The sequence below is a fragment of the Pseudoroseomonas ludipueritiae genome (genome assembly GCF_014490445.1).
Lineage (GTDB): Bacteria > Pseudomonadota > Alphaproteobacteria > Acetobacterales > Acetobacteraceae > Pseudoroseomonas > Pseudoroseomonas ludipueritiae.
This window is the reverse complement of sequence record NZ_JACTUZ010000010.1, coordinates 1-56624: the sequence shown is the minus strand read 5'-3', so window position 1 is coordinate 56624 and position 56624 is coordinate 1. Positions and strand designations below refer to the sequence as shown.

General features: G+C 68.7%; 49 protein-coding genes, 2 tRNA genes and 1 pseudogene (1 of these 52 running past the window's edge). 25 read left to right on the top strand and 27 right to left on the bottom strand.

Translation table 11 applies throughout. The features are described 5' to 3' along the window. The 6 genes from IBL25_RS04960 to IBL25_RS04935 form a co-directional block, all read right to left on the bottom strand. Positions 1-1165, bottom strand: the 5' portion of a protein-coding gene (locus tag IBL25_RS04960) for a GGDEF domain-containing protein (protein ID WP_187777448.1). It extends 215 nt beyond the left edge of the window; only the first 1165 of its 1380 coding nucleotides appear in the window; the start codon lies at positions 1163-1165; its stop codon lies beyond the left edge, outside the window. Positions 1166-1261: 96 nt separating this feature from the next. After that, on the bottom strand, positions 1262-1813 hold the full coding sequence (locus IBL25_RS04955) for a GNAT family N-acetyltransferase (protein ID WP_187777447.1): 552 nt from the start codon (positions 1811-1813) through the stop codon (positions 1262-1264). Further along, a complete protein-coding gene (gene ettA / locus IBL25_RS04950) occupies positions 1813-3489 on the bottom strand; it encodes an energy-dependent translational throttle protein EttA (RefSeq protein WP_187777446.1) in 1677 nt (558 codons plus the stop codon). The genes IBL25_RS04955 and ettA overlap by 1 nt, the downstream gene beginning before the upstream one ends. 78 nt (positions 3490-3567) lie before the next feature. Next, positions 3568-5178, bottom strand: a complete 1611-nt coding sequence (locus IBL25_RS04945; RefSeq protein WP_187777445.1) for a GGDEF domain-containing protein — start codon at positions 5176-5178, stop codon at positions 3568-3570. A gap of 104 nt (positions 5179-5282) precedes the next feature. Next, positions 5283-5356 (bottom strand) — tRNA-Ile (locus IBL25_RS04940). A 59-nt stretch (positions 5357-5415) separates the two neighbouring features. Further along, positions 5416-6651, bottom strand: a complete 1236-nt coding sequence (locus IBL25_RS04935; protein ID WP_187777444.1) for an E22 family MetX-like putative esterase — start codon at positions 6649-6651, stop codon at positions 5416-5418. Between the two features lie 180 nt (positions 6652-6831). On the opposite strand from IBL25_RS04935, the gene ppa reads away from it, so the two are divergent. Next, complete coding sequence (ppa, locus tag IBL25_RS04930; RefSeq protein WP_187777467.1) at positions 6832-7356, top strand: inorganic diphosphatase; 525 nt, start codon at positions 6832-6834, stop codon at positions 7354-7356. Between the two features lie 85 nt (positions 7357-7441). On the opposite strand, the gene IBL25_RS04925 is transcribed toward ppa, so the two are convergent. The 4 genes from IBL25_RS04925 to IBL25_RS04910 form a co-directional block, all read right to left on the bottom strand. Next, the gene (locus IBL25_RS04925) at positions 7442-7957 is read right to left on the bottom strand and encodes a GNAT family N-acetyltransferase (RefSeq protein ID WP_187777466.1); all 516 of its coding nucleotides are present in this window, start codon (positions 7955-7957) and stop codon (positions 7442-7444) included. A gap of 61 nt (positions 7958-8018) precedes the next feature. Beyond that, the gene (gene rpoD / locus IBL25_RS04920) at positions 8019-9944 is read right to left on the bottom strand and encodes an RNA polymerase sigma factor RpoD (RefSeq protein WP_187777443.1); all 1926 of its coding nucleotides are present in this window, start codon (positions 9942-9944) and stop codon (positions 8019-8021) included. A 207-nt stretch (positions 9945-10151) separates the two neighbouring features. Further along, entirely contained in the window at positions 10152-12002 is a 1851-nt protein-coding gene (gene dnaG / locus IBL25_RS04915) for a DNA primase (protein WP_187777442.1), read from the bottom strand. 32 nt (positions 12003-12034) lie between these two features. Continuing rightward, positions 12035-12493: a GatB/YqeY domain-containing protein gene (locus IBL25_RS04910; RefSeq protein ID WP_187777441.1), complete on the bottom strand. Its 459-nt coding sequence runs from the start codon at positions 12491-12493 to the stop codon at positions 12035-12037. A 167-nt stretch (positions 12494-12660) separates the two neighbouring features. Between IBL25_RS04910 and carA the strand changes: the two genes are divergently transcribed. The 5 genes from carA (at position 12661) to IBL25_RS04885 (ending at position 19975) form a co-directional block, all read left to right on the top strand. Continuing rightward, positions 12661-14070 carry a glutamine-hydrolyzing carbamoyl-phosphate synthase small subunit gene (carA, locus tag IBL25_RS04905; protein WP_187777440.1) on the top strand — a complete coding sequence of 470 codons (1410 nt, stop codon included), beginning with the start codon at positions 12661-12663 and terminating at the stop codon, positions 14068-14070. A 25-nt stretch (positions 14071-14095) separates the two neighbouring features. After that, entirely contained in the window at positions 14096-14845 is a 750-nt protein-coding gene (locus tag IBL25_RS04900; protein WP_187777439.1) for an SDR family NAD(P)-dependent oxidoreductase, read from the top strand. A gap of 33 nt (positions 14846-14878) precedes the next feature. Next, positions 14879-18124 carry a carbamoyl-phosphate synthase large subunit gene (gene carB, locus IBL25_RS04895; protein WP_187777438.1) on the top strand — a complete coding sequence of 1082 codons (3246 nt, stop codon included), beginning with the start codon at positions 14879-14881 and terminating at the stop codon, positions 18122-18124. Between the two features lie 142 nt (positions 18125-18266). Then, positions 18267-18740, top strand: a complete 474-nt coding sequence (gene greA / locus IBL25_RS04890) for a transcription elongation factor GreA (RefSeq protein WP_187777437.1) — start codon at positions 18267-18269, stop codon at positions 18738-18740. Beyond that, complete coding sequence (locus IBL25_RS04885) at positions 18740-19975, top strand: threonine ammonia-lyase (protein ID WP_187777436.1); 1236 nt, start codon at positions 18740-18742, stop codon at positions 19973-19975. The genes greA and IBL25_RS04885 overlap by 1 nt, the downstream gene beginning before the upstream one ends. Positions 19976-19996: 21 nt before the next feature. On the opposite strand, the gene IBL25_RS04880 is transcribed toward IBL25_RS04885, so the two are convergent. After that, positions 19997-20467 (bottom strand): Lrp/AsnC family transcriptional regulator, encoded by a 471-nt coding sequence (locus tag IBL25_RS04880; RefSeq protein ID WP_120638255.1) that lies wholly within the window; start codon positions 20465-20467, stop codon positions 19997-19999. A gap of 140 nt (positions 20468-20607) precedes the next feature. Here IBL25_RS04880 and trxB point away from each other — a divergent pair, with 140 nt between their 5' ends. The 3 genes from trxB (at position 20608) to IBL25_RS04865 (ending at position 22984) form a co-directional block, all read left to right on the top strand. Continuing rightward, positions 20608-21582 carry a thioredoxin-disulfide reductase gene (trxB, locus tag IBL25_RS04875; protein WP_456315853.1) on the top strand — a complete coding sequence of 325 codons (975 nt, stop codon included), beginning with the start codon at positions 20608-20610 and terminating at the stop codon, positions 21580-21582. Between the two features lie 6 nt (positions 21583-21588). After that, positions 21589-22485, top strand: coding sequence for a LysR family transcriptional regulator (locus tag IBL25_RS04870; protein ID WP_187777435.1), 897 nt, complete (start codon positions 21589-21591; stop codon positions 22483-22485). A 346-nt stretch (positions 22486-22831) separates the two neighbouring features. Beyond that, on the top strand, positions 22832-22984 hold the full coding sequence (locus IBL25_RS04865) for a NepR family anti-sigma factor (protein ID WP_187777434.1): 153 nt from the start codon (positions 22832-22834) through the stop codon (positions 22982-22984). 42 nt (positions 22985-23026) lie between these two features. Here the strand turns inward: IBL25_RS04865 and IBL25_RS04860 are convergent, their stop codons facing one another. Further along, positions 23027-23266 carry a hypothetical protein gene (locus tag IBL25_RS04860; protein ID WP_187777433.1) on the bottom strand — a complete coding sequence of 80 codons (240 nt, stop codon included), beginning with the start codon at positions 23264-23266 and terminating at the stop codon, positions 23027-23029. Between the two features lie 112 nt (positions 23267-23378). Between IBL25_RS04860 and IBL25_RS04855 the strand changes: the two genes are divergently transcribed. Continuing rightward, entirely contained in the window at positions 23379-23705 is a 327-nt protein-coding gene (locus tag IBL25_RS04855) for a multidrug DMT transporter permease (RefSeq protein ID WP_187777432.1), read from the top strand. Positions 23706-23720: 15 nt separating this feature from the next. After that, complete coding sequence (locus tag IBL25_RS04850) at positions 23721-24617, top strand: alpha/beta fold hydrolase (RefSeq protein WP_187777431.1); 897 nt, start codon at positions 23721-23723, stop codon at positions 24615-24617. 19 nt (positions 24618-24636) lie between these two features. On the opposite strand, the gene IBL25_RS04845 is transcribed toward IBL25_RS04850, so the two are convergent. The 7 genes and pseudogenes from IBL25_RS04845 to IBL25_RS04820 all read right to left on the bottom strand — a co-directional run bounded on the left by IBL25_RS04845 (position 24637) and on the right by IBL25_RS04820 (position 30519). Further along, positions 24637-25224 (bottom strand): type 1 glutamine amidotransferase domain-containing protein, encoded by a 588-nt coding sequence (locus tag IBL25_RS04845; protein WP_187777430.1) that lies wholly within the window; start codon positions 25222-25224, stop codon positions 24637-24639. A 63-nt stretch (positions 25225-25287) separates the two neighbouring features. Beyond that, positions 25288-25788 carry a DinB family protein gene (locus tag IBL25_RS04840; RefSeq protein ID WP_187777429.1) on the bottom strand — a complete coding sequence of 167 codons (501 nt, stop codon included), beginning with the start codon at positions 25786-25788 and terminating at the stop codon, positions 25288-25290. Continuing rightward, entirely contained in the window at positions 25785-26786 is a 1002-nt protein-coding gene (locus IBL25_RS04835) for a GNAT family N-acetyltransferase (RefSeq protein WP_187777428.1), read from the bottom strand. The genes IBL25_RS04840 and IBL25_RS04835 overlap by 4 nt, the downstream gene beginning before the upstream one ends. After that, entirely contained in the window at positions 26783-27985 is a 1203-nt protein-coding gene (locus IBL25_RS04830; RefSeq protein ID WP_238940225.1) for a pyridoxal phosphate-dependent aminotransferase, read from the bottom strand. The genes IBL25_RS04835 and IBL25_RS04830 overlap by 4 nt, the downstream gene beginning before the upstream one ends. A gap of 63 nt (positions 27986-28048) precedes the next feature. Beyond that, a pseudogene (locus IBL25_RS26830) lies at positions 28049-28363 on the bottom strand (GNAT family N-acetyltransferase); the annotation flags it as partial. A gap of 76 nt (positions 28364-28439) precedes the next feature. Next, the gene (locus IBL25_RS04825; protein WP_187777426.1) at positions 28440-29642 is read right to left on the bottom strand and encodes a pyridoxal phosphate-dependent aminotransferase; all 1203 of its coding nucleotides are present in this window, start codon (positions 29640-29642) and stop codon (positions 28440-28442) included. 127 nt (positions 29643-29769) lie between these two features. Then, positions 29770-30519, bottom strand: a complete 750-nt coding sequence (locus tag IBL25_RS04820) for a TerC family protein (protein ID WP_187777425.1) — start codon at positions 30517-30519, stop codon at positions 29770-29772. Positions 30520-30828: 309 nt separating this feature from the next. Between IBL25_RS04820 and IBL25_RS04815 the strand changes: the two genes are divergently transcribed. The 6 genes from IBL25_RS04815 to IBL25_RS04790 are packed head-to-tail and all read left to right on the top strand — an operon-like array spanning position 30829 to position 40672. Then, positions 30829-31596: an IclR family transcriptional regulator gene (locus tag IBL25_RS04815; protein WP_187777424.1), complete on the top strand. Its 768-nt coding sequence runs from the start codon at positions 30829-30831 to the stop codon at positions 31594-31596. A gap of 15 nt (positions 31597-31611) precedes the next feature. Then, a complete protein-coding gene (locus IBL25_RS04810; RefSeq protein ID WP_187777423.1) occupies positions 31612-35439 on the top strand; it encodes a hydantoinase B/oxoprolinase family protein in 3828 nt (1275 codons plus the stop codon). A gap of 24 nt (positions 35440-35463) precedes the next feature. Beyond that, complete coding sequence (locus IBL25_RS04805) at positions 35464-37023, top strand: ABC transporter substrate-binding protein (RefSeq protein WP_187777422.1); 1560 nt, start codon at positions 35464-35466, stop codon at positions 37021-37023. A 9-nt stretch (positions 37024-37032) separates the two neighbouring features. Further along, positions 37033-38040, top strand: coding sequence for an ABC transporter permease (locus IBL25_RS04800; RefSeq protein ID WP_187777421.1), 1008 nt, complete (start codon positions 37033-37035; stop codon positions 38038-38040). After that, positions 38037-38909, top strand: a complete 873-nt coding sequence (locus IBL25_RS04795) for an ABC transporter permease (protein ID WP_187777420.1) — start codon at positions 38037-38039, stop codon at positions 38907-38909. Before IBL25_RS04800 ends, IBL25_RS04795 begins: the two co-directional genes overlap by 4 nt. Next, on the top strand, positions 38909-40672 hold the full coding sequence (locus tag IBL25_RS04790) for an ABC transporter ATP-binding protein (protein WP_187777419.1): 1764 nt from the start codon (positions 38909-38911) through the stop codon (positions 40670-40672). Before IBL25_RS04795 ends, IBL25_RS04790 begins: the two co-directional genes overlap by 1 nt. Here IBL25_RS04790 and IBL25_RS04785 read toward each other — a convergent pair. Genes IBL25_RS04785 through IBL25_RS04760 form a run of 6 tightly spaced genes read right to left on the bottom strand, consistent with a single transcriptional unit; the run spans position 40664 to position 45518 of the window. Further along, positions 40664-41164, bottom strand: coding sequence for a hypothetical protein (locus IBL25_RS04785; RefSeq protein ID WP_187777418.1), 501 nt, complete (start codon positions 41162-41164; stop codon positions 40664-40666). The genes IBL25_RS04790 and IBL25_RS04785 overlap by 9 nt on opposite strands. Further along, on the bottom strand, positions 41161-41685 hold the full coding sequence (locus tag IBL25_RS04780) for a hypothetical protein (protein WP_202986686.1): 525 nt from the start codon (positions 41683-41685) through the stop codon (positions 41161-41163). The genes IBL25_RS04785 and IBL25_RS04780 overlap by 4 nt, the downstream gene beginning before the upstream one ends. A 45-nt stretch (positions 41686-41730) precedes the next feature. Then, complete coding sequence (locus IBL25_RS04775; RefSeq protein ID WP_187777416.1) at positions 41731-42510, bottom strand: ABC transporter permease; 780 nt, start codon at positions 42508-42510, stop codon at positions 41731-41733. Continuing rightward, positions 42507-43355: an ABC transporter permease gene (locus IBL25_RS04770; protein WP_187777415.1), complete on the bottom strand. Its 849-nt coding sequence runs from the start codon at positions 43353-43355 to the stop codon at positions 42507-42509. Before IBL25_RS04770 ends, IBL25_RS04775 begins: the two co-directional genes overlap by 4 nt. Next, positions 43355-44404 (bottom strand): ABC transporter ATP-binding protein, encoded by a 1050-nt coding sequence (locus IBL25_RS04765; RefSeq protein WP_187777414.1) that lies wholly within the window; start codon positions 44402-44404, stop codon positions 43355-43357. The genes IBL25_RS04770 and IBL25_RS04765 overlap by 1 nt, the downstream gene beginning before the upstream one ends. Before the next feature lies 1 nt (position 44405). Further along, entirely contained in the window at positions 44406-45518 is a 1113-nt protein-coding gene (locus tag IBL25_RS04760; RefSeq protein ID WP_187777413.1) for a polyamine ABC transporter substrate-binding protein, read from the bottom strand. Between the two features lie 272 nt (positions 45519-45790). Here IBL25_RS04760 and IBL25_RS04755 point away from each other — a divergent pair, with 272 nt between their 5' ends. From IBL25_RS04755 to IBL25_RS04725, 7 genes are all read left to right on the top strand, one after another. Next, positions 45791-46444, top strand: coding sequence for a hypothetical protein (locus tag IBL25_RS04755; protein WP_187777412.1), 654 nt, complete (start codon positions 45791-45793; stop codon positions 46442-46444). Positions 46445-46500: 56 nt separating this feature from the next. After that, complete coding sequence (locus IBL25_RS26660; RefSeq protein WP_202986685.1) at positions 46501-48948, top strand: glycosyl hydrolase family 28-related protein; 2448 nt, start codon at positions 46501-46503, stop codon at positions 48946-48948. Between the two features lies 1 nt (position 48949). Continuing rightward, positions 48950-50236 carry a hypothetical protein gene (locus IBL25_RS04745; RefSeq protein WP_187777411.1) on the top strand — a complete coding sequence of 429 codons (1287 nt, stop codon included), beginning with the start codon at positions 48950-48952 and terminating at the stop codon, positions 50234-50236. A 35-nt stretch (positions 50237-50271) separates the two neighbouring features. Further along, positions 50272-50646 carry a phage tail fiber protein gene (locus IBL25_RS04740; RefSeq protein ID WP_187777410.1) on the top strand — a complete coding sequence of 125 codons (375 nt, stop codon included), beginning with the start codon at positions 50272-50274 and terminating at the stop codon, positions 50644-50646. A gap of 67 nt (positions 50647-50713) precedes the next feature. Further along, a complete protein-coding gene (locus IBL25_RS04735) occupies positions 50714-50899 on the top strand; it encodes a hypothetical protein (RefSeq protein ID WP_187777409.1) in 186 nt (61 codons plus the stop codon). Then, the gene (locus IBL25_RS04730; protein ID WP_187777408.1) at positions 50896-51345 is read left to right on the top strand and encodes a glycoside hydrolase family protein; all 450 of its coding nucleotides are present in this window, start codon (positions 50896-50898) and stop codon (positions 51343-51345) included. Before IBL25_RS04735 ends, IBL25_RS04730 begins: the two co-directional genes overlap by 4 nt. Before the next feature lie 142 nt (positions 51346-51487). Beyond that, positions 51488-52918, top strand: a complete 1431-nt coding sequence (locus IBL25_RS04725) for a sensor histidine kinase (protein WP_187777407.1) — start codon at positions 51488-51490, stop codon at positions 52916-52918. Between the two features lie 286 nt (positions 52919-53204). Here the strand turns inward: IBL25_RS04725 and IBL25_RS04720 are convergent, their stop codons facing one another. Together IBL25_RS04720 and IBL25_RS04715 are read right to left on the bottom strand one after the other, a co-directional pair. Beyond that, entirely contained in the window at positions 53205-53966 is a 762-nt protein-coding gene (locus IBL25_RS04720; protein WP_187777406.1) for an SDR family NAD(P)-dependent oxidoreductase, read from the bottom strand. 101 nt (positions 53967-54067) lie between these two features. Continuing rightward, positions 54068-54967, bottom strand: a complete 900-nt coding sequence (locus tag IBL25_RS04715) for a LysR family transcriptional regulator (RefSeq protein ID WP_187777405.1) — start codon at positions 54965-54967, stop codon at positions 54068-54070. Between the two features lie 1388 nt (positions 54968-56355). On the opposite strand from IBL25_RS04715, the gene IBL25_RS04710 reads away from it, so the two are divergent. Continuing rightward, positions 56356-56430, top strand: a tRNA-Thr gene (locus IBL25_RS04710). Positions 56431-56624: the final 194 nt, after the last annotated feature.

Below are 56624 nucleotides of genomic sequence, written 5' to 3'. Positions count from 1 at the left end.
CGGCCTCCACCAGCAGCACCAGGAATTCCTCGCCGCCATAGCGGAAGACGAAATCGCTGAGCCGCACGGCGTCCATGATCAGCTCCGCCCCGCGGCTGAGCACCACATCACCGCCCGAATGGCCGAAGGTGTCGTTGATCGCCTTGAAGTGGTCGAAGTCGATCATCAGCGCCGCGAAGCCGCGCCCGCTCTGCGTCGCCATCGCGATCTCGCGCGCGAAGATGGAGGGCATGAAGCGGCGGTTGAGCGTGCGCGTCAGCGCATCCCGGCCATTCTCCAGCCCGACCACCGCCTGGAAGGCATCGCCGATCAGGAACTTGATGTCATTGGCATGCGCCTGCAGCCGTTGCAGCGCGGGGCCGATCTCGCAGCCCTGCTCGATCCCCGGCAGGATCTCCTCGTCGATCTCCCGCATCAGCTGAGTGATGCGTTGCAGCGCCGGAATGCCGCCGAACATCACGCTGGCGCGGTGCTGCATCCAGAGGCCGAATTCGGAGCGGCCGATGCTGTGCAGCCGCGTCGCCTCGTTCCGGCCGGCCACGGCGAAGAGCAGCGATTGCAGCCATTCCAGCAGCGCCGCCCGCTGCGCCTCCCGCTCCAGCGAGGCATCCTGGCCGAGCGAGAAGAGGCGGTAGGCTTCCTCGTTCCGCGTCGCGCGCTCGGTGCCCTCGATAAAGGCGGTCGCCATCATCTCCATGGCGAGATCGAGGATATGGCTGGCATAGCTCAGCGTCTCGACCAACTCGTCGCGCGGCAGGGATGTCTGGCTAAGGCAGCGGGCGATGCCGCCCTTCAGCACCCGCGCCCCGCGCGTGACGAGATGCAGCGGCACGCGGATGCGCGCATGCACTTCCCCCACCTGCCGCTGCAGGCGGGCGGCGGCGGCGAAATCGGGCGCCGCCTCCAGCGGGAAGAGATCCTTCAGCCAGCGCCGCAGGGAATGGTTCAGCCGGTGGCTGACCAGTTCATGAGACAGCATGGCCGCCGCCTCGGGGTCCTCCAGCAGCGTGTCGTAGAAGAGCGTGGTCAGCCTGCCGGCCTCGCGCGCCACGATCTCCGCGACATGGCGGCGCAGTTCTTCGGATATCGAACCGTTCAGGCTTTCCCATTCCCAGCGCGACGCTGCCGCTTCGTCAGGCAGATCAGGCGCGAGGGGAGCATTCATGAGCAATTGGTCACCGGCGATGTGAAAGCGCCTTCTAACATTGCGCGGCTTTAAATCTATCCCATTCCTGGTTGATGCGGGGGTGGGATTATCGCCTCATCGGCTTTGCTGTGCCGGCGGCGGCAGTGGGCGCAGGCTTTCGAAGACCATCATCGGGTGGCCCTGGTGGATGAAGCGGTCGCATTCCCGCAGCCCCAGATCAGCCAGCACGCCGCGGGAGGCCAGGTTGCTCTCGCGCGCCACGGCGATGATGCGCGCCAGCCCGGCGGCATGGCCAAAGCCCAGCGCGGCCCGCGCCGCCTCCCGCGCATAGCCCTTGCCACGCGACCAGGGCCAGAGCGCGAAGCGCAGCGCGATGCCGCGCCCGTCTGGCCGCTCCATCAGGCCCACGATGCCCAGGAAGGCATCATCCTCCGCCCGGTGCACCGCCCAGGTGCCGTAGCCGCGCACCGCCCAGAAGGCGATGTCGTCCTGCAATTCCTCGGTGGTGCGCTCGGCCGTGCGGGTGCCGTGCAGCATGAGGCCGAAGGCGGCCTCATCCCCCTTCAGGCGGATGAGGTCCTCCAGATGCGCGGGGCAGACGGGGCGCAGGACCAGCCGGTCCGTGCGCACCGCATGGGAGGCATCGCCCCCCCAGCCGCCGTCCATCACCGGGTCAGGGGGCGGTACTTGATCCGGTGCGGCTGATCGGCAGCCGCGCCCAGGCGGCGGCGTCGGTCGGCCTCATAGGCCTGGTAGTTGCCCTCGAACCACTCGACATGGCTCTCGCCCTCGAAGGCCATGATGTGCGTCGCCAGGCGGTCCAGGAACCAGCGATCATGCGAGATGATCACGGCGCAGCCGGCGAAGTCCTGCAGCGCCTCTTCCAGCGCGCGCAGGGTATCGACGTCCAGGTCGTTGGTCGGCTCATCGAGCAGGATGACGTTGTGCGGGTCGCGCAGCATCTTGGCCAGGTGCAGGCGGTTGCGCTCACCGCCCGAGAGCACGCCGACCGGCTTCTGCTGGTCGCCGCCCTTGAAGTTGAAGGCGGCGGCATAGGCGCGCGACGGCACCGCGCGCTTGCCCATCATGATCATGTCCTGGCCGTCGGAGATTTCCTGCCAGACGGTGCGCTTGTCATCCAGCGTGTCGCGCGACTGGTCCACGTAGCCCAGGCTGACGGTCTCGCCGATCTTCAGCGTGCCGCCGTCCGGCTGCTCCTTGCCGGTGATCATCTTGAACAGCGTGGACTTGCCGGCGCCGTTGGGGCCGATGACGCCGACGATGCCGCCGGGCGGCAGCTTGAAGGACAGGCCGTCGATCAGCAGGTTGTTGCCGAAGCCCTTGCGCAGGTCGGTGGCCTCGATGACCGTGTTGCCCAGGCGCGGCGCGGGCGGAATCTGGATCTCGGTCGGGTCAGGCGCACGCTCCTGGCTCTTGGCCAGCAGCTCCTCATAGGCCTGGATACGCGCCTTGCTCTTGGCCTGGCGCGCGGCCGGGCTGCGGCCGATCCATTCCTGCTCCTCGGCCAGCTGCCGCTGGCGGGTGCTCTCCTCCTTCTCCTCCTGCTGCAGGCGCTTGCGCTTGGCGTTCAGGTAGGCGGAGTAGTTGCCCTCGTAGGGAATGCCGCGGCCGCGGTCGACTTCCAGGATCCAGTTGGTGACATTGTCCAGGAAGTAGCGGTCGTGGGTGACGACCAGCACCGCGCCCTCATACTCGCGCAGCGTCTTTTCCAGCCAGGAGACGCTCTCGGCATCCAGGTGGTTGGTCGGCTCGTCGAGCAGCAGCAGGTCGGGCTTCTCCAGCAGCAGCTTGACCAGCGCCACGCGGCGGCGCTCGCCGCCGGAGAGGTTGGTCACCGGGCTGTCGGCCAGCGGGGCGCGCAGGGCGTCCAGCGCGATATCGATCTTGCGCTCCAGGTCCCAGCCGTCGGCGGCGTCGATCTTCTCCTGCAGCTCGGCCTGCTCGGCGAGGAGGGTGTTCATCTCCTCCTCGGTCATCTCCTCGGCGAACTTCATCGAGATCTCGTTGAAGCGCTCCAGGTCCGCCTTCAGCGTGCCGAAAGCGTCCATGACATTCTCGCCGACCGTCTTGTCGGGGTCGAGATGCGGCTCCTGCGACAGGTAGCCGACCCGCACGCCCTCGGCCGCCCAGGCCTCGCCGCCGAATTCCTTGTCCTGCCCCGCCATGATGCGCATCAGCGTGGACTTGCCGGCGCCGTTGGGGCCGAGCACGCCGATCTTCGCGGTGTTCAGGAAGGAAAGGGTGATGCCTTTGAAGATCTCACGCCCGCCCGGATAGGACTTGGTGAGGTCTTTCATCACGTAAACGTATTGAGGGGCCATGGCGCGACACTATTCCGGCGAGAGGTTCGGCCCCGGTTCTAGCCACCGGGGCGCCGAACGCCAAGGCGGAAGCGGGGTTCAGGCCGCCGCGGGCCCTTCCTCCGCCGCTTCCCGCACCTGATCGCGGCCGGCGCGCTTGGCGACATAGAGGGCGCTGTCGGCCCGCAACAGCAGGCTGCCCAGCCTCTCCCCCGGCCGCCGCAAGGCGACGCCGAAGCTGGCGGCCAGATGGCCACGGCCGGGCAGCGGGAAGCCGGGCTGGATGTCCCGCAGCGCCTGCCGCAGCCGCTCGGCCAGGGCCAACGTCTCGGGGAGGCCCCGCCCCGGCAGGGCAATGGCGAATTCCTCGCCGCCCAGGCGGCCAAAGAGGTCATGAGCCCGCAGCAGCGACTGGCAGCGCTGGGCCATCAGGCGCAGCACCACGTCGCCGCCCGCATGGCCGGCGCAATCGTTGATCGACTTGAAATGGTCGAGGTCGAAGGTGACCAGCGCGAAGGGCTGCCCGCTGCCGCGCTCCGCCGCCAGGGCCTGTTCCGCCCTTTCCAGGAAGCCGCGCCGGTTGGCGATGCCGGTCAGGGAATCCGTCTCCGCCTGCAGCCGAAGCTGCTCAGTCCGCTCGGCGACGCGGTATTCCAGCATGCGGTTGGCCTCGGCCAGGGCCCAGCCGGCTTCCCGCCTTTCGCTGACCAGGGCCATCAGCGTCAGGATGTTCATGGCGCAGAGCACCACCAGCATGCCTGCCGACTGCATCGGGTTGACCACCCCAGGCGACTGGAAGGGCCCCAGCCCCGCCACGGTGCCGGCGGAGGCGATGACGCAGATGATGGTCAGCAGCGTATAGGCAGCCCGCAGCGAGATGCGCAGCGCGATCCAGGACAGCGGCACCGCCAGCAGGAAGACGAGCTGCGCCGAGGGCAGGCGTTGCGGCATCTCCACGGAAAAGACCAGTACGGCCAGGCCGGCGGTGGCCAGCCAGACGGCACTGTCCAGCAGCAGCACCCGGCTGCCGGAGCCCCGCCCCGGCACCGGCGGCGTGCGCTCCAACCCCAACCAGAGCGCCAGGGAGGGCGCGAAATAGAAGGTGCCGCCGGCATCGCAGAGCAGCCAGGCGCCCCAGGCCGCGCTGGCGCCCTGCCACGGCAGGCCGCCCAGCATCAGCAGCGTCAGGGTGCCGAAGGTGGCGGTGACCAGGGCATGCAGCAGCACCGCGCCCAGGATGAAGGCCACCACGCCGCTGAAGCGGGTGAAGAGCCCCGTCGCCGGCCGCAGCCTGCGGGTCAGCATCACCCCGGCCAGCGGGCCGAGGGCATTGCTGACGGAAATCGCCGCCGCCACGGCCGGCGTGGCGCCAAAGGTCACGGCATTGACCACAAAGGAGCCGAGGAAGATGCCCGGGACCAGCCGCCAGCCCCCCAGCATGCAGGCCGTGGCGGCGATGCCGGACGGGAGCCAGATGGGCGCGGGAAACAGGCCGAAGGCCGCGAAGAAATACCCCACCGCGCAGCCCAGCCCCAGATAGGCCAGGGCGACGGAGAGGTTCATCATCACCCAGAAGGAGACGCTGCGCCCCTTGCACCAGCCCGGCAGCCAGGGCTCCGGCCGGGTACCGCGCCATGACGTCCGCGGCAGGCCAAGGGCCGGGCTGCCGGCCGCCGTGGGAACAAGGCTTTCCTGAATCGTTGAAGACATGAACCGCCCCGCCCGCGACGCGGAAATCTCCGCGAATCACGCTTTCGTTGCAAGTGCGATCACGAAAAGCGGAGCCCGAAGCATCCAACGGGGGAAAGGCTCCATGCGCCCGGCAGGACTTGAACCCGCAACCAAGCCGTTATGAGCGGCCCGCTCTAACCAGTTGAGCTACAGGCGCCTGGAGATACCCGCTTGCTATACCGGCCAGGAGCAAACCGCCAGAGGGAGCCGGGGCATTCAGTGCGCCAGCAAGGCGCGAATGGCATCGGCGGCCTGAGCGATGCCCACCACCCCTTCCAGGTGGCCCAGGGGCCCCTTCAGCTCCACCACCTCCACCGGCCGGTTCAGGCGGCGCAGGGTTTCCGCCAGCTCCCGCCCATATTCCACGGGAAAGACCCGGTCATGGACCGAGGGCAGCAGCAGCCATCTGGCGCGGCTGCGCGAAAGCGCGGCCTCGGTGCTGTCGTATTCGTTCAGGAAGAGCTGGTTGGCGCGCGTCAGATAGAGAAAGGAATTGGCATCCGATACCCTGGCGCGGGCGGCGGCGGCATCCTCCAGCCATTGCTCCACGGCGAAGCGGTCGCCGATGCGGCGGGCGGGGTCCTGGCCCTCCACCGGGCGGCGGCCGAATTCCCGGGCCCATGCGCGGTCCCGCGAGTGAAGGGTGACGATGCGCAGCGCCTCCGTCAGCCCTTGCAGCGGCGGCTGGCGGCCCTGGGCGTAATATTCGCCGTTGCGCCAGTTGGGGTCCATGCGGATCGGCGCTTCCCAGATATCCAGCCAGCCCAGCATCCAGGCATCGATCTCACCCGTGCCGATGGCGGGCATGGCGCGCTCCACCCATTCCGGATAGGCGGCGGCCCATTCCACCACCTGCAGCGAGCCCATGCTGCCGCCGGCCACCAGGGCCAGCTTCTTCACGCCCAGGCTTTCCAGCAGCAGCTTCTGCACCTCCACGAAGTCGCGGATGGAAACCACAGGGAAATCCATCCCATAGGGCCGGCCGGTGGCGGGATTGACCGAGGCCGGGCCGGTGGTGATGGTGCGCGCATCCCGCACATTCAGATTGGCCAGGCAGTCGGCCGCCACCACGAAGAAGCGGTTCGTGTCGATCGGCTTGCCGGGGCCGATAATGGCATCCCAGTAGCCGGGCGCCTCCCCGGCGGCATAGCGGCCGAAGGCATGGCTGTTGCCGGTGAAGAAATGCTCGATCAGCACGGCATTGTCGCCTGCCGCGTTCAGCGTGCCCGCGGTCTGGTAACCGATGCGCCCGGCGGCCAGGTTGGCGCCGCCACGGGTGCGGTAATTGGCGAATTCGAAGACCTTCTTCTCCACGAGCAGCTCAGGCGCGGGGGCGGCGGGCGTCGGCGCGGCATTCTGTGCCTGCCCCTGGGCCTGCCCCTGGGCCCGCCCCTGGCGCGGCAGCAGGCTGGACAGGGCTGTCGCGGCCAGAAGGCCTCGGCGCGTGGTCATGCGGCTTTTTCTCCCCCAAGGCGGTGCCGGCGGCCCGCGCCCCATGCCCCGCATGGTGCCCCTGGCGCCGCGCCAGCCGCAAGGGGCACTTCCCCCTCCCGAATGGACGCCCGGCGCGCCCCCTGCTACAGCGCGCACAGCCCGCGACCCGACCACAGCATGGATTGGATGGCCACCACGATGGACGTGACGAAGCTCCCCACCGGCAAGAACCCGCCCTACGACATCAATGTCGTCATCGAGATCCCGCAGGGGTCGCAGGTGAAGTACGAGCTGGACAAGGACAGCGGCGCCATCATGGTCGACCGCTTCCTGTTCACGCCGATGGCCTATCCGGCGGCCTACGGCTTCGTTCCCGGCACCCTGGCCGATGACGGCGACCCGTCCGACGCGCTGGTGCTGGCCCCCGCCCCCATCGTGCCCGGCGCCGTGATCCGCGCCCGCCCCATCGGCGTCCTCTTCATGGAAGACGAGAGCGGCCAGGACGAGAAGCTGATCTGCGTGCCGCATGACAAGCTGCACACCGCCTACACGGACATCAAGGACGTGTCGGACCTGCCCAAGATCACGCGCGACGCCATCGAGCACTTCTTCACGCGCTACAAGGACTTGGAGCCCGGTAAGTGGGTGAAGGTGCGCAACTGGGGTGGCGCCGCGGAAGCCGCCGCGATCCTGGAAAAGCAGATCGCCGCCGGCCAGAAGTGACGCCGGCGCCGGGCGGGGGCAGCCCCCCTGCCCGGCCGGCCCTGAAGGGAGAGGCCCGCTTCGGCGCTTCTCCCGGTCAGGGGCATCAGCCCGCCAGCAGCCGCTCCGGCACCTTGAGGCCGAGCCGCGCCGGCACGGGCCAGACCTCGCGCACCCGTCGTGTCTCGACGAAGCCGGCCGCACGGTAATTCGGCAGGGCGCGCGGATGGTCGGCGGTGCAGGTATTCACCGTCAGCAGCCGGGTATGGCCGGACCAGCCCTGGTCGATGGCATGGCGCAGGAAGGCGGCGCCCATGCCGCAGCCCACAGCATGCGGCAGCAGGCCAAAATAGGCGATGTTGGTCTGGCCGCCGGCCCGCCGCTCCAGCTCATAGAAACCGGCCGGGGCGCCGTCGCGGTAGAGCACGTGGATGCTGACGGAAGGATCGGCCAGCACATTGGCGATCTCGGCATCGCTGGCGGTGCGGCGCAGCCACCAGACGTAATCCTGCCCCACCGTGTTGTAGAGGTAGCGGTAGAAGGGCACCGTGCATTTCGTCGCCACCGCCACCTGCGCATCCGCCGGCAGGGCGGGCGCCGGCGTCACCGGCGGCTGCTCCATCCGCAGGAAGGTGACGTCCACCGCCACCCGGATCGCGGGTTCCACCAGCGAGAGGCGCACTTTAGTTGTCCAGGAAGGAGCGCAGCTTGCGGCTGCGGCTGGGGTGCTTCAGCTTGCGCAGCGCCTTGGCCTCGATCTGCCGGATACGCTCGCGCGTCACGTTGAACTGCTGGCCGACCTCTTCCAGCGTGTGGTCGGTGTTCATGCCGATGCCGAAGCGCATCCGCAGCACGCGCTCCTCGCGCGGCGTCAGAGAGGACAGCACCCGCGTGGTGGCTTCGCGCAGATTGGTCTGGATGGCGGCATCGAGCGGGATGATCGCCGCCTTGTCCTCGATGAAGTCGCCCAGGTGGCTGTCTTCCTCGTCGCCGATCGGCGTCTCGAGGGAGATCGGCTCCTTGGCGATCTTGAGGACCTTGCGCACCTTCTCCAGCGGCATGCCGAGCTTCTCGGCCAGTTCCTCCGGCTGCGGCTCGCGCCCGATCTCGTGCAGCATCTGCCGGCTGGTGCGCACCAGCTTGTTGATCGTCTCGATCATGTGGACCGGGATGCGGATGGTCCGCGCCTGGTCCGCGATGGAGCGGGTGATGGCCTGCCGGATCCACCAGGTCGCATAGGTGGAGAACTTGTAGCCGCGGCGGTATTCGAACTTATCGACCGCCTTCATCAACCCGATATTGCCTTCTTGGATCAGATCCAGGAACTGCAGCCCGCGATTGGTGTATTTCTTGGCGATGGAGATCACGAGGCGCAGGTTGGCCTCGATCATCTCCTTCTTCGCCTGGGTCATGTCGCGCTCGCCGCGCGAGACGGTGGCATAGACCCGCTTGAACTCGCCCACTGGTAGGCCGGTCAGCGCGGCCGTCTCCCCGATCTTGGCGCGGATCGCCTCCACCTCGTCGCGCGAGCGTTCGACGAAGGTCTTCCAGGCCTTGCCCGGCAGGGTGGCCACGCGGTCCATCCAGTTCGGATCGATCTCGGCGCCGCGCCAGTGCTGCAGGAAGTCGTCGCGCTTGACCTTGCTGGCCTCGGCCAGCCGCAGCACCTGCCCCTCGAAGCCGGTGATGCGGCGGTTCAGGCCCTTGAGCTGGTCCACCAGCTCTTCGATGCGGTTGTTGTGCAGGTGGACCTTCTCCACCAGCGCCACCAGCTCGCCGCGCTGCGCCACATAGGCCTGCTCGGCCTTGGCGGCCAACTCGCCACCGGCGGTATAGGCATCCATCCGCTGCGCCTGCAGCTTCTGCAGCTTGCCGTAGAGGTCCTCGATCTCCTCGAAGGTCGCCAGGGCCTCGGGCTTCAGCTTCTCTTCCAGCGCGGACAGCGAGAGGCCCATGCCCTCCCCTTCCTCGCCTTCCTCGAATTCCTCGGCCTCGGCGGGCGGGGGCGCGTCGCCGCCCTCGGCGGCGGCCGTGGCTTCCAGGTCGATCACGTCGCGCAGCAGCATGCGGCCGTCCTTGACGGCGTCGTGCCAGCCCAGGATGGCCTGGAGCGTCAGCGGGCTCTCGCAGAGCCCGCCGATCATGGCGTCCCGGCCGGCCTCGATGCGCTTGGCGATGGCGATCTCGCCCTCGCGGGAGAGCAGCTCCACACTGCCCATCTCCCGCAGGTACATGCGGACGGGGTCGTCGGTGCGGCCGAGGTTCTCCTCGCTGACGTTGCCGCCCTCTTCCTCGTCCTCGCTTTCCTCGTCGGCGCCTTCGGCCTTGGCGGCGGGCTTGGCGGCGCCCTCGCCGTCCTCGCTTTCCTCGGCCTCGACCAGGTTGATGCCCAGGTCGCTGAGCATCGCCATGGTGTCCTCGATCAACTCGGAGGAGACCTGCTCGTTCGGCAGGGTGGCGTTCAGCTCGTCGTAGGTGACGTAGCCACGCTCCTTGCCACGGGCGACCAGCTTCTTGACGGCGGCCGAGAGGGTATCAAGCAAGGCTCCTTCAACCGCCTCGTCGCGGTTCTCGACCGTCTCGGTGCCGCCCGCTGCCTTGCTCGCCATGCCGTCCGCTCCGTCAGATGCCCGCCGCACATGCCACCCGAAGCCGCCGCCGCGCCGCGACGAGGGTGGCGCACCATCCTGGTAATCACCCGTCCCACCCGCTGTTGGGCCGGGGCATCGCACACCACTGCTTCGCGCCATAACCGCCCGCGCACCCGCAACACAAGAGCCGCCAGGGCCAAAGAACCCGTAGCTGGAGCGGGACCATCAGTGGGCGGCGCCGGATTCGCCTTCCTCATCCTCCATTTCGCCCCGCTGCTGGGCCATCAGGGCCTCCGTCAGCCGGATCAATCGCCGCTGGGCGGCGGCATCGCCACTGGTGGCAAAGGCCATCTCGGCGGCGCGGCGGTCTTCCAGCAGGGCGGCCTGGCCGCGCAGGAACCCGAAGAAGTGCCACCATGCCTTGGCCACGGCCTGCGGCTGCGCCTCTGGCGAGAGCAGCCGTCGCAGACCAGGGCATTGCAGGGCCCAGGCCAGCGCCTCGGGCGTGGTCGATTGGAGTTGGGCTTGCAGCGCGCCTGGATCAAGCTGCTCCGCCACGCCGTGCCAGGCCAGGATGCCCTGGCGGAGCTGCGCTGCCTCGCCATCCTCGGGAAGGTCGAGTTGCAGCAGGGCTTCCTCCACCTCCGGCAGCAGCCAGGGGTGCGCCAGTGTCAGGGCCAGAAGGCAGCGGGCGCGCTCGCTCTGCGTATGCAGGGCGTCGATTTCCGGGCGCGGCAGGTTCAGCGGCGGCGGCGCCGGGCGGCCGCCCTTGCGCCATTCGCCGCGCGCGGCCGGCTGGAAACGCTGCGGCGCCGGGCGGCGGCCGGATTCGAAGAAGCGGTCCAGCAGCAGGCGGCGGTATTCGGCACCCAGGATCTTGTCCGGGATCGCCTCCGCCGCCGCCACCAGCTTGTGCCGCAGCGTGGCGCGGGCTTCCGGCGCCGTGCCGGGGGATTGCGCCGCCAGCATGTCGTAGAGCACATCCGAGAGAGGCTTCCGCCCCTCCAGCAGTGCGCGGAAGGCGTTGGTGCCACCCTTGCGGGTGATGGAATCCGGGTCCTCCCCCGCCGGCAGGGTGACGAAGGCGAGGCTGCGTTCGGTGGAAAGCAGCGGCAGGGCCAGCTCGGCGGCCCGGGCGGCGGCGCGGGTGCCGGCGGCATCGCCATCGAAGCAGAGCACCGGGCTTGGCGTCATGCGCCAGAGTTCCTCGAGCTGCTCCTCCGTCAGCGCGGTGCCGAGCGGCGCCACGGCGCCGGGGAAGCCGGCCTGATGCAGAGCGATGACATCCATGTAGCCCTCGGCCACCACCACGGGCTGGTTCCGGAAGGCGGCATCGCGCGCGATGTCGATGCCATAGAGGTTGCGACGCTTGGAGAAGAGCGAGGTCTCCGGCCCATTGACGTATTTCGGCTGCCCATCACCCAGGATGCGCCCACCGAAGGAGACCATGCGCCCGCGCCGATCCCGGATGGGAAACATGACGCGGTTGAAGAAGAGGTCGGTGAGCGGCTCGCCCTCCTCGCCGCCGCGCATCAGCCCGGCCTCGACCAATTGGCGCGGCTCGATGCCGAGCGGCTTCAGGTCGGCCGCCAGGGCGCCGCGCCCGCCACCGGACCAGCCGAGGCCGAAGGCGCGAATGGTTTCCTCCGACAATCCGCGGCGCAGCAGGTAGTCCAGCCCGGCGCGGCCTTCAGGCAGGCGCAGGCGGCGCTGGAAGGCCTCGGCGGCGGCTTCCAGCACGGCATGCAGGTCGCGCGCCCGCGCTTCCCGCCGCGCCTGCTCGGGCGTGGCCTTGGGAACTTCCATCCCGGCTTCGCCCGCCAGGCGCTCCACAGCCTCGGGGAAGGAAGCGCCTTCCGCCTGCATCACGAAGGCGATGGCATCGCCATGCGCGCCGCAGCCAAAGCAGTGGTAGTGGTCGTCGTAGATATAGAAGGAAGGCGTCTTTTCCCCATGGAAGGGGCAGCAGGCCTTCCACTGGCGGCCGGACTTGGTGACGCGAGTCTTGCGGCCGATCAGCGCCGGCAGCGGTGTCCGGGCGCGAAGCTCTTCGAGGAAGTTGGGGGGCAGCGCCATGGATGGGTCATAGCGCGCCGCCCCTGTCGAAGTTAAGCGCCCAGCTTCGCCTTCACCAGCGGGCCGGCCTTGGCCATGTCCATGGTGGCGGCGTGCTTGGCGCGCAGCTCCGCCATCACCTTGCCCATATCCTTGATGGTGCTGGCGCCGGTGGCCGCCACCGCCGCCTCGACGGCGGCCTGCATGGCGACGTCATCCATCTGCTGCGGCAGGAAATCCTCGATCACGGCGATCTCGGCCTCTTCCTTGGCGGCCAGCTCGGGGCGGTTGCCCTGGCGGTACATCTCCACGCTCTCCCGCCGGGACTTCACCATGCCGCGCAGCATCGAGACGATCTGCTCCTCCGGCACCTGCTCCACGCCGCTGGGGCGGGCTGCGATATCGGTGTCCTTCAGCTTGGCCATGACCATGCGGATGGTGGAGGTGCGCGCGGCGTCGCCGGCCTTCATTGAGGCCTTCATTTCCTCCAGGAAGCGGGCGCGCAGGGACATGGGTCGAACTCCTCGGAAACAGGGTGGCCACGACGGATAATTGCTGCGTGGCTTTGGAGGTGGGGTATAAGGCGCGCCGTGGCCACAGAGCCAGCGGGAAGAAAATTCCCAACCAGGATCACAGACCGGTGTTGCACTGGGAAGAAAATTCCCAGATAAGCCGTGCCATGCGGTCTGTTGAAGAAATCATTGCCCTGATCGGCGGCGCCGACGCCGCTGCCCAGCGTTGCGGCATCGGCACCGAGGCGGTGCGCAAGTGGCGCCAGTCCCGCGCCATTCCCGCCAAGCACTGGCCGGCGATCATCGCCGCCACGGGCCTGACCCTGGCGGATATGCCTCAGGCCGCCCAGACCAGCCCCGACCCCGCCAGCACCCAGCCGGAGAGCCCGATGAGCCCTGAGTCCCAAGCCGCCGAGCTATCCGCTGACACGCGTCCTGCCGGCGCGACCGCCGCGCTGGTGCTGGCCGATGGCTCGGTCTTCTGGGGCATGGGCTTCGGCGCCCATACCACCTCGGTGGGCGAGATCTGCTTCAACACCGGCATGACGGGCTATCAGGAAACCCTGACCGACCCCTCCTATGCCGGGCAGATCATCACCTTCACCTTCCCGCATATCGGCAATGTCGGCGCCAACCCGGAGGATGCCGAGAGCATCACCCCCGCCGCGCGCGGCCTGGTGGTGAAGCTGGACCTGACGGAGCCGGCCAATTATCGCGCCACCCGCCACCTGGACGACTGGCTGAAGAGCTACGGCATCCCCGGCATTGCCGGTGTGGATACCCGCGCCCTGACGCTGCGCATCCGCGACGGCGGTGCGCCCAATGGCGTGCTGGCCTTCCCGGCAGATGGCAAGTTCGACCTGCCGGCGCTGCGCGCCCAGGCCGCCGGCTGGCCGGGGCTGGAAGGCATGGACCTCGCCAAGGAAGTCTCCTGCCGCCAGTCCTATGCCTGGACGGAGGGGCTCTGGGCCTGGGGCCAGGGCTACGATGTCTCGCCGGCCAAGAAGCACAAGGTCGTGGCCGTCGATTACGGCGCCAAGCGCAATATCCTGCGCTGCCTGGCCAATGCCGGCTGCGACGTGACCGTGGTGCCCGCCACCGCCACGGCCGAGGATATCCTTTCCCACAACCCGGATGGCGTCTTCCTCTCGAACGGCCCTGGCGATCCGGCGGCGACCGGCGAATACGCGGTGCCCGCCATCCGTGGCGTGCTGGAGACGGGCAAGCCGGTCTTCGGCATCTGCCTCGGCCACCAGCTTCTGGCCCTGGCGCTGGGCGCCAAGACCTATAAGCTGGACCGCGGCCACCGCGGCGCCAACCAGCCGGTGCAGGACCTGGCCACCGGCCGGGTCGAGATCACCTCGCAGAACCACGGCTTCGCGGTGGATGAGGCGAGCCTGCCCGCCGGCGTGACGGTGACGCACAAGTCGCTGTTCGACGGCTCCAACGAAGGCATCGCGGCCACCGACAAGCCCGCCTTCTCCGTGCAGTACCACCCGGAGGCCAGCCCCGGCCCGTCCGACAGCCACTATCTCTTCCATCGCTTCGTGGACATGATCGAGAAGCACAAGGGCTGAGGCCCGGAGAGGGAGAGGACCGCAAATGTTTGATCTGAGCGGGCGCGTGGCCGTGGTCACGGGCGGCAATGGCGGCATCGGCCTGGGCATGGCGCGCGGGCTGGCGGCCGCCGGTGCCTGGGTGGCCGTGGTCGGCCGCAACCCTGAGAAGAACAAGGCCGCCGTGGCTGAACTGGGTGAGGATGCCTTCGCCATCCAAGCTGACCTGACCGAGGCCGGCACCGCCGACCGCGTGGTGGCGCAGGTGGTGGAACAGGCTGGCGGCATCGACATCCTGGTCAACAATGCCGGCACCAATATCCGCCGTCTGCCGCAGGAGGTGACGGACGAGGACTGGCATGCCGTGATGGATGCCAACCTCACCAGCGCCATGCGGATGAGCCGCGCGGCCTATCCGCACCTCAAGGCCAATGGGCGCGGGCGCGTCATCTCCATTGGCTCGATGATGTCGATCTTCGGCCTGCCGCTCTCCCCCGCCTATGGCGCCAGCAAGGGCGGCATCGTGCAGTACACGCGCTCCCTCGCCGTGGCCTGGGGTCCGGACGGCATCACCGCCAATGCGATCCTGCCCGGCTGGATCGAGACGGAACTGACGGCTGGCGCCAAGCGCGACATGCCGGAGCTGAACGACCGCGTGCTCTCCCGCACACCGCAGAAGCGGTGGGGCCTGCCCGCCGACTTCGCCGGCATCGCCGCCTTCCTGGCCAGCGACGCCGCCGCCTTCATCACCGGCACCGCCATCCCTGTGGATGGCGGCATGTCGGTGCACGGCTGACATTAGACCGATCAAGACAGGGTCCCCTCCCCGATGCCCAAGCGTACAGACATCAAGTCCATCCTGATCATCGGGGCCGGCCCCATCGTCATCGGTCAGGCCTGCGAGTTCGACTATTCCGGCGCGCAGGCCTGCAAGGCGCTGCGGGCGGAGGGCTACCGGGTGATCCTGGTGAACTCCAACCCCGCCACCATCATGACCGACCCCGGCCTGGCGGATGCGACCTATATCGAGCCGATCACGGTGGAGATGGTCGAGAAGATCATCGCCAAGGAGCGGCCGGACGCGCTGCTGCCCACCATGGGCGGCCAGACCGCGCTGAACACTGCCCTGAAGCTGGCCGAGGCCGGCGTGCTGGCGAAGTACGGCTGCGAGCTGATCGGCGCCAAGGCCGAGGTGATCGACAAGGCCGAGGACCGGCTGAAGTTCCGCGATGCCATGACCAAGATCGGCATCGAGAGCCCGCGCTCCCACATCGCGCATACGATGGAGGAAGCGCGCGCCGGCCTGGAGCTGGTGAAGCTGCCCTGCGTCATCCGCCCCTCCTTCACGCTGGGCGGCACGGGCGGCGGCATCGCCTACAACAAGCAGGAATTCGAGGAGATCGTGGCCGCCGGCCTCAGCGCCTCCATGACCAGCGAAGTGCTGATCGAGGAGAGCGTGCTGGGCTGGAAGGAATTCGAGATGGAAGTGGTCCGCGACAGCGCGGACAACTGCATCATCGTCTGCTCCATCGAGAACCTGGACCCGATGGGTGTGCACACGGGTGACTCCGTGACGGTGGCCCCGGCGCTGACGCTGACCGACAAGGAATACCAGCGCATGCGCGATGCGAGCATCGCCTGCCTGCGCGAGATCGGCGTCGATACCGGCGGCTCCAACGTCCAGTTCGGCATCAACCCCGCCGATGGCCGCATGGTGGTCATCGAGATGAACCCGCGCGTGTCGCGTTCCTCCGCGCTGGCGTCGAAGGCCACGGGCTTCCCGATCGCCAAGATCGCCGCGAAGCTGGCCGTGGGCTACACGCTGGACGAGCTGAAGAACGACATCACCATGGTGACGCCGGCCGCCTTCGAGCCGACGATCGACTACGTGGTCGTGAAGATCCCGCGCTTCACCTTCGAGAAGTTCCCGGGCACACCTGCGACCCTGACGACTTCGATGAAGTCGGTGGGCGAGGCGATGGCCATCGGCCGTTCCTTCAACGAGGCGCTGCAGAAGGGCCTGCGCTCGCTGGAGACCGGCCTTTCCGGCCTGGATGATATCGAGCAGCCGGGCGACGGGTCGAAGGAAGCGCATATCGCCTCCCTCGCCACGCCGAAGCCGGACCGCGTGCTGAACGTGGCCCAGGCCTTCCGCGCCGGGCTGACGGTCGATGAGATCCACGCCGCCTGCAAGTTCGAGCCCTGGTTCCTGCGCGAGATCGAGAAGATCGTCCGTGCCGAGGAAGGCGTGCGCGCCGGCGGCCTGCCGGCCGATGCCAATGGCCTGCGCCGCCTGAAGGCCATGGGCTTCTCGGACAAGCGCCTCGGCGCCCTTTCCGGCAAGTCCGAGGCCGAGGTGGCGGCGCTGCGCCACAGCCTGTCCGTGCTGCCGGTCTTCAAGCGCATCGACACCTGCGCGGGCGAGTTCGCCTCCGACACGCCCTATATGTACTCGACCTACGAGGGCGGCTTCGGCGCGCCGCAGTGCGAGAGCCGGCCGACGGACAAGAAGAAGGTCATCATCCTCGGCGGTGGCCCGAACCGCATCGGCCAGGGCATCGAGTTCGACTATTGCTGCGTCCATGCCTGCTACGCGCTGCGCGACGCGGGCTTCGAGACCATCATGGTCAACTGCAACCCCGAGACGGTCTCCACCGACTACGACACCTCCGACCGCCTGTATTTCGAGCCGCTGACGGCTGAGGACGTGATCTCCCTGATCCGCAAGGAACAGGAGAAGGGCGAGGTGCTGGGCTGCATCGTGCAGTATGGCGGCCAGACGCCGCTGAAGCTCTCCCAGGCGCTGCACAAGGCGGGCATCCCCATCCTCGGCACCTCCGCCGAGGCCATCGACATCGCCGAGGACCGCGAGCGCTTCCAGCAGTTGCTGAAGGGCCTCGGCCTGAAGCAGCCGCAGAACGGCACGGTGCGCACGCTGGAGGAAGCCGCCGTGGAGGCCGAGCGCATCGGCTACCCCGTGGTGGTGCGCCCCTCCTACGTGCTGGGCGGCCGGGCGATGGAAATCGCCTACAACAAGGAACAGCTCCTGCGCTTCGGCCAGGAAGCCGTGAAGGTCTCGGGCGAGAACCCGATCCTGATCGACCAGTACCTGCAGGACGCCATCGAGGTGGATGTGGACTGCATCGCCGACGAGGCGGGCGAGGTCTATGTCGCCGGCGTCATGGAGCATATCGAGGAAGCCGGCATCCATTCCGGCGACTCTGCCTGCTCCCTGCCGCCCTACTCCCTGCCGCCCTCCATCATCACGGAGCTGCGGGCGGAGACCGAGGCCATGGCCAGGGCCCTGAAGGTCAAGGGCCTGATGAACGTGCAGTACGCGGTCAAGGACGGCGAGATCTTCGTGCTGGAGGTCAACCCGCGCGCCTCCCGCACCGTGCCCTTCGTCGCCAAGGCCACGGGCATCCCGGTCGCCAAGATCGGCGCCCGCGTGATGGCTGGCGCCAAGCTCTCCGAGTTCAAGCTGGATGACGAGGCCATCAGCCGCCACGTCGCTGTCAAGGAAGCGGTCTTCCCCTTCAACCGCTTCCCGAACGTGGACGTGATCCTGGGCCCGGAAATGAAGTCCACGGGCGAGGTGATGGGCCTCGACACCTCCTTCGAGCGCGCCTTCGCCAAGTCCCAGCTCGGCGCCGGCGTGAAGCTGCCGGAAGTGGGTGGCGCCTTCATCTCGGTGAAGGACAGCGACAAGAACACGGTCGTGCAGCTCGGCCGCCGGCTGGCCGATATGGGCTTCAACCTGCTGGCCACCCGGGGCACCGCGGCCAAGCTGCGGGAAGCCGGCCTGGATGTCTCCGTGGTCAACAAGGTGATGGAAGGCCGGCCGCATTGCGTGGACGCCATCCGCAACGGCGAGGTGCAGTTGGTGATCAACACCACCGGCTCCGGCGCCGCCGTGACGGACAGCTTCGACATCCGCCGCGGGGCGCTCACCACGGGGGTGCCGCACTACACCACCATGGCCGGCGCCCGGGCCGCCGTGCATGCCATCGCGGCCCTGAAGGCCGGAACACTTGATGTGGCGCCGGTCCAGGCTTACTTTCCCCCTTCGTTCTGAACGGGTGGGGCCGCTTTCCTACAAGGGAAAGCGGCCCTAACCTCCTTAATGATCCCCTACCCCACCGAGGGCCCGGCTTGGCGAGACGCGCCATGGCCGGAGCAAACGGTGGGGCATCGCGTATGTGCAGGAAGGGCTAGCCGTGCAGAAGTTCCCGATGACCGCCGAAGGTCACGCCCGTCTCGAGGAAGAGCTGCGCCAGTTGAAGGCCGAGGAGCGTCCCGCGGTGATCCGCGCGATCGCCGAGGCGCGCGCCCATGGCGACCTGTCCGAGAACGCCGAGTATCACGCGGCGCGCGAACGCCAGTCCTTCATCGAGGGCCGCATCGCCGAGCTGGAAACCATTGTCCCGGCCAGCGAGATCATCGATGTCTCCAAGTTCTCCGGAGACCTGGTGAAGTTCGGCGCCTATGTCACCATCGTCGACGAGGAGACGGAGGAGGAGAAGTCCTACCGCATCGTCGGCGCCTATGAGGCCGACATGAAGAACGGCTCGGTCTCCATGTCCTCCCCGCTGGCCAAGGCGCTGCTGGGCAAGTCGGTGGGCGACACGGTGGAGGTGCCCGCCCCCGGCGGCGCCCGCGCCTACGAGATCACCAAGGTCCGGTACAACTGATGAGCACGCCTGTGGTGGAACAGTTCAACCTGCCCACCATCGGGCTGGCTGAGATCCGGGCCGCTTCCGCCCGCATCCAGGGCGCGGTGATCCGCACGCCCACCCTGCCCTCCCATGCCGTGGGGCGGGCGGTGGGCGCCCAGGTCTGGCTGAAGCTGGACAATCTGCAGGCCACCGGCGCCTTCAAGGAACGTGGCGCCGCCAACCGGCTGGCGCTGCTGACGGCGCGGGAGCGCGCGGCGGGCGTCATCGCCATGTCGGCCGGCAACCATGCCCAGGCGGTGGCGCGCCATGCCTCGCTTCTGGGCATCGCCGCCACCATCGTGATGCCGAAATTCACCCCCTCCACCAAGGTGGTGCGCACCGAGAGCTGGGGCGCGCGCGTGGTGCTGCACGGGGAGACGCTGGCCGAGGCCGCGGCCCATGCGCATGACCTGGCGCTGCGGGACGGCCTGACCTTTATCCACCCCTATGACGACCCCGGCGTCATCGCCGGCCAGGGCACCATGGCCCTGGAGATGGTCGAGGACGCGCCGGAACTCGACACCCTGGTCTTCCCCGTGGGCGGCGGCGGGCTGCTGGCCGGCTGCGCCGCCGCCATGGCGGAGCTGAACCCGCGCCTGAAGGTCTATGGCGTCGAGGTCGAGGGCTATCCCGCCATGGCCCAGCGCCTGGCTGGGCAGCCGGTGGCCGTGGGCGGCCCCACCATCGCCGAGGGCATCGCCGTGCGGGACGTGGGCGAGGCGCCCTATGCCCTGCTGAAGCGCCTGGGCATCGAGGTTCTGGTGGTGCCGGAGCGCGCGGTGGAACAGGCCGTGGCCCTGCTGGCCGAGGGCGCCAAGGTGATCGCGGAAGGCGCCGGCGCCGCCGGTGTCGCGGCACTGCTGACGCATCCGGGCCGCTTCGCCGGCCGCCGCGTCGGCACCACGGTCTGCGGCGGCAACATCGATGCCCGCGCGCTGTCCAATGTGCTGCTGCGGCAATTGCTGCGGGACGGCCGCATCCTGCGGCTGCATTTCGATATCCCGGACCGGCCGGGCATGCTCTCCGACATCTCGAAGCGCATCGCCGAGGCCGGCGGCAATGTCATCGAGGTCAAGCACCAGCAGCTCTTCGGCGCGCCCACCGTGCAGTCCACGGAGCTGGAGCTGATGATCGAGGTGCGCGACTCGGCCCAGGGCAATGCCATCATCGCGGCGCTGGAAGCCGGCCAGTATGTGGTGCGGCGGGGCTGAGGCCCCGCCAGCCGGGCTGCCTTAGAGCGGCACCCCCGGCATCTGCTTGGCGGTATGAATGGTCTGCAGCGTCTGCACGCGGTTGACGGTGCTGTGCCCGGTCAGCCGCTGCGTCAGCGCATTCTCATGCGCCGTGTCACGCGCCACGAGGCGCAGCAGGAAATCGCCGCCACCGCGGATCATGTGGCACTCCCGCACCTCCGGCCAGGTCTTCACCTCGTCCTGAAAGGCATCCAGCAGCGCCTGCTTCTGGCTCTCCAGCCCCACCAGCGCGAAGAAGGTGATCTGCCAGCCCAGTGCAACCGGATCGACCTCGGCATGGTAGCCGCGGATGATGCCCGCCTCCTCCAGCCGGCGGACCCGCCGCAGGCAGGGGGGTGCCGATAATTCCACCCGCCGCGCCAGCTCCACATTGGTCATGCGGCCGTCCGATTGCAGCTCAGCCAGAATCTGGCGGTCGACCGCGTCAAGGTTATCTATGGATTCGGGCATCAATTATACCGTTGGTTGCTCGCGCGGCTCATGGAGCGCAATATCCTTGCATAGCTCCCCGTATTCAAGGCATCCGGGTTGCGGTGGGAGCCGATCTTGCCGATATCTTCCGTCTCGCGTGAGTTATCAGGACCAAGACCTTGCCCGAACTGCATCGTACCCGCCTTCTGATCATGGGCGCCGGCCCGGCCGGGTATACGGCGGCCATCTATGCCGCGCGTGCCGGGTTGCAACCCATGATTGTGGCTGGCATGCAGCCGGGCGGACAGTTGACCATCACCACGGAGGTCGAGAACTTCCCCGGCTTCGCCGCGCCCGTCCAGGGCCCCTGGCTGATGGAGCAGATGCGCGAGCAGGCCGAGCATGTCGGCGCCCGCATCCAGTACGACCTCATCACCTCGGTCGATCTCTCCCGCCGCCCCTTCCGCGCGGTGGGCGACTCGGGCGACATCTATGAGGCCGAGGCGCTGGTGATCGCCACCGGTGCCCAGGCGCGCTGGCTGGGCATTCCGGGCGAGAAGGAACTTTCGGGCTTCGGTGTCTCCGCCTGCGCCACCTGCGACGGCTTCTTCTACCGCGGCAAGGATGTGGCGGTGATCGGCGGCGGCAATTCGGCGGTGGAGGAAGCGCTCTACCTCGCCAACCTGGCGAAGAGCGTGACGTTGATCCACCGGCGGGACTCCCTGCGCGCCGAGCGCATCCTGCAGAAGCGCCTGCTGGCCAAGGAGAACGTGACCGTGCGCTGGAACACCGTGACCGAGGAGGTGCTGGCGGAGACCACCGGCCGCGCCCCGGTGGCACGCGGGCTGGCGCTGCGGGACCTGAACACCGGCGAGCGGTCGGAGCTGGCGGTGGAAGGCGTCTTCGTCGCCATCGGCCATTCCCCGGCCACCAGCCTGTTCAAGGGGCAGTTGGATATGGATGCGGAGGGCTATCTGGTGACCGAGCCTGATTCGACGCGCACGAGCATGGAAGGCGTCTTCGCCGCGGGCGATGTGCAGGACCGGGTGTTCCGGCAGGCCGTGACGGCCGCCGGCACCGGCTGCATGGCCGCGCTGGAAGCCGAGAAGTTCCTCGCGCTCAGCGAGGACCAATCGCAAGCCGAAGCCGCCTGAGCCGCCATGCCGCTGGATTGGGACAAGCTCCGCGTCTTCCACGCCGTCGCCGAGGCCGGCTCCTTCACCCATGCGGGTGAATCGCTGAACCTCAGCCAGTCCGCCGTCTCGCGCCAGATCCAGGCGCTGGAGGAGGCGCTGCAGGTACCCCTCTTCCACCGCCATGCGCGCGGCCTCATCCTGACCGAGCAGGGCGAGAGCCTGAACCGCACGGTGCGGGAAGTCTTCGCCAAGCTGGCGATGACCGAGGCGCTACTGACCGAGAGCCGCGAGCGCGCGGCCGGCCGGCTGAAGGTGACCACCACCACCGGCTTCGGCGCCACCTGGCTGGCGCCGCGGCTGCGCAAGTTCATGACGCAGCACCCGGATGTGACGGTGACGCTGCTACTGGATGATTCCGACCTCGATCTCGCGATGCGCGAGGCCGATGTGGCCATCCGCATGCATCCGCCGAAGCAGCCGGACCTGATCCAGCGGCATATCGCCACCTTCGGCTACAAGATCGTGGGCTCCGCCGATTACCTGAAGGGCGCGGGCATGCCGCAGCGGCCGGAGGACCTCGATAACCACCGCCTGATCGTCTACGGCGACTATCGCCCGCCGGTGGAGAGCATCAACTGGCTGATCGAGGCTGGGCGCCGAGCCGGCAGCCCCCGCCGCGCGGCGGTGGAGGTGAACAGCCTGCCCGCCATCCTTTACGCAGTGCGGGCCGGGCTCGGGCTGGCGGCGATGCCGGACTACATGAACGAGGACCTCGCCGAGCTGACGGCGGTGCTGCCGGAACTGAAGTCACCACGCATCGATGCCTATTTCGTTTACCCCGAGGAGATGCGCCATTCGAAGCGCGTGGGCGTCTTCCGCGACTTCCTGGTCTCGGAACTGGCGGCTTTGAACGCTTCCTGAAGCTTAAGCATGCGGCGGATGCATGGCCGGTAGAGCCAAACGCTATGAGAGCATAGCCGCGTTCTGGCTTACCTTGGGCACATCTGGCCGATATGGCTGGAAAGGGTTGTGAGACCCTTCGTCTCCCAGACGTGAAGCCTCCCTGTTTGACTGGCCTGGAAAACATTGTTTTCCAGGCCTTCTTTTTTGCCCCGCCCCATTCTGTTGCACTGCGGACACAGCGTGAGGGAAGACACGCCATAACGGAACTCTCACGACCCTTCCGTGTTGAGTGGGAGGCAACCATGAAGGAGCGCCACGGCGCGGTGGCGGCATGCAGGCTCAGGGCAGGAAAGATTCTAAGGGCATGAAGCGGTACGGTCAGATGGTCTCAGTGGAAGAGCGGGCCTTGGAACAGTGGACCCAGCGTGCGCTGAAGAGCCAATACGACCAGACCCTGGAAGAGCCCCTTCCAGAGGATCTGTTGGCCTTGGTGCGGCAGTTTCCCGAACAGCACTGATCTTCCGGGGCACGGCCTGTTCCGGCCGTGCCCCGAAGCCGCTCATTCAATGACGGAGGTTTCCGGGCGGTCATCGCCCCGCGCCGTCTCGGTATGCCACCTGCCCTTGCGGTCCTGGTACTCGATCACCTCGGTCTCGTCCGCCTGCTGCTGCTTCGCGGCGGCGGCGTGGGCGGCGGCGGCGGCGGCGTCATGGCTTGGGTAGGATTCCGAGAAGACGTCTCCCACCTTGTAGGCCCAGCCACCATCATGCTGCACGACGCGGTAAACCACTTTGGCCATGGCCTTCTCCTTCAGTTTGCATGGGGGTGAACGAGCCGCGGCCATCGGCGGTTGCCCGCCACGCCAGCGCCCGGGCTTGGCAAGGAGCGGAGCGCGAGGTACCGCGGATGGCATGGATACCTATGTCCCCGCGCTGATGCTGCTCTCCGGCGCATCCTTCCTCCATTCCCGCTCCAATGTGCCGGAACTGCGCCCGGCTTCGGAAGCGGCCGACACCGCCTGGAAGCTGCTGGCGCAGTTCAGCTTCCTGTTCTGGCTGGGCTTGCTGGTCTGGGGCGTGGTCATGCGCCCCTGGTTGGAACCGGCGCTGGGCTTCGCAACTTCGCTCTTCTTCAACTTCGTCCTGGCCATCCGTGGGCCGCGCCCCGCTTGGCCGGGCCTTTCGATGGTTATGGCCGTGGCCGGCATCGCGCTGGGGGCTTATCGTCTCCTCGGCTAAGGGGGAGACGCCACCATGCTATTCGCGGATTTCGTGCTGGAGGAGCGGGTTGTCGAAGGCCAGTCGCTGCGCCTGCGCCGAGGCGGCGAAGGCCCGCCACTGCTGCTGCTGCACGGCAACCCGCAGACGCATATGATGTGGCACCGCCTGGCCCCGGTGCTGGCGCGGCGCTTCACCGTGATCTGCCCGGACCTGCGCGGCTATGGCTTTTCCGGCAAGCCAGGGGTGACGCCGGACCACGCGCCTTATGCCAAGCGCGCCATGGCGGCGGATATGCTGGGGCTGATGCGGCAGTTGGGCTTCCCACGCTTCGGCGTGGTCAGCCACGACCGTGGCGCGCGCGTGGCGCACCGGCTGGCGCTGGATGCGCCGGAAGCGGTGGAGCGGCTGGCGGTGATGGACATCGTGCCCACGCTGGAACATTTCGAGCGCACCGACATGGCTTTCGCCATGGGCTACTACCACTGGTTCTTCCTGGCCCAGAAGCATGACCTGCCGGAGCGCATGATCCTGCGCGACGTGGAGGACTGGTTCGACCTGCAGACCAGCCGGGAACCGAAGGACCGCGGCTTCTTCCACCCGGATGCGCGGGCGGATTACCTGGCCGCGCTGCGGCAGCCCGGCACCGTCCAGGCCATCTGCGAGGACTACCGCGCCGCCGCCACCATCGACCTGGAGCATGACCGCGCCAGCCGCGCGGCGGGCGAAAAGATCCGCTGCCCGCTGCTGGCGCTCTGGGGCGCCAAGGGCAAGATCGGCACCTGGTACGAGCCGCTGGAGATCTGGCGGAACTACGCCGCCGGCCCGGTCGGTGGGCAGGCGGTCCCCAGCGGGCATTATCTGGCGGAAGAGGCACCGGAGGAGGTGCTGGCCTTGCTGGAGCCTTTCCTAGACTCGCCGGCGGGGGGCTGAAAACCCCCCGCCTTCGCCATCAGGCGGCGCGGCGGTCGCCGTGGTTGCCCTCGCCCACTTCCTCGACGATCTTCGCCACGAAGGCGTCGAGGTCCTTGGGCGAGCGGCTGGTGACGATACCCTTGTCGGTCACCACTTCCTTGTCCACCCAGGTCGCGCCGGCATTCTTCATGTCGGTCTTGATGGAGGCGAAGGAGGTCAGCGTCCGCCCCTTGGCGAGGCCGGATTCGGCCAGCAGCCAGGGACCATGGCAGATGGCGGCCACCACCTTGCCCTTGGCGGCGAAGTCCTGCACCAGCTGCACGGCCTGCGGCTCGGTGCGCAGCTTGTCCGGGTTGATCTGGCCGCCGGGCAGCACGATGGCGTCGTAATTCTCTGCGCTCACCTCAGCCAGCTTGCGGTCCACCTTGACCTTCTGGCCCCAGCCGGGCTTGGCGGCCTCACCATCCCAGGCCGTGATCTGGCCGGGCTCCATGGTCTTCTCAGGCGCCGCGACCTCGACGGTCGCGCCCTTGGCGCGGAGCTGTTCCACCGGCACCAGCAGTTCGGATTGCTCGAAGCCGTCGGTGGCGAGCACCAGGATACGGGCCTGTCGGATATCCGTCATGTTGCTCTCCTCTGTTGTGGGAACAGGGAGAGAAACAGCCGGGCCGCGACAAGGTTTTGCAGGTCAGGGCAGCACGAAAGGCAGGTCTGTGACGCCAGGGTCCTCGCCGGCCCGGGTCAGCAGCGCATGGGCCTGGCCGCGATGGTGGTTCTGGTGCAGGAAGAGATGCGTCACCGCCACCGCCATGGGCCGCTCCATCTCCCGCCCGGCCGATTGGCTGTACCAGCGCAGGTCGCCCGCCAGGGTGGACTCCTCCACCGTTTCGACCCAGGCGACGATGCGCGCATCGGTGGCGGCGCGGGCCTCCCGCAGCGCCTCGAATTCCGCGATCATCTCCGGGCTTTCGGCCAGCCCCACCGGGGGCGGCGGGCCGCCGTCGAAGCGCGCCATCCAGGCCATGTCGGCCCAGAGCAAATGGCAGAGCGTGCGGTGCAGGGAGCCGAAGAAAGCCCCCTCCTCCCGCCGCCGCGCCGCATCCGGCAGCCGGGCGGCGGCGGCATAGAAGCGGCGGTTCATCTCGGCGTTATAGGCCGCCATCATCCGGCACCAGGCGGGGGTGATCATGACTGCAGCGCCCGGTAGAAGAAGACCGTGTCGTGCAGCTTTCCGGTCGCGTCGGAGGCGAAATTCGGGACGCGCCCGGCTTCCTGCCAGCCGAGGCTGCGGTAAAGCGCCTCCCCGTCATCTCCGGCGCGGGTATCCAGCGTCAGCAGGGTGCGGCCGATGCCCCGCGCCGCCTGCTCCGCCCGCTGCATCAGCGCCCGGCCAAGGCCACGGCGGCGGAATTCAGGATGCACCAGCAGCTTGGTCAGTTCCGCCCTGTGGCGCTGGTTGGGCGGCGTGGCGAGGTCGAGCTGCACCGTGCCCGCCAGCCGGCCATCGACCCAGGCCACCAGCAGCAGCCGGTTGCCCATGGCCACATCGCCCGAGACCTTGCGCCAGAAGCCGCGCGCCGTCTCCAACGAGAGCGGCGGCAGGTAGGAGACGCTGGCGCCGGCATCGACGCAGGCCACCAGGATATCCGCCAGCCGCCGCTCGGCGCTGGCGGCGGCGGCGGCGTCCAGCGCCTCCACCACCACGCCGCGTACCGGCTTGGCGTAGCGAAATTCCAGCGACTTCGAGATGTCGTCGAGGATGCGGATGGAGCCGGAACGCACGAAGCTGCGCTTCTCGTAGAAGCGATGCGCGGCATCGAAGCGCGTATCGGTCCAGAGCACGATACGCTCGGCGCCCTGCTGGATCGCGTGGTTCTCGGCACCGCCGAGCAGGCGATGCGCGAGGCCGGTGCCGCGCTGCCCCTTCTCCACATACATCTTGCAGATTTCCCAGGCGCGGTCGGAACCCAGCGGCCGCGTGGCCACCATGCCGACCACTTGGCCCTCCTGCTCCGCCACCCAGAGCGCGCCGCCGGCCTTGGTGAAATAGGTGGACAAGGCGCGCAGTTCCGGCACCTCGCCATCCACGTCGAGGATGCAGTTGGGATATTCGGCCCAGGCATCGCCGATCAGGCGGATGAAGCCGGCCTCGTCGCTGTCGAGGCCGGGGCGGATCACCGTGCTCACGCGAGGCCCTTGCAGAAGTCCTGGATGCGGGTGCAGGCCTCGCGCAGGCTCTCGGTATCCGTGGCGTAGGAGATGCGCAGGTAAGGGCTCATGCCATAGGCGCCGCCATGCACGGCGGCCACCAGCTTTTCTTCCAGCAGGGCCATGGCGAAATCGGCATCCGTCTCGATCTTCCGCCCGCCGGGCGTGGTCTTGCCCAGGCAGCCGGCGATGTCGGGATAGACGTAGAAGGCGCCTTCCGGCTTGTGGCAGACGATGCCGGGGGCCTGGTTCAGCATCTCCACCACCAGGTCGCGGCGGGTGCGGTAGACCTCGGCGCGGCCGCGCACCAGGTCCTGCGGGCCTTCCAGCGCCGCCACGGCGGCCGCCTGGGTGATGCCGCTGACGCCGCTGGTCACCTGCCCCTGCATGTTCACCATGGCCTTGATGACCTGCTTCGGCCCGCCGGCATAGCCGACGCGCCAGCCCGTCATCGCATAGGTCTTGGAGACGCCGTTGCAGGTGATGGTGCGGTCCTTCAGGCGCGGCTCCACCTGCGCGACCGTGCAGAACTCGAAGCCGTCGAAAACCAGGTGCTCGTACATGTCGTCGGTCAACACCCAGACATGCTCGTGCTTCACCAGCACCTCGCCCAGCGCCTTCATCTCCTCGCGCGAGCAGGCGGCGCCGGTCGGGTTATTGGGGAAGTTCAGCATGACCATCTTGGTCTTCGGCGTGATGGCGGCGTCGAGATCCTCGGGCCGCAGCTTGAAGCCGTTGTTCTGCGGGCAATGCACGAAGACCGGCACGCCGCCGGCCAACTTCACCATCTCGGCGTAGCTGGCCCAGAAGGGCACGGGGATCACCACCTCGTCGCCCGGCGTCAGCGTCGCGAAGAAGGCGTTCATCAACACCTGCTTGCCGCCGTTGCAGACGCAGATCTCGTCCAGCGCGTAGTCGAGGTCGTTCTCGCGCTTGAACTTCGCCTGGATGGCCTTTTTCAGCGCCGGGCTGCCGTCCTGGGCCGGGTACTTGGTCTCGCCGCGCAGCGCCGCCTGGTGCGCCGCCTCGATGGCATGCGGGGGCGTGGGGAAGTCGGGCTCGCCCACCGCCAGGCTGATCACCTGATGGCCCTCGGCCTTCAGGACGCGGGCGCGGGTGCTCATCGCCACGATCGGGGAGACGGTGACGTCCTTCAGGCGTTCGGCAAGGGCGGGCATGGGGGTCTTGGACTCCGGTCGGGCGGGCAGGATGTAGAGCCAGTCATAAGGCTGCTCGGCAGTGCGCACAAAGCCCGCGCGTTCGTAGAAACGCATGGCAGGGCTTTGCTTCAGCACTTCCAGATGCACCGGCAGGCCGCCGGCTTCCGCCACCAGCGCGCGCAGGATGGCGCCGCCGAGGCCCTGGCCCTGGCAATGCGGCTCCAGAAAGAAGCCGGTGATCTCGGCATGGTCGGGGTGGCGCAGGAAACCGACGCAGCCCAGCATGGCGCCGTCGCGCTCGATGACGCGGATGCCGCCGGCATCGAAGGCCTTGCGGGCATTGCGCCGCCGCCGCTCCGGGTCCCAGCGCCCGATGCGCTCCAGATGCGGACGCATGGTGCGGACGGAAAGGTCGTGCAGCGCCTCGAAATCCGCTTCCGCCGCGGGGCGGAAGCGAACTCCGTTCAGCATGTTACTTCAGGCCGGCGCAGAAGCGCTGGATGCGCGTGCAGGCCTCGATCAGCGAAGCGTCGTCGGTGGCGTAGCTGATGCGGAAGTGGCCGGGGAACATGAAGGCCGAGCCATGCACGGCGGCCACGCCCTCGTCCTCCAGCAGCGCGGTGACGAAATCCTCGTCCGTCTCGATCTTCTTGCCGGAGGCCGCAGTCTTGCCCAGGCAGCCGTGGACGGAGGGGAAGACGTAGAAGGCGCCCTCGGGCGTGATGCAGTGGATGCCCGTGGCCTTGTTGAGCAGGCCGACGACGAGGTCGCGGCGCTTCTCGTAGACCTTGCGCATCTCCTCCACCGAATCCTGCGGGCCGTTCAGGGCCTCAACGGCGGCGGCCTGGGAGACGGAGGAGGTGTTGGAGGTGGACTGGCTCTGCAGCTTGTCCATGGCCTTGGCCAACGCCAGCGGAGCGCCGGCGAAGCCGATGCGCCAGCCAGTCATGGCCCAGGCCTTGGAGCAGCCGTTCATGGTGATGGTGCGGTCCTTCAGGCGCGGCTCCACCTCCACCATCGTCTTGGACTTGAAATCGCCGTAGACGAGCTTCTCGTAGATGTCGTCGGTGAAGACCCAGACCTGCGGGTGGCGCAGCAGCACCTCGGCCAGTCCCTTCAGCTCCGCCTCGGAATAGGCGGCGCCGGTCGGGTTGGACGGGTTGTTCAGAATGATCCACTTGGTCTTGGGCGTGATCGCCGCCTCAAGCTGCTCGGGCGTGATCTTGAAGCCCTGGTTCTGCCCGGCGGGCACGATGACCGGCTTGCCCTCGGCCAGGGAGACGATGTCGGGGTAGGAGACCCAGCAGGGGGCGGGGATCACCACCTCGTCGCCCGCGTCGATGGTGGCCAGCATGGCGTTGAAGATCACCTGCTTGCCGCCGGTGGAGACCACGATCTCCTCCGGCTTGTACTCGACCCCGTGCTCACGCCTGAAATAGGCGGCAGCCGCCTCCCGCAGCACCTTGGTGCCGGAGACATCGGTATAGCGGGTCTCGCCGGCCTGAATGGCGCGGATGGCCGCGTCCTTGATGTTCTGCGGTGTGTCAAAATCCGGCTCGCCGGCCGAGAGGCTGATGATGTTCTTTCCCGCCGCCTTCAGGGCGCGCGCCTTCGCCGTGATGGCGATGGTCTGGGAGGGGGCGATGCGGTCAAGCCGCTCGGCGGTCAGGTTCATGGCGGGGACGATCCGGAACGAAAGAACGGCGCGGACCCTACCCCTCTGCTTGGCGCGGGACAACCCGCCGTGCGATGCCGCCAGCCATGCCAGCCGGGGAAGGAGGCCCCTTCCCCGGCCTGGCCGGTCAGTGCGCGCCGCCGCCGCGCCGCTGGCGGGCACGCCGGCTGAAGAGGTTCAGCGCCTCCACCAGCGTGGAGAAGGCCATGGCGGCATAGACATAGCCCTTCGGCACATGCGCCCCGAAGCCCTCGGCGATCAGCGTCATGCCGATCATGAGCAGGAAGCCCAGGGCCAGCATCACCACCGTGGGATTGGCCTGGATGAAGCGGGCCAGCGGGTTGGCGGCCAGCAGCATGACCGTGACCGCCGCCAGCACGGCGACCACCATGATCGGCACATGCGGCGTCATGCCCACCGCGGTGACGATGCTGTCGATGGAAAAGACCAGGTCCAGCACCAGGATCTGCCCGATGGCGGCGCCGAAGCCCAGCACCGCCTTCTGGGTGTCGAACATATCCGGCCCGGGGTCGGGGTCCACGTTGTGGTGGATTTCCTTGGTGGCCTTCCAGACCAGGAAGAGGCCGCCGGCGATCAGGATCATGTCGCGCCAGGAGAGGCCATGGCCGAAGAGTTCGAAGACCGGCTCGGTCAGCCGGACAATGATGGCGACCGTGCCCAGCAGCGCCAGCCGCAGCACCAGTGCCAGCGCGATGCCGACCCGCCGGGCACGCTCCTGCTGCTCCGGTGGCAGCTTGTTGGTGATGATCGAGATGAAGATGAGGTTGTCGATGCCGAGCACCACCTCCATCGCCACCAGGGTCGCCAGCGCCACCCAGGCGGCGGGATCGGCGGCCAGGGCCAGGATCGCGTCCATCAGGTTTCCTTCATCAGCGGTTCCGGCTGCTTAGCGCGGCACAAAGCCGGAAGTTACCTGACTGTCATCTCTCTTCGCCTCGCGGATGCGGCATCGCGGCATCACGGCTGCGCCAGCGCCACACTGCCTCTGCCATAGCCGCTTGAACGGCCGCCTGCTTCGAAGGCGAAGGAGCGCCTGAAATGCCCAATCCCTGGGCAAGAACCTTCCCTTCATGTCGCGAAGCCCGGCTGAAACGGGTTGAATGTTACCCATCACAAGCGCATGGTTGTGAGAACCGGAACCAATGTTCCACTTTGCGGGACTGCGATGACCATCCTGGCCAATGCCGCTGATGTGCTGCGCTGCTTCACCTCCCAGCGGCTGGAACTGACGCTGACCGAGGTCGTGGCGCTGCTGGGCACGCCGAAAAGCAGCACCTCCCGCCTGCTGCGGGCGATGCGTGATGCGGGGTTGCTGGAACTCGCCCCAGGCTCCCGCCGCTACCGCCCCAGCATCCTGCTGTTCGAGTTGGGCCAGACCTACCGGCGCGCCTCCACCCTGCTGGCGCGGGCCGATGAGGCGGTGGGGCGCCTCTCCCGCCGCTTCGGCCATACCGGCTATGTCTCGGTGATGGATGGCGCCGATGTGGTGGGCGTGGCGCATCACGAGGGCAGCAGCACCTTGCGCGTCGGCACGCCCATCGGGCGCCGGCTGGCGGCCTTCGCCTCCTCTACCGGCAGGTCCCTGCTCGCCCGCCGCACCGATGCCGAGGTGCGCGCCCTGCATCCGGAGCAGCTGCGCCCCGCCAGCCCGCATTCGCCGCAAGACATGAACGCCCTGCTGGCGCTGCTGGCGGAAGTGCGGCGTCAGGGCTTCGCCACCTCGCTGGAAGAAGCGAACCCGGGCGTCGGCGGCCTCGCCGTCGCGGTGGGGGATCGCGCCACCGGCGAGGAATTCTCGCTCAACCTCGTCTACCCCGTTGCCACCGTCTCCGCCTCGGAACGGCAGGCCATGCTCAACGCCCTGCTCGCGGAAGCGCTGGAGATCGCCACGATGGTGGACGACCCCTGGCACGCCGCCCGCAAGGCCGCCTGAAGGACACTCGCGCGCATGACACAGGCCACTTCCCGCTGGCGGATCGGCTTCGACATCGGTGGCACCTTCACCGATTTCATCCTCTATGACGGGCAGGAAGGCAGCGTGCGGCTGCACAAGCGCCTGACCACGCCGCATGACCCCTCCGCCGCCGCCCTGCTGGGGCTGGAGGAGCTGGTGGCCATGGGCGGCATCGGTCTGGGCGACGTGGGCGAGATCATCCACGGCACCACGCTGGTCACCAATGCCGTCATCGAGCGCAAGGGCGCCAAGGTCGGCCTGATCACCACGCAAGGCTTCCGCGACATCCTGGAGATGGGCACGGAGCAGCGCTACGACATCTATGACCTGTTCCTCGGCTTCCCGGAGCCGCTGGTTTCCCGCGACCTGCGCCTGGAAGTGGCGGAGCGGCTGGACCGCGACGGCAACACCGTCACCCCGCTGAACGAGGAGGATGTCCGCGCCGCCTTCCGCAAGCTGCTAAACGAGGGCGTCGAGGCGGTCGGCGTCTGTTTGATCAACGCCTACCGCAACCCGGTGCATGAGCAGGCCATCGGCCGCATCGCGCGGGAGGAATTCCCGGAACTGGCTGTCTCCCTCTCCGCCGAGGTTGTCGCGGAGCTGTGGGAATACCAGCGCGCGGTGACCACCTGCGCCAATGCCTATGTGCAGCCGCTGATGGACCGCTACCTGAAGCGGCTGGAGCGGGAACTGGCCTCGCGCGGCTTCACCGGCGCGCTGCGGCTGATGCATTCCGCCGGTGGGCTGGTCTCGCCCGAGACGGCGCGCGCCTTCCCCATCCGCCTGCTGGAATCCGGCCCGGCCGGTGGCGGCCTGGCCACCGCGCTGTTTGGCGAGCTGGCGGGCAAGAAGGACGTCATCTCCTTCGACATGGGCGGCACCACCGCCAAGGCCTGCATGGTCGAGGACGGCCGCGTGGAGATCGCGCCCATGCTGGAAGCCGGGCGCGTGCACCGCTTCTCCAAGGGCTCTGGCCTGCCGATCAAGGCGCCTGTCATCGACATGATCGAGATCGGCGCGGGCGGCGGCTCCATCGCCGCCATCGACGAGGTGGGGCTGCTGAAGGTGGGCCCGCATTCCGCCGGCTCCGACCCCGGCCCGGCCTGCTACGGCATGGGCGGCACCAAGCCGACCGTGACGGATGCCAACCTGATCCTCGGCTACTACGACCCCGCCTTCTTCCTGGGCGGGCGCATGAAGCTGGACATGACGGCCTGCGAGGCGGCGCTCGCCTCCGTCGCCAAGCCGCTGAACATGTCCGTGCCGGAAGCCGCCTGGGGCATCCACAAGGTGGTGGTGGAAAGCATGGCCGCCGCCGCCCGCGTGCATCTGGTGGAAAAGGGCAAGGACCCGCGCCACTACGCCATGGTGGGCTTCGGCGGCGCCGGCCCGGCCCATGCCGCCGACGTGGCGCGCGCGCTGGGCGTGAAGGAAGTGATCATCCCGCCGGCCTCCGGCGCGGCTTCCGCGCTGGGCTTCCTGGCCGCGCCGCTGTCCTTCGAGAGCGTCCGCTCCCTGCCGGTGGAATTCGCGCCGGGCTTCGACGCCGCGCGCGTCAACGCGCTGCTGGACGGGATGGAGGCGGAGAACCGCAAGCACCTGCTGGCCGCCGACGTGAAGCCGGAGGACATCCGGGTGGAGCGCAGCGCCGACATGCGCCTGGTCGGCCAGATGCACGACATGTCCGTGCCGCTGCCGGCCGGCGCGCTGGGCGAGCAGAGCCTGGAGGCCATCGGCGCCGCCTTCACCACCGCCTACGCCGCCCGCTACACCTCGGTGTATGAAGGCGCGCGGATGGAGGCGATCAACTTCCGCGTCCGCGTCGTCGGGCCGGAGCCGAAGCTGTCCCTCAGCGGCGCGGTCGGCGGCGGCGACGCCAGCAAGGCCGTGAAGGGCACCCGCCGCGCCTGGTTCGAGGGCGGCTGGCATGACACCACCGTCTACGACCGCTATGCCCTGGCCGCCGGCCATACGCTTGCCGGCCCCGCCATCATCGAGGAGCGGGAATCCACCACCATCATCGCCCCCGGCGACAGCGTGACGGTGGATGAGAGCCTGAACCTGCGCATCGCCATCGCCGCCACCGCGCAGGCCGATACCTCCATCACGGAGGACATGCCGCTGGAACAGGCGATGGCGCGCATCGAGGCCGACCCGATCGCGCTGGAGATCATGTGGTCCCGCCTGATCACGGTGGTGGAGGAGATGTGGCTGACCATCTGCCGCACCGCCTTCTCGCTGGTGATCTCGGAAAGCCAGGATTTCGCGACCGAGCTGCTGGACCCGACTGGCGAGACGCTGGCGCATTCCCCGCGCGCCATGCCGGTCTTCAACCTCACCCTGCCCCGCGCGGTGAAGGCGCTGCTGGAACGCTACCCGGCCGAGACGCTTGCCCCCGGCGACGTGCTGATCACCAACGACCCCTGGCTCTGCGCCGGGCATCTCTTCGACATCGCGGTGGTCACGCCGGTCTTCCTGAACGGCAAGGTCGTCGGCCTGATGGGCACGGTGGGCCATGTCTCCGACATCGGCGGCACCAAGGATTCGCTGCGGGCGCGCGAGATCTTTGAGGAAGGCTTCCAGATCCCGCCGATGAAGCTCTACGAGGCCGGCCGGCCGAACGAGAGCCTGTTCCGCCTGCTGGCCGAGAATATCCGCAGCCCCGAGCAGGTGCTGGGCGACCTGCATTCCTTTGTCGCCGCCAATTCGCTGGGCGGGGAGCGGCTGCTCTCCTTCATGGCGGATTACGGCATGACGGACCTGCGAGCGCTGGCCGCCGTGGTGCAGGGACGTTCGGAAAAGGCGATGCGCGACGCCATCCGCGCGCTGCCGGATGGCGAATACAACAGCACCATCTGGAACAACCCACTGGGCAAGCGGCTGGACTACCCGCTGAAGCTGACGGTGAAGGGCGACGAGATCGAGCTGGATTTCGACGGCGCGCCGCCGCAGCTGCCGCAGGGTGGCCTGAACTCCACCATGAACTACACGGCGGCCCATGCCACCTATCCGCTGAAGTGCATGCTGACGCCGGCTGTGCGCGGAAATGCCGGCTGCTACCGCCCCTTCACCGTGAAGGCGCCGGAAGGCTCCATCCTGAACCCGAAGCGCCCGGCTTCCGTGAACATCCGCACCCGCACGGGCTGGTATCTGGCGCCGAATATCTTTCGCGCGCTGTCCGATGCCGCGCCGGCGCAGGTGCAGGCGAATACCGGCCTGCCCATGGCTGCCTACATGTATGGCCAGGACGAAAACGGACAGACCTATTCCGACATGCTGTTCATCGGCGGCGGCCAGGGTGCCTCGGCGCGTGGCGATGGCAAGTCGGGCCTGCTGTGGCCGACCTCGGCGGCGAATACTTCGATCGAACTCTTCGAGGCGCGCGTGCCGGCGCTGGTGATCGAGAAGACCTACATCACGGATTCCGGTGGCGCCGGCAAGCATCGCGGCGGCCTGGGCCAGCGCGTGCGCGTGCGCAAGCTGAAGAACGACGGCCTGCCCACGCTGGTGACGGTCTATCCGGAAGGCGTCGGCAACCCCATCGCCGGCCTCTTCGGCGGCAAGGCGGGCGGCGAGGCCAGTGGCCGCGTGCTGGACACCAAGGGCCGCGAGACGCTGAACTGCGGCACCGGCATGCTGGTCGAGGTCGATACCGCCGAGCAGGTCGTGGAGATCGTGCTCGCCGGCGGTTCCGGCTACGGCAACCCGGCGGAACGCGACCCCGAGGCGCTGGCGCGCGACAAGCGCCTGGGCCTGGTCTCCGAGGAAGGAGCGGCGCGCGACTACGCCGCCAAGCAGCCCGAAGCGGCCCCCACGGCCTGAACCCGATTGTTGGAGCGTAAAGCGATGCTGACGACAACACGACGCGGTGTGATGGCGGGCGGTGCCGCCCTGCTGGCCGGCATGGCTGGCATGCGGGCGGCCGAGGCGCAGGCCCGGCGCATCCTGGTGATCACCTCCAACCAGGATATCCCGAACTTCGACCCGCATCTGGCCAGCGGCTATTCCACCGCCATGGCGATGCGGAACGTCTATGACTCGCTGGTGCGGGTGGAAGGCAACCCGCCCAAGCCGGTGCCGCATCTGGCGCAGTCCTGGACCATGTCGGAGGACGGGCGCGAATACACCTTCAAGCTGGACCCGGCGGCCAAGTTCCACGACGGCTCGCCGGTCGATGCGGCGGCGGTGAAGTACTCCATCGAGCGCCTGCTGCGCCTGAACCGCGGCAATGCCTGGATGGTCGCCGGCATCGTGGACCCCGCGGGCACCGAGGTGGTGGATGCGCAGACGGTGCGCGTGAAGCTGCTGACGCCCTTCGTGCCCTTCCTCTCCGTGCTGCCCTGGGTCTGGATCGTCAACCCGAAGCAGGTGGAGGCCAACAAGGGCTCGGATGACGGCCAGACCTGGCTGCGCACCAATATCGCGGGCTCCGGCGCCTTCAACATCACCCGTGCCGAGGCCGGCAACCTTTACCAGTTCGAGCGCGTGGCCGATGGCTGGCGGAAGGGCGGCGGCAACCTCACCGGCGCCATATGGAAGATCACGCGCGAGACCGCGACGCAGCGCCTGATGGTGCAGCGGGGCGAGGCGCAGATCGCGGTGGACCTGACCAGTGAGGACATGGACGCGCTGAAGGGCCGCCCCGGCGTCAACCTGATCCTGGAGCCGGAATATCGCACCTTCCAGATCAAGATGAACTCGAAGCACGGCCCGCTGGCGGACAAGAACCTCCGCAAGGCCATCGCCTGTGCCTTCAACTACCAGGGCATGCTGGATGTCAGCGGCTATGCCGAGCTGATGAAGGGCCCGCTGCCCGAGAGCATCGACGGCTTCGACAAGGAGCTGCCGATCTATCGCACGGACCTGGAGAAGGCGAAGGAGTTCCTGGCCAAGTCCCGCAGCCCGAATGGCGGCATCAAGCTGACGCTGGCGCATGTCTCCGGCCTGGAGCAGCAGCGGCGCTGGGCACTGGTGCTGCTGGACAGCCTGCGCGCGCTGAACATCGAACTGGACATCAAGCCGATGATCTGGCCCGACATGGTCGCCGCCTGCCGCTCGCCCGAGACGGTGCCGGACTTCTTCATGGTCTACCAGACCGCCAATTACGGCGATGCCGATAACCTGGCCTATGCGGGCTTCCATTCCTCCCGCAACGGCAACTGGCAGAACCCGGTCTATGCCAACCCCGAGGTCGATGCCGTGCTGGACCAGGCGCGGGCCGAGGCCGACCCGGAGAAGCGCCGCGAGCTGTACAAGAAGTTCCAGCGCATCGTGATGGATGACAGCCCGGATATCTTCGGCGTGCTGGAGATGCGGAAGCTTGCGATGCGGAACAACGTGAAGGGCTTCGCCTTCACCCCGGTGGCCTCCAACGCCATCGAGCTTTTCCCGCTCTCGCTGGGCTGACCGCGTCCCATGCTGGGCTATATCCTCCGCCGTATCCTGCTGCTGGTGCCGGTGCTGCTGGGCCTGTCGCTGCTGGTCTTCGCCATCGCCCGGCTGCTGCCGGGCGACCCGGTGGCACTGGCGGCGGGGCCGAATGCGACGGCGGCGGATGTGGCCTCGATGGCGCGCGAATTCGGGCTGGATCAGCCCCTGCCCCTGCAATACTGGAACTACCTGACCGGCATCCTGCACGGCGATTTCGGCGTCTCCATCTTCACCCGCCGCCCGGTGGCGGAGGATCTGGCCGCCTTCCTGCCGGCGACGCTGGAACTGGTGCTGGCGGCGATGTTCCTCGCCATCGGCTTCGGCATTCCGCTGGGGCTGATGGCGGCGGTGTTCCGCAACCGCTGGCCGGATTTCCTGTCCCGCACCGTGTCGCTGGGCGCCATCTCCATGCCCCGCTTCTTCCTGGGGCTGGTCTTCCAGTTGTTCTTCGCGATGTGGCTGGGCTGGCTGCCGCTTTCCGGCCGCTTCCCGCTGATCGAGGAACCGCCGCCCACCGTAACCGGCTTGCTGACGGTGGATGCCGTGCTGTCCGGCCAGTTCCATGCACTGGGCATCGCGCTCTCGCATCTGGCGCTGCCGGCCATCGCCATGGCGCTCTCCCCGCTCGCCACCATCATGCGCATGATGCGCGCCTCCACCATCGAGGTGCTGCAACAGGATTACGTGCTGACGGAACGCGCGCTCGGCCTCAGCCAGCGGCTGATCCTTTTCAAGTACGTGCTGAAGAACGCCATCTCCGCCACGCTCACCGTCATCGGCCTGTATTTCGGCTGGCTGCTGGGCGGCACCGTGCTGGTGGAGACCGTCTTCGACTGGCCGGGGATCGGCCTCTACGCCACCCAGGCCGTGCTGACGCAGGACTTCATGCCGATCATCGGCGTCACGCTCTGCATCGGCGCCATCTTCGTGACCGTCAATCTGGTGGTGGACATGCTCTACGGCCTGCTGAACCCGAAGGTCCGCTACCAGTGAGCGCCACCGCCCATCCCCGCGTCGAAAGCTGGCGGCGCGGCTTCTACCGCTTCCGCCAGAGTTGGGTTTCCATCCTCGGCCTGTTCATCGTGCTGGTGCTGCTGGTGCTGGCCATCGGCGGCGCGCATCTGACGCCCTATCCGCAGCATATCCTGGGCGTGGTGGATACCGGCTCCCGCCTGCAACCGCCTTCCGCCGCCTATTGGTTCGGCACCAATGAACTGGGGCAGGATGTCTTCTCCCTGGTGGTGGCGGGCACGCGCATCTCGCTGCTGGCGGGCATGGCGGTGGTGATCGTGGGCGCCGCCTTCGGCGTGCTGGTCGGCGCCCTGGCCGGCTTCTTCGGCGGCTGGGTCGATGAGGTGCTGATGCGCATCGCCGACCTGAAGCTGACCATCCCTGGGCTGATCCTGGCCATGGCCGTCGCCGCCGCGCTGGGGCCGGGGATCGTGAACATGATCTTCGCCATCGCCCTCTCCTGGTGGCCCGGCTATGCGCGGCTGGTGCGCGGCGAGGTGATGGCCAAGCGCGAGGAAACATTTGTGCTGGCCTCCCGCGCCATGGGTGCGGGCACAGGGCGGCTGCTGTGGCGGCATATCCTGCCCAATATCGTCTCGCCGATCATCGTGAAGATGTCGCTGGACATGGGCTTCGCCATCCTTACCGTGGCCTCGCTGGGCTTCATCGGCATTGGCGTGAAGCCGCCGACGCCGGAATGGGGTTCGCTCCTTTCCGTCGCGCGGGTGAACATGCCGGATTACTGGTGGACGGCCATCTTCCCTGGCCTCGCGATCTTTCTGGCCGTGTTCGGCTTCAACCTGCTCGGCGATGGTCTGCGTGACCTGCTGGACCCGAAGGCGCGCCGCTGATGAGTGACGATACCCTGCTGGAGATCCAGGACCTCCACCTCGCCATGCGGAGCTTCGAGGGCGAGGTGCAGGTGCTCAACGGCGTCTCCTTCGCCGTGAAGCGTGGCGAGATCTGGGGCATCGTGGGCGAGACGGGCTCGGGCAAGTCGCTGACCGGCCTCTCCGTCTCCCGCCTCGTACCAACGCCGCCGGGGCGCTACCTGGGGGGCAGCGTGCGCTTCCAGGGGCGCGACATGCTGCAGCAAACGGAAGACACGATGCGGACCCTGCGCGGCCGCCGCATCGGCATGATCTTCCAGGACCCCACCACCAACCTGAACCCCACCTTCCGCATCGGCACGCAGCTGGTGGACGTGGCGCTGCACGCGGCGCGGCAGGAGCCGGGGCTGCTGGGGCTGGCGCCTGGTGCCTCCCGCCGCGCCATGCGGCAGGCGGCGGAGAAGCATGCTGTCGCCATGCTGGAGAAGGTCGGCATCCCCAATGCCGCCGCGCGGGTGAATGATTACCCGCACCAGTTCTCCGGCGGCATGAAGCAGCGCGTGCTGATCGCCATGGCGCTGATCGGCCGGCCGGACCTGCTGATCGCGGACGAGCCCACCACGGCGCTGGATGTTTCCGTGCAGGCGCAGATCCTGCGGCTGATTCATGGGCTGGTGGAGGAGCATAATCTCGGCGTGCTCTTCATCACACATAATCTCGGCGTGGTGGCGCAGCTCTGCACCCATGTGGCGGTGATGTATGCCGGCGCCATCGTGGAATCCGGCCCGGTGCGGGAGGTGCTGAAGCACCCGCGACACGACTATACGCGCGGGCTGCTGGCCTCCGTGCCCAAGCCCAGCATGAAGCGCGGCGAGCTGCGCGGCCTGGCCGGCGGCGCGCTGGCCGCCGAACCCCTGGCGCCACCGCCGCCACGGCCGGCGCCGGGCGGCACCATCCTCTCCATCGAGAATGTGGTGAAGGAATTCCCGGGCGCCCGGCGCGGCTTCTTCGACCGCGCGCCGCCGGTGAAGGCCTTGCAGGATGTCAGCCTCGCCATCCGCAAGGGCGAGAGCTTCGGCCTCGTGGGGGAATCCGGCTCGGGCAAGACCACCCTCACCCGCTGTATCCTGCAACTGGAGAAGGTGAGTTCGGGCCGCATCGTCTATGACGGCATCGAGCTGACGGCGCAGACGCCGCAGCAGATGCAGGCGCTGCGCGCGCGCATCCAGATCGTGTTCCAGGACCCCTATGCCTCGCTGAATCCGCGCATGACGGTGCGCGACATCATCGCGGAGCCGATGGAGATCCATCACGACAAGATTGCGCTCTCGCCGCGCCAGCGCACCGATCGCGCGGCGGAACTGTTGCAGCAGGTAGGCCTGGCCACGCAGCACCTGAACCGCTACCCGCATGAATTCTCCGGCGGGCAGCGGCAGCGCATCGGCATCGCCCGCGCCCTGGCGCCCAAGCCGGATTTCCTGATCCTGGACGAGCCCACCAGCGCGCTGGATGTCTCGGTGCAGGCGCAGGTGCTGAACCTGCTGCACGACCTGCAATCGCGGCTGGGACTGACCTATTTCTTCATCAGCCACGACCTCGGCGTCATCCGCTATATCTGCGACCGCGTGGCGCTGATCCACCATGGCAGGCTGGTGGAACAGGGCGAGACGGAAGAGGTCTTCACCGCGCCGCAGAGCGACTACGCCAAGATGCTGCTGGCGGCGATGCCGGACCCGGACCCCGATCTCTCGCCGCTGCGCAGGCCCGAGCTAGCGCTACTGTAGCACGCCCCAGCGCTCCACCGCCGGCTCGGCACTGGCCCATTTCCAGCGGCCATCCGATTGCAGGCAGGCGGTGGCGATGATGGTGATGCGATCCTCCGGCTCGTCACCGATGCCGATGGCCACCTCGCGGCATTGCGCCAGCGGGCTGTCGATCAACCGCACCACCTGCACGGTGCCTTGCGCGTCGCCGTAGCCGAAGGGCAATGCGTGCTCCACCTTCCAATCGGCGACCGTGCCCAGCGGAATGGCGCCGGCCGTGGCGGCGATGCTGTCCTGCTCCCCGCGCGCGATGCGGCGGGAGACGTATTGCAGCGTGGCGGTGACGGCTGCGCGGATGCCAACGCCCACCGCATAGCCCACCGCCGCATTGCCGGTGGCGATGCCGGCCGTGGCGCCGGAGATGCCGCCAACAATGCCGCCCGCCGCCTGGCAACCCGCCAATGGCAGGGCGACCACCAGCACGGCGGCGGCCCGCCGCGCGCCGGGGCTCACTGCAAGGCTCCCCACCGCTCCGTGGCTGGCTCGGCGCTGGCCCATTTCCATTGCTCGCCATTGCGGCAGATGGCGGCGGTGTAGAAAGCCTTGTGCGGCCGCACCACGCCATCGACCTCTTGCACATTGCTCTCGACGGAGAAGATGATCTCGCGGCATTCGAGGCCGAGGCCGCCGATATCGCGCGACACCGTCACCTGCCCATGGCGGTTGGGCTGCACCGGCACCTGGTGGCGCACCTCCCATGCGGCCACCTTGCCGATGGCCAGCGGGCCGGCGGCATTGGCGATGGTGTCCTGCTCGGAACGCTGGGTGCGGCGCTCGGCATATTGCAGCCCGGCCTGGGCCAGGGAGCGGACGCCGAGGCCGATGCCCGCGGTGACGGCGCCGTTATCCGTCACCGCCTCCGATAGTGAGGCGCCGGCGATACCGGCAAGGTCGGCGGTGCCTTCCCGCAGCAATGACTGACACCCGCCCAGCAGAAGCAGGCCCGAAAGCAGAACGGGAACAGCTTTCACCACCGCCAATGGCCTTCTCCCTTCAAACGGCCGCTTTCCGCGAGCCTCTTACGTCTCCACGCGCCGCAGCGCCCAGCCCGCCACGCCAGCCACCAGCAGGGCCAGTGCCAGGATGACCACAGCCAGCGCATTCACCTCCGGCGTCACTCCCAGCCGCAGCATGGAGAAGACCACCATCGGCAGCGTGGTGCCGGCGGGGCCGGATACGAAACTGGCCACCACCACGTCATCCAGCGAGAGCGTAAAGGCCAGCAGCCAGCCCGCCAACAGGCTCGGCAGTATCAACGGCAGCGTGATCGTGCGGAAAGCCACCCAGGGCGTGGCGCCGAGGTCGCGCGCCGCATCCTCCAGCGAGGCATCCATCCCAGCCAGCCGCGCCTGCACCACCACGGCCACATAGGCGAGGCCCGTGGTGGCATGGGCCAGCAGCACGGTGGTGGCGCCGCGTTCGGCCGGCCAGCCGGTGGCGGCCTGCAGCAGCACGAAGCCCAGCAGCAGGGAAAGGCCCGTCACCACCTCCGGCAGCACCAGCGGGGCCCCCGCCAGGGCGCCGAAGATCGCCCGGCCCGCGAAGGGGCCGCGCCGCGCCAGCACCCAGCCGGTGGCGCCGCCCAGCAGCACCGCCAGGGTGGCGGAGCCGGCGGCGATGCGCAGGGACAGCCAGGCGGCCTCCCGCAGCCGGTCATTGGCCGCGAGCGCCGCGAACCAGCGCAAGGAGAAGCCGCCCCACTGGAAGGGCACGCGGCTGTCGCTGAAGGCATAGCCCGCCAGCAGCAGCACCGGCAGCCACAGGAAGCCGAGGCCGAGCCAGAGGCCGATACGCGTCATTGCCGCGCCTCCAGCCGCTGGAACAGGCGTATGGGCAGGATCAGCACCAGCAGCAGCGCCACCGCCAGGGCGGCGGCCACCGGCCAGTCACGGTTCTGGAAGAATTCCTGCCACAGCACGCGGCCGACCAGCAGCGCCTCCGGCGGGCCCAGCAATTCCGGGATGACGTACTCACCGGCGGCGGGAATGAAGACCAGCAGAAAGGCCGCCACCGCCCCCGGCGCCGCCAATGGCAGGGTGACGGTGAGGAAGACGGTGACCGGATGGGCGCCGAGATCGGCCGCCGCATCCTCCAGCGTGCGGTCGAGGCGGGAGAGGCTGGCGTAGAGCGGCAGCACCGCGAAGGGCAGGTAGGCATGCACCATGCCCAGGAACATCGCCGTGTCGGAATAGAGCAGCGGCAGCGGCGCATCGATCCAGCCCAGGCCGCGCAGCAGGCCATTGATCCAGCCTTCATCGCGCAAAATGCCCGTCCAGGCGCCGATGCGCGGCATGAAGCCGGTCCAGAAGGGCAGCAGCACCGCCATCAGCAGCAGCGGCCGGCGGCGCGGCGCCGCGCGGGCGATGCCCAGCGCCATGGGGAAGCCCAGCAGCAGGCAGAGCGCCGCCGTGCCGCCCGCCACCCGCAGCGATTGCAGGAGGGCGGAAAGATAGTAGTCATCCTGCACCAGCAGGCCGAGCGGTTCCCAGTTCGGCTGCCAGCCATCGGTGGCGGAATAGGGCAGCACAAAGGGCGGCACCCCGTCCCCGGGCTGGGAGATGGCCAGCACCAGCACCACCAGCAGCGGCAGCGCCACGAAGCCCAGCAGCCACAGCGTTGGCACCAGTAGCGGAATGCGCCGCATCAGCCCACCAGCGGCACCAGCGCCGCTGCCTCCCACCGCAGGTCCAGAGTGGTGCCGGGCGGGGGCGGCGGGCCATCCTCCTCGGCATGGCTGACGCGCAGCAGGGCGCCGCCGGCGGCGCGCACCAGCAGCAGGCTGTCGTCGCCGCGGAAGGCCACATCCTCCACCACGCCACGCGCGGTATTGGGGCCGTTGGCGCCGGGCTGGGCCAGGATGCGCTCGGGCCGCAGGGCGCAGCCCGTGGCGCCGGGCGGCATGGGCTCGGCCGGGCGCAGGCTGGCGCGGAGGCCGGGGCAATCCAGCCCCCCTGCCCCATCCGGCTGCCCCTCCAGCACATTGGCGGCGCCGAGGAAATTGGCCACGAAGCGCGTCGCCGGCCGTTCATAGACGGCGCGCGGCGGGCCAAGCTGCACCAGCCGCCCGGCCTCCAGCACCGCCACGCGGTCGGCCAGGGCCAACGCCTCGTTCTGGTCGTGCGTCACCATGATGAAGGAGGCGCCGGTGCGGCGTTGCAGGGCGCGTAGCTCAAAGCCGGTGCGCTCGCGCAGATTGGCGTCCAGCGCGCCCAGGGGCTCGTCCAGCAGCAAGAGGCGCGGACGCTTCACAAGCGCCCGCGCTAGGGCCACGCGCTGCCGCTGGCCACCGGAAAGCCGGTGCGGCATGCGGGAAGCGAAGCCGGACAGCCCCACCATCTCCAGCGCCTCGGCCACCCGCACATCACGCTCGGCGCGCGGAACGCCATCGCGCTTCAGGCCATAGGCGACATTCCCCTGCACGGAGAGATGCGGAAACAGCGCATAGGACTGGAACATCATGTTCAGCGGCCGCGCATGCGGCGGCACCGGCACGAGGTCGCGCCCCTCCATGCGGATGCTGCCGGCATCCGGCTGCTCGAAGCCCGCCACCAGCCGCAGCAGGGTGGACTTGCCGGAGCCGGAACCGCCCAGCAGCGCCAGGAATTCCCCCGGCTCCACACGCAGGTCCAGCGCCTCCAGCGCCGCGGTGCCGCCGAAATGCTTCGAAAGCCCGGCGATCTCCAGCAGGCTCAACTCAGCGCCCGGCCTTGAAGCGGTTCCAGCTGCGGCCATAGGCGCGCGCGGCGCTGGCCGGCAGTGCCTGCACCGTGAAGGTGCGCGCCAGCATCTCCGGTGTCGGGTAGATATTGGGGTCGTTGCGCACGTCTTCCCGCACCATCGGCGTGGCGGCGGTGACGGCATTGGGGTAGCGCACGTGGTTGGTGATGCCCGCCATCACCTCCGGCCGCAGCAGGAAGTTGATGAAGGCATGCGCCGCCTCGGGGTTCGGTGCATCGGCGGGAATGGCCAGCATGTCGAACCAGAGCTGCGCGCCTTCCTTGGGCTGCACATAGCCGATCTCGACGCCGCGCTTCGCTTCCCGCGCGCGGGCCTGCGCCTGGATGGTGTCGCCGGAATAGGTCAGCGCCACGCAGTATTCGCCATTGGCCAGCGCATCGAGGATGCTGCTGCTGGCGGTGATAGCGCGCACATGCGGGCGGATGGCCAGCAGCGCTTCTTCCGCCGCGCGCAGGTCGGCGGTGTCGGTGCTGTTGGGATCGCGGCCGCGCCAGCGCAGCACCGTCGGCAGCACATCGATGGCGGAATCCATCACCGCGATGCCGCAGCCGGCCAGGCGCCGTGCATTCTCCGGCTTCAGCAACAGGTCCAAACTGTCCAGCGGCGCATCGGGCGCCAGGGCGCGCACGCGGTCAGGGCGGATGGCCAGGCCGATGGTGCCATAGAGATAGATGGCGCCGAAGCGGTTGCCGGGGTCGCTGCTGTCCACCTGCTTCAGCAGCGCCGGGTCCTGGTTGCCCCAGTTGGAAATCTTGCCACGGTCCAGTGGCAGAAGCGCGCCGGCCTTGGCGAGGCGCGCGAAGGTGGGTTCGCTGGTGGGCACCACGATGTCGTAGCCGGAGCGCCCGGCGGAAAGCTTGCCTTCCAGGGTCTCCAGGCTGTCGAAGACATCGTAGCGGATCTTGATGCCCGTCTCCTGCTCAAACTTCGACACCGCATAGGGATCGATATAGTCGGACCAGTTGTAGACATTCAGCGTCTTGTCCGACTGCGCGGCGGCGGGGTGCGGCAGGCTTCCGGCCAGGAGGGCGGCGGCACAAAGCGAGGCGGCAAGCAGACGACGGAGCATGTCGGGCCCTTCCTGACAGCGGGGAGCAGGCGGCTAGCCTAGCGGCGGAGGGTGCCATGGCTCAATCACCCTGCTTTCCGATCACATTTATAGGATTTTTTTCTTGACTTCCGGTTGATATTCCTTTCTATTCCAGCCGTCACCGGGCGAGCTGCGCCCTGACCATATCAGGCCCCTTCCAACACCCCATCCGCCCGCGCCCGGCCTGCCCGCCTCCTCCGCGGGCGGGCTTTCCGCGCGCGCCCTCCGCCAGCCCGTCCCAGGAGACGCGCATGCCCTTCGACGCCCGCAACCTCACGCCGCTGGATTCCGCCGGCGGCTTCACGATGTGGCTCTACACCACCACCGATACCCGCGCCGCCGTGCTGGCCCCGGGCTATTTCGCCTCGGTCGCCGACAAGCTGATGCCGGGCCACCTGATCCTACTGCAGACATCGGATGCGCTCAGCCTCATCCCCGTGCGCAGCAACGGCGCCGTGGGCAACGGCCTGGTGCTGGACGCCACCGCGCCGCCGGTGCGCATCAGCACCGGCGCCGCGCTGAAGATCCTGTTCAGCCTGGGCGCGGCCACCGTGCAGACGCGCGCCGTGGCGCTCGATCCGGTGCCGGCGGGTCTCTACATCGGGCGCTCCTTCACCGTCTCGGCCCGCGTCACCGGGCCGGTCGGCACGCTGCTTTTCTCCATCGTCAACAGCAGCGGCACGGTGGTCGCGGGCCCGGTCTCCGTCAGCGCGCTCTCGGGTTCCGCTTCCGTCACTTTCACGGCGCCCTCGCCGGGCTCCGGCTACCGCGTCGTGGTGCGGGATGCCGATGAACCGCTGGTGACGCAGACCTCCACCTCCTTCGTGGTGACCGAGCCTTACGTCCTGCTCACCGAGGCCGGCGCCACGATCCTGATGCAGGACGGCGGCGAACTGCTGGTCTGAGCGGCCCCTCATTCCCCTCCCCGCGCGCCCCCATCACCTGAAGGACCCCCGCCCCGATGGCCAATTCGAAGATCTCTGAACTTCCCTCCGCCGCGACCCTCGCCGATGCCGATATCGCCGCCCTGGTGCAGGGCAGCGCCGCCCTGGCGGTGACGCGCCGCACCACCATCGCCGCCATGCGCCGCGCCATGCTGACCGACCGCTCGCTGCATGTGCGTGACTACGGCGCGGCGGGCGATGGCGTCACCGACGACACCGCCGCCTTCCAGCGCGCGATCGACGCGGCGGCGGCGCAGGGCGGCGGCGTGGTGCTGCTGGGGCCGCGCCGCTACCTGGTGGCCGCGGGCGATATCACGGTGAAGAACGGCGTCTTCCTGCGCGGCCGCACCAGCGCGGGCGGCTGGCGCCAGGGCGGCGACTTCACCAGCGTCAACCACGCCATCCTGCTGGACCCGGCGCGCACCATCCGCGTGCAGCGCAATGGCGGGCTGGAAGGGCTGGCGGTGCTGCGCCGGGGCATGACAGTGCCGACCAACCTGCGCGAAGGGCTGGATGCCATGGCCGCCTTCGCCGGCACCGCCGTCACGGTGGGCGATGGCAGCGGCGGGGGCGGCAACGGCAATGGCGCGGATACCACGCTGTCGGGGCTGCTGATCCTGGGCTTCAACTGGGGCATCTACAGCCACGGCAATGCGCGCCTGCGCGTGAAGGATGTGCTGGGCGATGCGCGCAACGGGCTTTTCGTCGGCAATGCCTTCGATGTCTGCCGCATCAGCGAGGTGAACTGGCACCCGCTGGTCACCACCGGGCGCACCTGGTCCAACACGCGTGTCGCCATCAGCAATGTCACCAACAACGGCAGCGGGCGCTTCCGCGTCGCGCTGGCCGGCGAGCATAGCCTCAGGACCGGCGAGGTGATGAACATCTCCGAGGTGCGCACCAGCGGCTGCCCCGGCCTCTACGGCCGCTGGACGGTCACGGTGGTGGACCCCACCTGCGTCGACCTCGACGGCTCCACCTATGCCGCCGGCTGGAACTCCGGCGGCGCCGCCTATATCCAGCCGAACCGGCGCCTGGGCACAGCCTTCGCCATCACCAGCGCCGACATGGCCTCCTTCCAGAACTGCTTCGAATACGGCCATGATGTCGGCTTCGACATCTACGGCGATGTGCATGCCTGCACCTTCTCCAATATCGGCGTCGATGGCTGGGTGGACGCGGCGGACCCCACCACCATCGGCATCCGGCTCAGTGGCACCACGCAGCGCAACAAGTTCATCGGCGGCTTCCTCTCCTCCAAGGGGGTCTCCGTGCAGGTCTCGGCCACGGGCACGGAGCAGCACGAGATCATCGGCGTCGATGTGACCGGCGGCGCGCGCCGCATTGCAGAGGTACTGGACGGGCAGGTTTCCTTTGTGGGCTGCGACTTCACCGGCGGTCCTGGCACGGGCAACCAGACCATCGCCGCCATCCATCTGGCGGAAGCGGCGGGCAATGTCATTGTCACCGGCTGCGACATTCGCCCCGTGACCTTCACCGCCGACAGCCCGGCGGCAATGCGGCGCATCAGCCTCGCGGCCAACCGCGCCACCAGCGAAAGCACCAACCGCATCGCGGCGGGGCGGGTGGAGATCGCCTCGGTCTCCGACACCGCCGCCATCGAGACACGGCTTTCCGCCGATGCCGATGGCGCGGTGAATATTCACAAGCGTGGCAGCAGCGGCGCGCAGCTTCGGCTGCTGGATGCCGCGGACAAGCCCGCGGCGAGCTTCACCCTCTCCGGCGCCGATGTGAACTTCGCCGGCGAGGCCGGCAACAACCCGAACGCGGCGCTGAGCCTGGGCGGCGCCGGCATGACGCAGCCGCAGACGCTGCGGCTGCGCCGCCTTTCCGCCAGCCCGCTGGCCAATGACCGCATCGCGGTGCTGGAAGCCAATGGCAACAACAGCGCCGCCGCCGAGCAGACCTTCGCCCGTCTCGCCGCCGTGGCGGAGACGGTAACGAATGGCAGCGAGGCCGGCGCACTGGTCTTCGAGACCCGGGCGGGCGGCACGGTGGCGGAGCGCTTCCGCATCTCCTCCACCGGCACCGCGACGCTGACGGGGCCTTTGGTGCTGCCCGGGGACCCGGTGGCCAACTCGCACGCCGCCACCAAGCGCTATGTGGACGGCCAGTTCACCGAGCGCCGACTGGCCACTGTGCTGCTTTCCGCCGCCACCACGCTGACGCATGCGCTGCATAACGGCCGGATGCTGATCGCGAATGCCGGCACCACGCTGTCACTGAGCTGGGCCAATGCGGGTGATGGCTTCTCCTGCACCCTGGTCAATCGCATGGGCACGGATCTCGCGCTTTCGCTCTCCGGCTTCACCGTCAACACGGCGCCCACCAATGCCGATGGCTTCACCAAGATCCGCGCCGGCGGCGTCGCCTCGCTGCTGGTCTATTCGCCCGATGGCGGCACCACGAAGATCTGCCACCTGACGGGCGCGGGAGCCCCCTGACATGAACCTCTGCTACTTTCCGGCCGGCGCGCTGGAGGGCAGTGCCGCCCTCCGCGTGCTGGGGCCGGACAACCCGGGGCGGCTCGCGGTCAGCCGCACCGGCGGCGCGCAGGTCATGGCGGCATCGCTGAGCCTGGCCGTCGCCACCGCCGACACGCCCCGCTTCAACGGCGCGGCGCGGAGGCTGCTGGTGGAAGGGGCGCGCAGCAACCAGCTGCGCAACCCGCGCCTCGCCGGCGCCGTGGTGGCGGGCAGCGCGGCCACCGGCACCCTGCCGACCTATTTCTCCACCATCGGCGATGCGGGCGGCCTGTCCTGGCAGGTGACCGGCCAGGGCAGCGAGAACGGCATCCCGTATTTCGACCTGCGGCTCTACGGCACGCGGCAGTACGGCAGCGGCGATGCCGGCTGGCGCCTGGCGCTGGAGGGCATGACGCAGATCGCCGCGGGCAATGGCCAGACCTGGACCACCAGCCTCTTCGCGCGGAAGCTGGCGGGCACCACCTCGGTCCTGACGCTCCGCGCCGGCTTCAACCTGCGCAGCGAGACCGGCAGCTACCTCTCGCTGCCCACCGCCGCCTTCAGCGGCCAGCCCAGCGGGGCGCCCTTGGCCGGCCAACGCTTCTCGGCCAGCTACACGATCAGCTCCGCCAATGTCGGCCGGCTGCTGCCCGAGATCCACTTCGCCAACAACACCGCCGGCGAGGTGGTGGACGAGACCTACCGCATCGGCGCGCTGCAGGTGGAGCAAGGCACTTCCGCCTCCTCTCCCATCCTGCCTCCGGCTGGCAGCCTGGCCGTGTCGTCGCGGGAGGCCGACCTGCCGCTCTGGCAGCCCCCCGGCGGCTTCGGCACGCGGGGCACGCTGGTGGTGCGGGCCATGCTGCCGCAGATCGCGCCTTTCGGGGCCTCTCAGGGCCTCTGGCAGATCGACGACGGCACGGACCAGAACCGCATCCAGTTGCGCAATACCTCGGCCGGCTCCGCCATCACCGGCGTGGTCGATAGCGGCGGCACCAATCTGGCCACCCTTTCCCCCGGCAACATGGTGCCCGGCACGCCCTTCCGCGCCGCCTTCGCCTGGGCGCCGGGGGACCAGGCGCTCTGCCTCAATGGCGGCGAGGTGCAGACCGCCGCCGCCGCCCTGCCCGCCGGCCTCACCCGCCTGCTGGTCGGCCATGCCTCCACCCAGCTCAACCGCGCCGCCTTCGGCGAGGTGGAACTGGTGGACTACCGCCCCACCCGCCTGCCCAACCCCATGCTGCAGGCCCTTTCCGGCGCCGCCTGAGCGGCAGCCGGCCCTTTCCCGAAGGAACGAGACCCATGCCCGTCCTGACCGATTATGCCCGCAACCTCGTGGCCCGCGCCATCTGCGCCCGTGGCCCTTCCCTGCCTGCCGCCGTCTATGCCGCGCTGGGCACCGGCGGCACCGTGGCCGCCGGCCTGTCCGGCGAGCCCGCTGGCAATGGCTATGCCCGCCAGAAGGTGGTCTTCACCGGCACCGGGGAGCAGCGCAATGCCGAGGCGCTGCGCTTCGTCTTCACCGCCGCCGCCGGCACGCTGACGCATGTGGGGCTCTATGACGCCGCCACCGGCGGCAATGCCCTGGCCTTCGGCCCGCTGGCGCAGACCGCGCCGGTCTCCGGCGCCGGCACCGTGACCATCGCCGCCGAGGCGCTGACAATCGGCGCCGAATAACGCCCCTGGCCGGCCGCGCCGCGTGGCCGGCCTATCCCGCCCACCGCCCCCAACAAGGACCCATCCGATGCGCTATCTCCTCGACCGACTGGCCGAGCCGGGCACACTGCGCTCGCTCGCCGTCGTGGTCTTCGCGATCAAAGGCATCGTGCCGGATGCCGGCACGATTCAGGGCTTTGTGGATGTCTCCATCCTGCTGCTCGGCACCATCTCCGCCCTGATGCCCGAGGACAGCAAGGCGGCCCGGCCTTGAGCACGGCGCCCAGCTCCCTGGCCGCGCTGCTGTTGCGGGAGGAAGGCCTGCGCCTGACGGTCTATGACGACGCCACCGGCCAGCCCCTGCTGCCTGGCAGCACGCTGCGCGGCCACCCCACCATCGGCATCGGCCGCTGCCTGGACCGCAAGGGCATCACCGCGGCCGAGGCCCTGGCTCTGCTGGAGAACGACCTGGCGGAGATCCGCGCCGGGGTCGCGCAGGCGCTGCCCTGGGTGGCGGAACTGACCGGGAACCGCCGCACGGTGCTGGAAGCCATGGCCTTCCAGCTCGGCCTCGCCGGGCTGCTCGGCTTCAAGGGCACCCTGGCCGCCTTGCGGCGCGGGGACCATGAGGCGGCGGCGGCAGGCATGCTGGCCTCGCTCTGGGCACGGCAGACACCGGCGCGGGCGCAGCGCATGGCCGCGATGATGCGCGCCGGCTGAGCCCCCGGGCCCGGCGGCAGCACAAAGCGAAAGCCTGTGCTTTTCGCCGGGCCATCCTATATTCGACCCTGGCGCCGGGGCCGCCAGGACTCCGGCGCAGGCGGCCACAGGCCGCCGCTCCTCCTGGCCAGGATCACGCTTTTTGCCCCACCAGATGCCTTTCTGGCACAAGGTCATACGCCGCCTGCCGCGCCGCCCACTGCCCACGCCGCAACGCTACGGCCTTGCGGCGCTGATGGTGCTGGCGGCAGGGGGCATCCGGCTGGCATTGCCGGTCCTTGGCCTACCCTACCTGTTCTTCATCCCGCCCGTGATGGCGGTGGCCTTCCTGCTGGGCATCGGCCCCGGCCTCTTCGCCACCGCCCTGGCCACGCTGCTGGCCGTGGGCCTCTTCATTCCCCCCTACTACACCTTCTTCATCAGCCTGGAGCAGTGGACGGCGACGGCGCTGTTCGCCCTGGTCACCGCCAGCATCGCGCTGGTCTGCGCCGCCTTCCGCCGCATCCTGGATACCCGGGACGCCGATCTCGCGCGGCTGCGCCAGGCTCTCGCCGACGCGGCCGGCAGCCGCGCCGAGGCCGATGCCAGCGCCGCCTTCCTCGGCGGCGTGCTGGCCAGTTCCGCCGACTGCATCACCGTGCTGGACCTCGATGCCCGCCTGGCCTTCATGAGCGAAGGCGGCCGCCGAAGCATGGAGGTCGCGGATTTCGCCGCCATCCACCACGCGTCCTGGCCCGAGTTGTGGCGGGGCGAGGCCAGGGCCAGGGCGGAGGCCGCGGTGGCCGAGGCCCGCGCCGGCCGCACCGCGCGCTTCCAGGGGCTGGCGCATACCATGCGCGGCCGGCCGCTGTGGTGGGACGTGGCGGTGACGCCCATGCTGGACGGCGGCGGGCAGCCGGAGCGGCTGCTCTGCGTCGCGCGCGACATCACGGCGCAGCGGCAGCTGGAGGAACAGCTGGAGCTGCTGAACCAGGAGCTGCGGCACCGGCTGAAGAACACCCTGGCCATGGCGCAGGCGGTGATGAACCAGACGCTGCGCCAGTCCAGCTCGCTGCCCGAGGCGCGGGAGGCACTGGAGGCGCGGATGATAGCACTGGGCCGCGCCCAGGGCGGGCTGCTGGACATCCACAACCAGGGCGCCGAGATCCATGAGGTGGTGCGCGGCGCCCTGCTGCCGCATGACGGCCGCGCCAGCGCCTTCCGGGTCGAGGGCCCTTCGCTGCGTCTTTCCTCCCGCTGCGCCCTGGCCCTGACGCTGGCCCTGCACGAGCTGGCCACCAATGCCGCCAAATACGGCGCCCTTTCGGTGGAAGGCGGGCGGGTGATGCTATGCTGGCGCATCCTGCCGCCTTTCGACGGCGCGGAGGCCAGCTTTCAGTTGCGCTGGGAGGAAAGCGGCGGCCCGGCGGTGCAGCCTCCCTCCCGCAACGGCTTCGGCAGCTTCATGATCCGCCGCACCCTGCCTGGATATTTCGAAGGCTCGGCCAGCCTGGAATTCCCGCCGCACGGCCTGCTCTACCAGCTCGAAGGCCCCGTGGCGGCGCTGCATGAGGAGCAAGGCCGCCAGGCCTGAGCGGCCCCTCCTCCATGCGGGCCTGGGCGGAGGCTGATGAGACCCAGGCCCTCAGCGCAGCGCGTCCAGCCAGCCCAGCAGAAACGCGCCTAGAACCGACAGAAGCACGCAGAGCAGCAGGCCCACCGCGAGGATCGCGCGGCGGGTGCCAGGGCTCTTCACGGGCGGTTCCGACCGGGGTGGCATGGGGAGAAGGAAACACGCCTCGGGCCCCGCGAGTAAACCGCTCCGCAACGCCTCGCTGCCTTGTGTTGTCCGGATGGTAGGTGGCCGCTCAGAAGGATGCTCAGGGCAGGGCCACGCTCATCCCACCATCCGCCATGACAACCGAGCCGACCATGTAGCTAGCCTGTTCCGAGGCCAGGAAGGCGATGACCTCCGCGATCTCCCGCGGCTCGGCCGCGCGGCCGATGGGTGCGTTGCGGCCATGCTCGGCCAGGAACTCGGCGCCATCCTCGCGCATATGGTTCAGGATATTGGTGACGGCATCGCCGGAGCCCACGGCATTGACGCGGATGCCATGCCCGATCCCCTCCAGCGCCAGCACGCGCGTCAGCTGTGCCAGGGCGCCCTTGGAGGCGGCGTAGGCGGCGATGGTCGGGAAGGCCTGGAAGCAGGCATAGGAGCCGACATTCACGATGGCGCCACGGCCTTCCGGCACCATGGCCCGCATCGCTTCCCGCGCGTGCAGGAAGGCGCCGGTGGCATTGACGGCGAGCACGCCGTTCCATTCCTCCAGGCTCGTCTCCAGGACCGGCTTGTTGATGATGATGCCGGCATTGTTGACCAGGATGTCCAGGCCGCCGAAGGCCTCCCGCGCCAGCGCCACCGCGCGCTTCGCGGCCTCCTCCTGCGTCACGTCGGCCACAAGCGGCTCAATGCCCGGGCGGTGGAGCGCTTCGACCGCCGGGTTCCGGTCCTCGGCGATGATGGAGGCGCCCCGGCCGTGCAGAAGCTCCACCGTGGCGCGGCCGATCCCGCTGGCGGCACCGGTCACGATCGCGACCTTGCCGGAAAAATCACCCGCCTTGTCATTCCTGCTGTTCATGCTGGTCTCCTTGATTGGGTCCAGCGCAGATAAGCCCCTTCCTTGCCCGCCAGAATGCCATGCATTCCGCATGGGCTGTTCGCCTAGCAGGGTACAATCCCTCAGCGCCGGGCCTCGTCGCGCAGCGCCGCGATAAAGGCATTGACCGCCGGGGAGCGGTGCCGGTGCCGGGGATAGTAGAGGGCGAAGCCCGGAAAGCTCGCCGTGTAGGACAGCAGGATCGGCACCAGGTGGCCGGCGTCGATATGCGGCTGCACCTCGCTTTCCACCCAGAAGGCGATGCCGGCCCCGGCCATGGCGGCCTCGATGGTCGCGCGCTGGTCGTTGAAGGTGAGCGGGCCGGAAACCGGGACCGAGAACCAGGCGTCGTTCTCGTAGAATTCCCAGTTGTAGAGCATGTTGTGGCCGGGCCAGCGGAAGCAGACGCAGCGATGCCCGCGCAACTCGCGCGGATGCCGCGGCTCCCCATGCCGTTCGAGATAGGCCGGGGCGGCGACCGCCACCTGGCGGATCGGCGGCTGCAGCGGGATGGCGATGACATCCTGGTCCAGCAGCTCGCCGAGCCGGATGCCGGCGTCGAAGCGCTCCGAGACGATGTCGATGCCGGCATCGCCGATCTCGACCTCCACGCTGATCCGGGGATGCCGGTCCACGAAGCGCGGCAGGAAATTCCGCAATACGGTCTCGTAGCCCAGGCGCTGCGCATGGACCCGCACGGTGCCCGCAGCCTCCCCGCCGGCCTCGATCGCCTCCCGCAGCGCGGCCTCGATCTCCGCCGCGGCGCCGCCGAAGCGCTCGGCCAGGCGCTCGCCCGCCGAGGTGGGGCTGACGCTGCGCGTCGTCCGGTTGAGCAATTGAATGCCGAGCCGCGCCTCGAACCTGCGGATGGCCTCGCTCAGCGCCGAGCGGGAAAGGCGCAACTCGCGCGCCGCGGCCACAAAACTTCCCTGCTCGATGATGCACCGCAGGGCCCGGAGATCGGCATAGTCTCGGTCGGTCATGAGTCTGGCACCAGCCTGGCTGCTTCCGGGCCATATGGGCCTGCCCGCCCCATGGCCGAGGTAACGCTTGCTGGAGCGGAGGCTCAGCCGGAGGGATGCTTCATGCCAGGCAGTCCAGAGTCATCTCGCGTGCATTACGCCGGCTCGGGGGCATGGAGGCGCCCGCTGCCTGTGGAAGCATCTTCAGCCGCTCGGCTTGGAATGCGGCGTATCAAGCCTCTTTCCGGGAACTGCGGGCCGCATTGGCCGAGGTCAGGAGGGACGATGCCCGCTCCTCAGCCGATCCGCTCTGTTGCCCTTGCCAGCACTCAGCGCCGGATCGGGTCAGGAGCGTCCGGGTGAAGCGGGCAAGAAGAACAGCACGAGTGGCAGGACCCACATTCCAGAACGTCAGAACTGCCGTCTGAGCCTGGGCTCTATCCCCCGGCTTAAACTCAGGCGCCGCGTATCCGCCCCTAACCCATCCTGCCGGAACCTGCGGATGACCGCGAGCTCGTCTTGCCCCAGGCTGCTCCGCGCCATCGCGGCGGACAGCCGGTCTTCTGCCTCATCCTGGGCATCGCCGGCAGGATACCGCGCGACAATCACAGCCATCAGGCACAGAGAGGTAAAGCATGCGCCTGGTGATGCCACACCGAGACTTTGCTCTATCTCCGCCATTGCCGCCTCCATCTCAGCCTCGGAATGTCGCTCATTCCTCCGCGCCATTTGCCGGACCTCCAGAGCCTCATCGGGAGCCCTGGATGAGTGCAGGGGCTCCATACCAGGCTCAGAAAGACCACCTTCTGGGCAAGCACGCGTCTCAATGGTGACGGGATCGGGGCAGCCGCAGGCGCATGGATCAAAGCTTTGTCACTTCCCTGCCATCGCGGAAGGCCACGTGCCATGGGCGCCGCATGGAAACCGGTAGGGGGGAACGCCCCTCGAGAGCGGCCGAGGACGCCACGGAACTCCGGGCCGGCGTGTGACCGAGTTGGTGCCTGCCCACCAGATCCTGGCGTCGCGCCTCGGTTGCCATCCTGAAGGAGGCGGTCCGGTGCCCCTTGAGGCCGAACGGGGTCGAGACACCGGAACCCTGTGGATCGTCGGAACCGTCAAGCCAGGGGTATCCGCACTCGCCGCCGCGCCTTCGGTTGAAGGTCGAAGGCGGCTGGCCCAGCACAGCCTTTGGGAGCGGTATGCCCACATCGTGCCATTCGGGCGCTGTGGGGACATCTGGCCAGCGCCGTTGCCGCCGCAGGGCAATCAGAGCGAACGCAACAGGAACCGCGTGCCTGCCACATGACGGGGGCCGGCGGGCCGCCTCCCGATTCTGTGCATCCCGGCACATAATGGGGGTTGCGTGCCGGCGAGCCAGACCTTAGGAAGCGCCCCACGCCGATGGTCCTGCTGCTGTAGCTCAGCGGTAGAGCACTCCCTTGGTAAGGGAGAGGTCCAGGGTTCGATTCCCTGCAGCAGCACCATCGGCATGCTTTTCCGCATCGGCCAGGTTGCATTTGCCCCGATGGCGAAATCTCCTTCCTCAGCCCCCCCGGGCCCATCCGAGACTCCCGCGGCACGCCGCGCCGCCGAGGCCGAGGCGCGCCTCGCCGCCGCGCTGCGGGAGAATCTGCGCCGCCGCAAGGCGCAGTCCCGCGCCCGCGAGGCCGGCCAGGCC

What these genes read in the sequence shown, in the direction of transcription:
- rpoD (WP_187777443.1), bottom strand. Translation starts at nt 9,944, where the DNA reads ATGGCGAGCAAGGCAGCGGGCGGCACCGAGACGGTCGAGAACCGCGAC.
- IBL25_RS04820 (WP_187777425.1), bottom strand. Translation starts at nt 30,519, where the DNA reads ATGGACGCGATCCTGGCCCTGGCCGCCGATCCCGCCGCCTGGGTGGCG.
- IBL25_RS26660 (WP_202986685.1), top strand. Translation starts at nt 46,501, where the DNA reads ATGGCCAATTCGAAGATCTCTGAACTTCCCTCCGCCGCGACCCTCGCC.
- IBL25_RS04955 (WP_187777447.1), bottom strand. Translation starts at nt 1,813, where the DNA reads ATGGACGGCGGCTGGGGGGGCGATGCCTCCCATGCGGTGCGCACGGAC.
- IBL25_RS04845 (WP_187777430.1), bottom strand. Translation starts at nt 25,224, where the DNA reads ATGACGGATATCCGACAGGCCCGTATCCTGGTGCTCGCCACCGACGGC.
- IBL25_RS04855 (WP_187777432.1), top strand. Translation starts at nt 23,379, where the DNA reads ATGGATACCTATGTCCCCGCGCTGATGCTGCTCTCCGGCGCATCCTTC.
- IBL25_RS04810 (WP_187777423.1), top strand. Translation starts at nt 31,612, where the DNA reads ATGACACAGGCCACTTCCCGCTGGCGGATCGGCTTCGACATCGGTGGC.
- carA (WP_187777440.1), top strand. Translation starts at nt 12,661, where the DNA reads ATGCGGTCTGTTGAAGAAATCATTGCCCTGATCGGCGGCGCCGACGCC.
- IBL25_RS04840 (WP_187777429.1), bottom strand. Translation starts at nt 25,788, where the DNA reads ATGATCACCCCCGCCTGGTGCCGGATGATGGCGGCCTATAACGCCGAG.
- IBL25_RS04815 (WP_187777424.1), top strand. Translation starts at nt 30,829, where the DNA reads ATGACCATCCTGGCCAATGCCGCTGATGTGCTGCGCTGCTTCACCTCC.
- IBL25_RS04850 (WP_187777431.1), top strand. Translation starts at nt 23,721, where the DNA reads ATGCTATTCGCGGATTTCGTGCTGGAGGAGCGGGTTGTCGAAGGCCAG.
- ppa (WP_187777467.1), top strand. Translation starts at nt 6,832, where the DNA reads ATGGACGTGACGAAGCTCCCCACCGGCAAGAACCCGCCCTACGACATC.
- IBL25_RS04800 (WP_187777421.1), top strand. Translation starts at nt 37,033, where the DNA reads ATGCTGGGCTATATCCTCCGCCGTATCCTGCTGCTGGTGCCGGTGCTG.
- IBL25_RS04825 (WP_187777426.1), bottom strand. Translation starts at nt 29,642, where the DNA reads ATGAACCTGACCGCCGAGCGGCTTGACCGCATCGCCCCCTCCCAGACC.
- IBL25_RS04945 (WP_187777445.1), bottom strand. Translation starts at nt 5,178, where the DNA reads ATGTCTTCAACGATTCAGGAAAGCCTTGTTCCCACGGCGGCCGGCAGC.
- IBL25_RS04740 (WP_187777410.1), top strand. Translation starts at nt 50,272, where the DNA reads ATGCCCGTCCTGACCGATTATGCCCGCAACCTCGTGGCCCGCGCCATC.
- IBL25_RS04865 (WP_187777434.1), top strand. Translation starts at nt 22,832, where the DNA reads ATGAAGCGGTACGGTCAGATGGTCTCAGTGGAAGAGCGGGCCTTGGAA.
- IBL25_RS04880 (WP_120638255.1), bottom strand. Translation starts at nt 20,467, where the DNA reads ATGCCCGAATCCATAGATAACCTTGACGCGGTCGACCGCCAGATTCTG.
- IBL25_RS04715 (WP_187777405.1), bottom strand. Translation starts at nt 54,967, where the DNA reads ATGACCGACCGAGACTATGCCGATCTCCGGGCCCTGCGGTGCATCATC.
- IBL25_RS04770 (WP_187777415.1), bottom strand. Translation starts at nt 43,355, where the DNA reads ATGCGGCGCATTCCGCTACTGGTGCCAACGCTGTGGCTGCTGGGCTTC.
- carB (WP_187777438.1), top strand. Translation starts at nt 14,879, where the DNA reads ATGCCCAAGCGTACAGACATCAAGTCCATCCTGATCATCGGGGCCGGC.
- IBL25_RS04860 (WP_187777433.1), bottom strand. Translation starts at nt 23,266, where the DNA reads ATGGCCAAAGTGGTTTACCGCGTCGTGCAGCATGATGGTGGCTGGGCC.
- IBL25_RS04925 (WP_187777466.1), bottom strand. Translation starts at nt 7,957, where the DNA reads ATGGAGCAGCCGCCGGTGACGCCGGCGCCCGCCCTGCCGGCGGATGCG.
- IBL25_RS04910 (WP_187777441.1), bottom strand. Translation starts at nt 12,493, where the DNA reads ATGTCCCTGCGCGCCCGCTTCCTGGAGGAAATGAAGGCCTCAATGAAG.
- dnaG (WP_187777442.1), bottom strand. Translation starts at nt 12,002, where the DNA reads ATGGCGCTGCCCCCCAACTTCCTCGAAGAGCTTCGCGCCCGGACACCG.
- IBL25_RS04775 (WP_187777416.1), bottom strand. Translation starts at nt 42,510, where the DNA reads ATGACGCGTATCGGCCTCTGGCTCGGCCTCGGCTTCCTGTGGCTGCCG.
- IBL25_RS04720 (WP_187777406.1), bottom strand. Translation starts at nt 53,966, where the DNA reads ATGAACAGCAGGAATGACAAGGCGGGTGATTTTTCCGGCAAGGTCGCG.
- IBL25_RS04830 (WP_238940225.1), bottom strand. Translation starts at nt 27,985, where the DNA reads ATGCCCGCCCTTGCCGAACGCCTGAAGGACGTCACCGTCTCCCCGATC.
- IBL25_RS04760 (WP_187777413.1), bottom strand. Translation starts at nt 45,518, where the DNA reads ATGCTCCGTCGTCTGCTTGCCGCCTCGCTTTGTGCCGCCGCCCTCCTG.
- ettA (WP_187777446.1), bottom strand. Translation starts at nt 3,489, where the DNA reads ATGGCCCCTCAATACGTTTACGTGATGAAAGACCTCACCAAGTCCTAT.
- IBL25_RS04900 (WP_187777439.1), top strand. Translation starts at nt 14,096, where the DNA reads ATGTTTGATCTGAGCGGGCGCGTGGCCGTGGTCACGGGCGGCAATGGC.
- IBL25_RS04885 (WP_187777436.1), top strand. Translation starts at nt 18,740, where the DNA reads ATGAGCACGCCTGTGGTGGAACAGTTCAACCTGCCCACCATCGGGCTG.
- IBL25_RS04870 (WP_187777435.1), top strand. Translation starts at nt 21,589, where the DNA reads ATGCCGCTGGATTGGGACAAGCTCCGCGTCTTCCACGCCGTCGCCGAG.
- IBL25_RS04790 (WP_187777419.1), top strand. Translation starts at nt 38,909, where the DNA reads ATGAGTGACGATACCCTGCTGGAGATCCAGGACCTCCACCTCGCCATG.
- IBL25_RS04745 (WP_187777411.1), top strand. Translation starts at nt 48,950, where the DNA reads ATGAACCTCTGCTACTTTCCGGCCGGCGCGCTGGAGGGCAGTGCCGCC.
- IBL25_RS04805 (WP_187777422.1), top strand. Translation starts at nt 35,464, where the DNA reads ATGCTGACGACAACACGACGCGGTGTGATGGCGGGCGGTGCCGCCCTG.
- IBL25_RS04735 (WP_187777409.1), top strand. Translation starts at nt 50,714, where the DNA reads ATGCGCTATCTCCTCGACCGACTGGCCGAGCCGGGCACACTGCGCTCG.
- IBL25_RS04935 (WP_187777444.1), bottom strand. Translation starts at nt 6,651, where the DNA reads ATGACCACGCGCCGAGGCCTTCTGGCCGCGACAGCCCTGTCCAGCCTG.
- IBL25_RS04755 (WP_187777412.1), top strand. Translation starts at nt 45,791, where the DNA reads ATGCCCTTCGACGCCCGCAACCTCACGCCGCTGGATTCCGCCGGCGGC.